The organism is Saonia flava (genome assembly GCF_011927795.1).
Taxonomy (GTDB): domain Bacteria; phylum Bacteroidota; class Bacteroidia; order Flavobacteriales; family Flavobacteriaceae; genus Saonia; species Saonia flava.
In genome coordinates this window covers 403,700-461,370 of sequence record NZ_JAATJJ010000002.1, presented here as the reverse complement: position 1 = coordinate 461,370, position 57,671 = coordinate 403,700, and the positions used below count along the sequence as shown (strand labels likewise).

Annotated in this window: 55 protein-coding genes, 1 other RNA gene and 1 pseudogene (2 of these 57 running past the window's edge); 19 read left to right on the top strand and 38 right to left on the bottom strand. The window is 35.7% G+C overall.

Annotated elements, in window-relative coordinates; all coding sequences use genetic code 11:
* The 3 genes in view from GGR42_RS14175 to GGR42_RS14165 are tightly spaced (at most 38 nt apart) and all read right to left on the bottom strand, a layout consistent with a single transcriptional unit that may run on beyond the window.
* Positions 1-529: the 5' portion of a glycosyltransferase family 2 protein gene (locus GGR42_RS14175; protein ID WP_167965354.1), read on the bottom strand. The gene continues 431 nt to the left of window position 1, outside the view; the window shows 529 of its 960 coding nt (coding positions 1-529); it begins with the start codon at positions 527-529; its stop codon lies beyond the left edge, outside the window.
* A gap of 38 nt (positions 530-567) precedes the next feature.
* Positions 568-1,611, bottom strand: coding sequence for a methylmalonyl Co-A mutase-associated GTPase MeaB (gene meaB / locus GGR42_RS14170; protein WP_167965352.1), 1,044 nt, complete (start codon positions 1,609-1,611; stop codon positions 568-570).
* Between the two features lie 2 nt (positions 1,612-1,613).
* Positions 1,614-2,174, bottom strand: coding sequence for a DUF2911 domain-containing protein (locus GGR42_RS14165; protein WP_167965350.1), 561 nt, complete (start codon positions 2,172-2,174; stop codon positions 1,614-1,616).
* Positions 2,175-2,355: 181 nt separating this feature from the next.
* On the opposite strand from GGR42_RS14165, the gene GGR42_RS14160 reads away from it, so the two are divergent.
* Genes GGR42_RS14160 through GGR42_RS14150 form a run of 3 tightly spaced genes read left to right on the top strand, consistent with a single transcriptional unit; the run spans position 2,356 to position 4,928 of the window.
* Positions 2,356-2,898, top strand: a complete 543-nt coding sequence (locus GGR42_RS14160; protein WP_167965348.1) for an RNA polymerase sigma factor — start codon at positions 2,356-2,358, stop codon at positions 2,896-2,898.
* Positions 2,882-3,466 (top strand): hypothetical protein, encoded by a 585-nt coding sequence (locus GGR42_RS14155; RefSeq protein WP_167965346.1) that lies wholly within the window; start codon positions 2,882-2,884, stop codon positions 3,464-3,466. The genes GGR42_RS14160 and GGR42_RS14155 overlap by 17 nt, the downstream gene beginning before the upstream one ends.
* Positions 3,438-4,928, top strand: coding sequence for a hypothetical protein (locus tag GGR42_RS14150; RefSeq protein ID WP_167965344.1), 1,491 nt, complete (start codon positions 3,438-3,440; stop codon positions 4,926-4,928). The genes GGR42_RS14155 and GGR42_RS14150 overlap by 29 nt, the downstream gene beginning before the upstream one ends.
* A gap of 37 nt (positions 4,929-4,965) precedes the next feature.
* On the opposite strand, the gene GGR42_RS14145 is transcribed toward GGR42_RS14150, so the two are convergent.
* The 3 genes and pseudogenes from GGR42_RS14145 to msrA all read right to left on the bottom strand — a co-directional run bounded on the left by GGR42_RS14145 (position 4,966) and on the right by msrA (position 7,872).
* Positions 4,966-6,294, bottom strand: coding sequence for a Gfo/Idh/MocA family oxidoreductase (locus tag GGR42_RS14145; RefSeq protein ID WP_167965342.1), 1,329 nt, complete (start codon positions 6,292-6,294; stop codon positions 4,966-4,968).
* Positions 6,295-6,296: 2 nt separating this feature from the next.
* A pseudogene (locus GGR42_RS14140) lies at positions 6,297-6,971 on the bottom strand (3-keto-disaccharide hydrolase); the annotation flags it as partial.
* A 232-nt stretch (positions 6,972-7,203) separates the two neighbouring features.
* Entirely contained in the window at positions 7,204-7,872 is a 669-nt protein-coding gene (gene msrA, locus GGR42_RS14135; RefSeq protein WP_167965340.1) for a peptide-methionine (S)-S-oxide reductase MsrA, read from the bottom strand.
* A gap of 135 nt (positions 7,873-8,007) precedes the next feature.
* On the opposite strand from msrA, the gene GGR42_RS14130 reads away from it, so the two are divergent.
* The 4 genes from GGR42_RS14130 to GGR42_RS14115 all read left to right on the top strand — a co-directional run bounded on the left by GGR42_RS14130 (position 8,008) and on the right by GGR42_RS14115 (position 10,110).
* The gene (locus GGR42_RS14130) at positions 8,008-8,688 is read left to right on the top strand and encodes a peptidoglycan DD-metalloendopeptidase family protein (protein WP_167965338.1); all 681 of its coding nucleotides are present in this window, start codon (positions 8,008-8,010) and stop codon (positions 8,686-8,688) included.
* A 186-nt stretch (positions 8,689-8,874) separates the two neighbouring features.
* The gene (locus GGR42_RS14125) at positions 8,875-9,114 is read left to right on the top strand and encodes a hypothetical protein (protein ID WP_167965336.1); all 240 of its coding nucleotides are present in this window, start codon (positions 8,875-8,877) and stop codon (positions 9,112-9,114) included.
* A 279-nt stretch (positions 9,115-9,393) separates the two neighbouring features.
* Complete coding sequence (locus tag GGR42_RS14120; protein WP_167965334.1) at positions 9,394-9,612, top strand: hypothetical protein; 219 nt, start codon at positions 9,394-9,396, stop codon at positions 9,610-9,612.
* A gap of 279 nt (positions 9,613-9,891) precedes the next feature.
* Positions 9,892-10,110: a hypothetical protein gene (locus GGR42_RS14115; RefSeq protein WP_167965332.1), complete on the top strand. Its 219-nt coding sequence runs from the start codon at positions 9,892-9,894 to the stop codon at positions 10,108-10,110.
* A 10-nt stretch (positions 10,111-10,120) separates the two neighbouring features.
* On the opposite strand, the gene GGR42_RS14110 is transcribed toward GGR42_RS14115, so the two are convergent.
* On the bottom strand, positions 10,121-10,831 hold the full coding sequence (locus GGR42_RS14110; RefSeq protein ID WP_167965330.1) for an arylesterase: 711 nt from the start codon (positions 10,829-10,831) through the stop codon (positions 10,121-10,123).
* Between the two features lie 72 nt (positions 10,832-10,903).
* On the opposite strand from GGR42_RS14110, the gene GGR42_RS14105 reads away from it, so the two are divergent.
* The 3 genes from GGR42_RS14105 to GGR42_RS14095 all read left to right on the top strand — a co-directional run bounded on the left by GGR42_RS14105 (position 10,904) and on the right by GGR42_RS14095 (position 14,856).
* Positions 10,904-11,593 carry an ABC transporter ATP-binding protein gene (locus GGR42_RS14105; protein ID WP_167965328.1) on the top strand — a complete coding sequence of 230 codons (690 nt, stop codon included), beginning with the start codon at positions 10,904-10,906 and terminating at the stop codon, positions 11,591-11,593.
* A gap of 50 nt (positions 11,594-11,643) precedes the next feature.
* Entirely contained in the window at positions 11,644-14,145 is a 2,502-nt protein-coding gene (locus GGR42_RS14100; RefSeq protein ID WP_167966402.1) for an ABC transporter permease, read from the top strand.
* 453 nt (positions 14,146-14,598) lie between these two features.
* On the top strand, positions 14,599-14,856 hold the full coding sequence (locus GGR42_RS14095; protein ID WP_167965326.1) for a hypothetical protein: 258 nt from the start codon (positions 14,599-14,601) through the stop codon (positions 14,854-14,856).
* A gap of 11 nt (positions 14,857-14,867) precedes the next feature.
* Here the strand turns inward: GGR42_RS14095 and GGR42_RS14090 are convergent, their stop codons facing one another.
* From GGR42_RS14090 to GGR42_RS14045, 10 genes are all read right to left on the bottom strand, one after another.
* Positions 14,868-16,457, bottom strand: coding sequence for an amidohydrolase family protein (locus GGR42_RS14090; RefSeq protein WP_167965324.1), 1,590 nt, complete (start codon positions 16,455-16,457; stop codon positions 14,868-14,870).
* A 9-nt stretch (positions 16,458-16,466) separates the two neighbouring features.
* Positions 16,467-18,980: a M14 metallopeptidase family protein gene (locus tag GGR42_RS14085; protein ID WP_167965314.1), complete on the bottom strand. Its 2,514-nt coding sequence runs from the start codon at positions 18,978-18,980 to the stop codon at positions 16,467-16,469.
* A 142-nt stretch (positions 18,981-19,122) separates the two neighbouring features.
* The gene (locus GGR42_RS14080) at positions 19,123-20,340 is read right to left on the bottom strand and encodes a sensor histidine kinase (RefSeq protein ID WP_167965312.1); all 1,218 of its coding nucleotides are present in this window, start codon (positions 20,338-20,340) and stop codon (positions 19,123-19,125) included.
* A gap of 175 nt (positions 20,341-20,515) precedes the next feature.
* Positions 20,516-23,878, bottom strand: coding sequence for a preprotein translocase subunit SecA (secA, locus tag GGR42_RS14075; RefSeq protein ID WP_167965310.1), 3,363 nt, complete (start codon positions 23,876-23,878; stop codon positions 20,516-20,518).
* Between the two features lie 216 nt (positions 23,879-24,094).
* The gene (locus GGR42_RS14070) at positions 24,095-24,319 is read right to left on the bottom strand and encodes a DUF2795 domain-containing protein (RefSeq protein ID WP_013994285.1); all 225 of its coding nucleotides are present in this window, start codon (positions 24,317-24,319) and stop codon (positions 24,095-24,097) included.
* Between the two features lie 136 nt (positions 24,320-24,455).
* Positions 24,456-25,031, bottom strand: a complete 576-nt coding sequence (locus GGR42_RS14065) for a cob(I)yrinic acid a,c-diamide adenosyltransferase (protein ID WP_167965308.1) — start codon at positions 25,029-25,031, stop codon at positions 24,456-24,458.
* On the bottom strand, positions 25,028-25,171 hold the full coding sequence (locus GGR42_RS14060; RefSeq protein WP_167965306.1) for a hypothetical protein: 144 nt from the start codon (positions 25,169-25,171) through the stop codon (positions 25,028-25,030). Before GGR42_RS14060 ends, GGR42_RS14065 begins: the two co-directional genes overlap by 4 nt.
* Positions 25,172-25,204: 33 nt before the next feature.
* Positions 25,205-25,669, bottom strand: coding sequence for a hypothetical protein (locus GGR42_RS14055; RefSeq protein WP_167965304.1), 465 nt, complete (start codon positions 25,667-25,669; stop codon positions 25,205-25,207).
* 1 nt (position 25,670) lies between these two features.
* The gene (locus GGR42_RS14050; RefSeq protein ID WP_167965303.1) at positions 25,671-27,551 is read right to left on the bottom strand and encodes an ABC-F family ATP-binding cassette domain-containing protein; all 1,881 of its coding nucleotides are present in this window, start codon (positions 27,549-27,551) and stop codon (positions 25,671-25,673) included.
* Between the two features lie 13 nt (positions 27,552-27,564).
* A complete protein-coding gene (locus GGR42_RS14045; protein ID WP_167965302.1) occupies positions 27,565-28,746 on the bottom strand; it encodes a lipoprotein N-acyltransferase Lnb domain-containing protein in 1,182 nt (393 codons plus the stop codon).
* 102 nt (positions 28,747-28,848) lie between these two features.
* Here GGR42_RS14045 and GGR42_RS14040 point away from each other — a divergent pair, with 102 nt between their 5' ends.
* Positions 28,849-29,592, top strand: a complete 744-nt coding sequence (locus GGR42_RS14040) for a CDP-alcohol phosphatidyltransferase family protein (protein ID WP_167965301.1) — start codon at positions 28,849-28,851, stop codon at positions 29,590-29,592.
* Here the strand turns inward: GGR42_RS14040 and lptB are convergent.
* The 3 genes from lptB to GGR42_RS14025 form a co-directional block, all read right to left on the bottom strand.
* Complete coding sequence (gene lptB / locus GGR42_RS14035) at positions 29,589-30,329, bottom strand: LPS export ABC transporter ATP-binding protein (RefSeq protein WP_167965300.1); 741 nt, start codon at positions 30,327-30,329, stop codon at positions 29,589-29,591. The genes GGR42_RS14040 and lptB overlap by 4 nt on opposite strands.
* A 68-nt stretch (positions 30,330-30,397) precedes the next feature.
* Positions 30,398-31,237 (bottom strand): twin-arginine translocase subunit TatC, encoded by an 840-nt coding sequence (gene tatC / locus GGR42_RS14030; protein WP_167965299.1) that lies wholly within the window; start codon positions 31,235-31,237, stop codon positions 30,398-30,400.
* Entirely contained in the window at positions 31,237-32,202 is a 966-nt protein-coding gene (locus GGR42_RS14025) for a KpsF/GutQ family sugar-phosphate isomerase (RefSeq protein ID WP_167965298.1), read from the bottom strand. The genes tatC and GGR42_RS14025 overlap by 1 nt, the downstream gene beginning before the upstream one ends.
* Positions 32,203-32,409: 207 nt before the next feature.
* Here GGR42_RS14025 and GGR42_RS14020 point away from each other — a divergent pair, with 207 nt between their 5' ends.
* Positions 32,410-34,611, top strand: a complete 2,202-nt coding sequence (locus GGR42_RS14020; protein ID WP_167966400.1) for a RecQ family ATP-dependent DNA helicase — start codon at positions 32,410-32,412, stop codon at positions 34,609-34,611.
* An 89-nt stretch (positions 34,612-34,700) separates the two neighbouring features.
* Here the strand turns inward: GGR42_RS14020 and GGR42_RS14015 are convergent, their stop codons facing one another.
* From GGR42_RS14015 to GGR42_RS14005, 3 genes are read right to left on the bottom strand one after another with little or no spacing between them, the layout of a single operon-like run.
* Positions 34,701-35,003, bottom strand: coding sequence for a CCC motif membrane protein (locus GGR42_RS14015; protein WP_167965297.1), 303 nt, complete (start codon positions 35,001-35,003; stop codon positions 34,701-34,703).
* Between the two features lie 19 nt (positions 35,004-35,022).
* Positions 35,023-35,352: a CCC motif membrane protein gene (locus tag GGR42_RS14010; RefSeq protein WP_167965296.1), complete on the bottom strand. Its 330-nt coding sequence runs from the start codon at positions 35,350-35,352 to the stop codon at positions 35,023-35,025.
* A gap of 11 nt (positions 35,353-35,363) precedes the next feature.
* Positions 35,364-35,636, bottom strand: coding sequence for a DUF2752 domain-containing protein (locus tag GGR42_RS14005; protein ID WP_245201496.1), 273 nt, complete (start codon positions 35,634-35,636; stop codon positions 35,364-35,366).
* Between the two features lie 90 nt (positions 35,637-35,726).
* On the opposite strand from GGR42_RS14005, the gene GGR42_RS14000 reads away from it, so the two are divergent.
* Positions 35,727-35,918, top strand: coding sequence for a hypothetical protein (locus tag GGR42_RS14000; RefSeq protein ID WP_167965294.1), 192 nt, complete (start codon positions 35,727-35,729; stop codon positions 35,916-35,918).
* Positions 35,911-36,459, top strand: coding sequence for a Smr/MutS family protein (locus GGR42_RS13995; protein ID WP_167966398.1), 549 nt, complete (start codon positions 35,911-35,913; stop codon positions 36,457-36,459). The genes GGR42_RS14000 and GGR42_RS13995 overlap by 8 nt, the downstream gene beginning before the upstream one ends.
* On the opposite strand, the gene GGR42_RS13990 is transcribed toward GGR42_RS13995, so the two are convergent.
* Positions 36,460-36,963 (bottom strand): hypothetical protein, encoded by a 504-nt coding sequence (locus GGR42_RS13990; protein WP_167965293.1) that lies wholly within the window; start codon positions 36,961-36,963, stop codon positions 36,460-36,462. It lies immediately after the preceding gene.
* A gap of 112 nt (positions 36,964-37,075) precedes the next feature.
* Between GGR42_RS13990 and GGR42_RS13985 the strand changes: the two genes are divergently transcribed.
* The gene (locus GGR42_RS13985) at positions 37,076-38,224 is read left to right on the top strand and encodes a cysteine desulfurase family protein (RefSeq protein ID WP_167965292.1); all 1,149 of its coding nucleotides are present in this window, start codon (positions 37,076-37,078) and stop codon (positions 38,222-38,224) included.
* On the opposite strand, the gene GGR42_RS13980 is transcribed toward GGR42_RS13985, so the two are convergent.
* The 3 genes from GGR42_RS13980 to GGR42_RS13970 are packed head-to-tail and all read right to left on the bottom strand — an operon-like array spanning position 38,221 to position 43,048.
* Positions 38,221-38,874, bottom strand: coding sequence for a hypothetical protein (locus GGR42_RS13980; protein ID WP_167965291.1), 654 nt, complete (start codon positions 38,872-38,874; stop codon positions 38,221-38,223). The two genes, GGR42_RS13985 and GGR42_RS13980, sit on opposite strands and share 4 nt — an antisense overlap.
* Before the next feature lie 9 nt (positions 38,875-38,883).
* The gene (locus GGR42_RS13975) at positions 38,884-41,403 is read right to left on the bottom strand and encodes a TonB-dependent receptor (protein ID WP_167965290.1); all 2,520 of its coding nucleotides are present in this window, start codon (positions 41,401-41,403) and stop codon (positions 38,884-38,886) included.
* Positions 41,357-43,048, bottom strand: a complete 1,692-nt coding sequence (locus GGR42_RS13970) for a M23 family metallopeptidase (RefSeq protein ID WP_167965289.1) — start codon at positions 43,046-43,048, stop codon at positions 41,357-41,359. The genes GGR42_RS13975 and GGR42_RS13970 overlap by 47 nt, the downstream gene beginning before the upstream one ends.
* A gap of 195 nt (positions 43,049-43,243) precedes the next feature.
* Here GGR42_RS13970 and GGR42_RS13965 point away from each other — a divergent pair, with 195 nt between their 5' ends.
* The 4 genes from GGR42_RS13965 to rny all read left to right on the top strand — a co-directional run bounded on the left by GGR42_RS13965 (position 43,244) and on the right by rny (position 45,634).
* Positions 43,244-43,534, top strand: a complete 291-nt coding sequence (locus tag GGR42_RS13965; protein WP_167965288.1) for a hypothetical protein — start codon at positions 43,244-43,246, stop codon at positions 43,532-43,534.
* Between the two features lie 15 nt (positions 43,535-43,549).
* Complete coding sequence (locus tag GGR42_RS13960) at positions 43,550-43,846, top strand: cell division protein ZapA (protein WP_167965287.1); 297 nt, start codon at positions 43,550-43,552, stop codon at positions 43,844-43,846.
* 54 nt (positions 43,847-43,900) lie between these two features.
* A non-coding RNA gene (gene ssrS / locus GGR42_RS13955) (6S RNA) lies at positions 43,901-44,008 on the top strand.
* Positions 44,009-44,062: 54 nt separating this feature from the next.
* On the top strand, positions 44,063-45,634 hold the full coding sequence (rny, locus tag GGR42_RS13950) for a ribonuclease Y (RefSeq protein ID WP_167965286.1): 1,572 nt from the start codon (positions 44,063-44,065) through the stop codon (positions 45,632-45,634).
* A 138-nt stretch (positions 45,635-45,772) separates the two neighbouring features.
* On the opposite strand, the gene GGR42_RS13945 is transcribed toward rny, so the two are convergent.
* The 11 genes from GGR42_RS13945 to GGR42_RS13895 form a co-directional block, all read right to left on the bottom strand.
* Positions 45,773-46,522 carry a class I SAM-dependent methyltransferase gene (locus GGR42_RS13945; protein WP_167965285.1) on the bottom strand — a complete coding sequence of 250 codons (750 nt, stop codon included), beginning with the start codon at positions 46,520-46,522 and terminating at the stop codon, positions 45,773-45,775.
* Between the two features lie 328 nt (positions 46,523-46,850).
* Positions 46,851-47,870 carry a 3-dehydro-L-gulonate 2-dehydrogenase gene (gene yiaK / locus GGR42_RS13940; protein ID WP_167965284.1) on the bottom strand — a complete coding sequence of 340 codons (1,020 nt, stop codon included), beginning with the start codon at positions 47,868-47,870 and terminating at the stop codon, positions 46,851-46,853.
* Between the two features lie 47 nt (positions 47,871-47,917).
* Positions 47,918-48,394, bottom strand: coding sequence for a hypothetical protein (locus GGR42_RS13935; RefSeq protein ID WP_167965283.1), 477 nt, complete (start codon positions 48,392-48,394; stop codon positions 47,918-47,920).
* 131 nt (positions 48,395-48,525) lie between these two features.
* Positions 48,526-49,563, bottom strand: coding sequence for a serine hydrolase domain-containing protein (locus GGR42_RS13930; protein WP_167965282.1), 1,038 nt, complete (start codon positions 49,561-49,563; stop codon positions 48,526-48,528).
* Between the two features lie 198 nt (positions 49,564-49,761).
* A complete protein-coding gene (locus tag GGR42_RS13925) occupies positions 49,762-50,112 on the bottom strand; it encodes a bleomycin resistance protein (RefSeq protein WP_167966396.1) in 351 nt (116 codons plus the stop codon).
* Between the two features lie 209 nt (positions 50,113-50,321).
* The gene (locus GGR42_RS13920; RefSeq protein WP_167965280.1) at positions 50,322-50,990 is read right to left on the bottom strand and encodes a VOC family protein; all 669 of its coding nucleotides are present in this window, start codon (positions 50,988-50,990) and stop codon (positions 50,322-50,324) included.
* A 173-nt stretch (positions 50,991-51,163) separates the two neighbouring features.
* Positions 51,164-51,874 carry a 3-keto-disaccharide hydrolase gene (locus GGR42_RS13915; RefSeq protein WP_167965278.1) on the bottom strand — a complete coding sequence of 237 codons (711 nt, stop codon included), beginning with the start codon at positions 51,872-51,874 and terminating at the stop codon, positions 51,164-51,166.
* Between the two features lie 205 nt (positions 51,875-52,079).
* On the bottom strand, positions 52,080-53,819 hold the full coding sequence (locus tag GGR42_RS13910; RefSeq protein ID WP_167965275.1) for a serine hydrolase: 1,740 nt from the start codon (positions 53,817-53,819) through the stop codon (positions 52,080-52,082).
* 440 nt (positions 53,820-54,259) lie between these two features.
* Positions 54,260-54,889: an MSMEG_1061 family FMN-dependent PPOX-type flavoprotein gene (locus tag GGR42_RS13905; RefSeq protein ID WP_167965273.1), complete on the bottom strand. Its 630-nt coding sequence runs from the start codon at positions 54,887-54,889 to the stop codon at positions 54,260-54,262.
* A 577-nt stretch (positions 54,890-55,466) separates the two neighbouring features.
* On the bottom strand, positions 55,467-56,894 hold the full coding sequence (locus GGR42_RS13900; protein WP_167965271.1) for a S41 family peptidase: 1,428 nt from the start codon (positions 56,892-56,894) through the stop codon (positions 55,467-55,469).
* A 196-nt stretch (positions 56,895-57,090) separates the two neighbouring features.
* Positions 57,091-57,671, bottom strand: partial view of a M23 family metallopeptidase gene (locus tag GGR42_RS13895; RefSeq protein WP_167965268.1) — the final stretch only. It continues 622 nt past the right edge of the window; the window shows 581 of its 1,203 coding nt (coding positions 623-1,203); the start codon falls outside the window, past its right edge — the gene reads right to left on this strand; its stop codon occupies positions 57,091-57,093.

The following is a 57,671-nucleotide window of genomic DNA, read 5'->3' as shown; positions in this document are numbered from 1 at the left end:
GATGCATTTCCCCATAAAGATTTAATTCTTTAGCTATTTCTTTGGTAAAAACCTTAAGAGCACAACCGTTATCTTGAATATCCAAACTCGATACACGTCTTACCAAAAAATTGGCAATTTTTGAGGGTATTTTTTTTATTAAGGAGTCTTTTCTTTTTTGCCTTATTCCGGTAATAACATCATATTCCCCGGTAATGGCATATTCCAACATTTGCGGAATATCACTCGGATCATTTTGTAAATCACCATCCATTGTAATGATGTATTCTCCCTCTGCATAATCTATTCCAGACGCCAGTGCAAGACTTTGTCCATAGTTTTTTTTGAGTTCAATAAGGTGCACCTTATCATCGGCCATTTTTTTTACAATGTTCCTGGTATTGTCTTTAGAAAAATCATCGATATAAATTATCTGGTAAGTATACCCAACAAGGCTTTCATGAATTTTTTCTGTAAGAAGAACTACATTATCTTCTTCATTATATAAGGGAACAACAATAGAGAGCAGGGAATTGGTAACAGGATTCATGTATTGGGTTTAATATGGCGCAAATTTAGCCTTTTTATTTAAGTTCTCTTTTTGAAAGTTTCAAGTAATTCTTCCGCTGCATTGAATGGGGAAATTTTATTCAACTGTATTTTTTGCAGCATTTTTTTAATTGATTTTTTTACCTCTTTATTTTGATAGAATTCATTTTTTAAATGCTCATCTATGGTTTGTATAAACCAGTTTTTATTTTGAAGATGTCTCTTTTCTTTAAAATAACCGTTTTGTTGAGATAGGTTTATATATTCCTCAATCATTTCCCATATTTCTTGGATTCCTTCCTTATTAATTGCCGATGATAATAAAACTTTTGGAACCCAACCACTTTTCTTGGAAGGATATAAATGCAATGCCCTTTCAAACTCTTTTTGGGCAAGTTGGGACTGTTTTACATTGGCTTCATCCGCCTTATTGATGACTAGGGCGTCGGCCATTTCCATGATTCCTCTTTTTATTCCCTGCAACTCGTCACCGGCACCTGCCAATTTTAATAATAAAAAGAAATCCACCATGCTATGCACGAGTGTCTCACTTTGGCCCACACCAACTGTTTCAATTAGAATAATGTCATAACCTGCAGCTTCACAAAGAATAATAGTTTCCCTGGTTTTTCTTCCAACGCCTCCCAAAGATTGCCCGGCAGGGGAAGGTCGTATATACGCATTGCTATCTTTTGCCAGTTCCTGCATTCTTGTTTTATCCCCTAAAATGCTTCCTTTGCTAAAGGTGCTTGTTGGGTCTACAGCAAGAACAGCTACTTTTTTGCCTAAAGAAGTCAATAATTTGCCAAAGGCTTCAATAAAAGTGCTTTTGCCTACTCCTGGAACACCCGTAATACCTATTCGAATACTATTTCCTTTTTTGGAAAGACATCTATCAATGATAATCCTGGCCATTTCTACATGTTTGGGATTGGCACTTTCTATAAGTGTAATGGCTTTTCCCAGAATTGTGGTATCACCATCGAAGATTCCTTCCATATATGAATCGGTTGTAAGGGATTCTTTCCTCAACAACTTAACTCTAGATATACTGGTTTTACTGGTGTTTTTTGTGTTTGCCAAGTTTATTTGTTAATGGGAATGCTTACTTTGGTCTTATCCCATGACAGGATAAGGTATAATTCTTCATATTCATCAAAACGTATGGTGAAGCTTTCAACGGATTCCTGTAAAGTTTCTACGGGCACTTCAATTTGCACCACATCTGTTTCTGGGTTCCTAGTGGTTTTTTTTCCACCGCTCATAATTGTAACGCCCCAATCTGGCACTTCAGAATTAAACATAATGTCCCAACTGTCCTTTTTTGGTCTTGTCCATAAAGAATAGGTTCCAGCTGGTAAATCTTTGTCAATAATTTTTATGTTGGTTTTGGTAGTAAATGTAGTAGGTTCATTTGCACCTGTTCTCCAAACTACGTCATAGGGCACTAATTCTCCAAATATAACACGTCCTTTTTTATGGGGACTGGAATATTTTACCGCTAAATCTATCCCCTTTTTTGCATAGACGGATGTTGTTTCAGGACTATGTACCTTGGTTTGTTTTTGCGCATAGGGCATGCCCACAAAAACTACAAGTAGGATAAGTACCGCCAGAACAATAAGTGTCCATTTTAGATATTTCATGATGTTTGTTTTTTTTTGAAATTTTACTACTTCTAAATTACAAAACCTATTTTTAATAGCAGATTTATCCCCCATGGTTTCTAGACATTACCCAGTAGGTTGTAATTTTTTTTGAAACATTGATTTTTTTTTATCGTCCTTATAAGGACAAACAACAATAACCAAAGAATGAAACGGCTAGATGTTTCAAATTGAATTAGTAGAACAGTGCAAGGCTAACAACCGTAAAGCTCAAGTAAAGCTATACAGACAATACTGTGATGGTATGTATTGCGTTGCTATGCGCTTTTTGAAAAACGAAGACGATGCTGAAGATGTATTGCAGGAATCTTTTGTAAAGGCATTTCAAAAAATACATCAGTTTAAAGGGGAGGTAACCTTTGGAGCGTGGTTAAAACGAATAGTAATTAATAAAAGTCTGGATTTTTTAAAATCCAAACATGAGAAAATGGTGGAACTGGATGAAACGTATATGCAAGTGGCGGAAGATGATGACTGGACTATAGATGATGGGGTTTCGGTAGATGAGGTATTGTCAGAAATTGAAGGTTTGCCAGAAAAGTACAAACACGTTGTACAATTGTTTTTGGTTGAAGGATATGATCACAGTGAAATATCCCAAATTTTAAACCTTACAGAAAATACATGCCGTACAAGGTTATTACGTGGAAAAGGACATTTAAGGGAATCTCTAAAAAAGAAAAATTATGGCACAGGATCTTAGAGAATTGTTAAGGCAAAAAAGAGAAAAGGATAGGTTTCCTATGAAAGAAGGGCATGAGGCACGTTTTCTGAAACTTTTGGACAAAGAACTTCCAAGAACGAAGGGACATTCCTTCTTTTGGCTAAAAATTGCGGCTTCATTACTTGTTTTGATAAGTATTGGCGCTTATATGCTTAATAAAGGAGGGAATGATGCAATACCTACACCTACCACAGTTGTGGATAAAGGGAATACAGAAAGAAGTGATTTTTCCCTTGGGGATTTGTCTCCGGACCTAAAAAAAGTAGAGAATTATTATGTTACCAATATCAATATAGAGCTGTCCAAATTGGAACTTTCTTATGAAAATAAGGATATGGTAGACAGTTTTATGGAGCGTTTGGAGGAACTAAATGATGCCTATGAGATATTGAATCTTGAGTTAAATGATATAGGCCCCAATGATCAGACTATATCTGCATTGATTAAGAATTTGCAATTACGGTTGCAATTATTACAGAAATTAAAAAGTGAATTAAATCAATTAAAAAAATCAAAAAATGAGCAAATTGAGACAAGTACTATTTAAATCGGTTCCTATTCTTCTATTCTTTTTTGCCCTAGGAGTTTATGGACAAAAAGAAAGCAAGACATTTAAAGAAACCTTTAAGGTAGGTGAGGAAGCAGTGGTAAACATTAATACTTCACATGTGGATATTGAGTTTGAAACGTGGGATAAAAATGAGGTTCTAGTGGAGGCCACTATAGAATTGGAAGGTGCTACCGCTGAAGAAGCCAAAAAATATTTTGAGAACAATCCTTTAAAAATAATGGGCAGTAGCAGCACTATTGAAATAAGTACTAAAAATACACCTTCAACAATTTTTACAAGTGCAAATAACGATTGGGGAGATTTTGATATTGAAATCCCCAATATGGAGCATTTTTTATTGGATATTCCCGAGCTTTCTGAAATGCCAGAAATAGCTGAAGTAATGGAATTGGCCGAAATAGCTCCTATGCCTCCATTACCTGCTATGCCCCCTATGGCTAAGTTTGATTATAAGGCCTATAAAAAAGATGGAGATAAATATTTAAAAAAGTGGAAAAAAGAATTTGACAAAAGCTTTGATGAGGATTATCAAAAGAAGATGGAAGAGTGGAGTGAAAGAATGGATGAGAAAAGAGAAGAGCTGGAAATTCGCCGTGATGAAATGAGGGAGAAGAGAGAAGAGGAAATGGAAAAACGTAGGGAAGCTTTAGAGTTAAGAAGAGATGAGATGGAAGCCCGTAGAGATGAAATGATGGTTCAAAGGGATGCTATGAGGGAACAGCAACAGGCTTTGCGAAATGTTCAAAGAAGTTTTTTTATTTCTAGGGATAATAATGAGGATAGCCATCCAAGCATTTTTTACTTTTCGTCTGATGGGGAGAAAAAAAATTATAAGGTCAAAAAAACCATTAAGATTAAAATGCCAAAGTCCGTTAAGTTAAAAATGAATGTGAGGCACGGAGAAGTAAAATTGGCAGAAAACACAAAAAACATCAATGCAACCTTGACTTATTCAAGGTTGCTTGGTGCTACCATTGATGGGAACGCAACTATTATAAATGCATCTTACTCACCTGTAAGCATTCAAAAATGGAACCATGGCAAGCTAAAAGCTGATTATTCTGAATATGTGAATTTAAAACAGGTAAAGGATTTGAATATGAGCGGTATATCATCTAATATCACTATTGACGAATTGCTTCATACTGCATTTATAAAGAACAATTTGGGGTCTTTGGTAATAAACTCTGTTTCCAATGGGTTTAAGAATATGAATATTTCTGTAGAACACGGAGAGGTAAAATGTAACATGCCATCTGCTCCATTTGCTATTACTGTAACAGGTACGGGGTCAAATTTAATAGCGCCTACGGTTCTTACTTTGAATAGAACCAAAAAGAACAATACAACTGTAAATAAAGGGTATCATATTAGTGGAGATACCAATAAATCTATAGTCATCAGTTCTAAATATAGCAAAGTAGTATTAGATAAATAATTACTTTAAAATCCCAAATAGAAGTACTTCCTAACACCTACAATTTGGGCTCCCAGCCTTTTTCATATTCACGTTTCCAGCTAGCCATTGCTTTATCATTGTTCATTATTTTTCCAGTTGCAGTATCCACTTTTAAAGTTTCTCCTGCATCTTGAGCCATGTTTCCAAGATGACAGAGCATAGTAGAAATACTACCATCTGCAATGGGAGCGTTCAACTTAATATCTGTTTTTATTGAATCAAAGAAATTGGCAACGTGGTAAACATCCAAAAGACCTTCGCCTCTAGAACCTGTAGTTTCACTTGAACCTTTCTCAAATTCAAATTTTAAGGCATTACCCCCCAAGTCGTACAATTTATAATAGTTTCGGTCCAACTCAATGGTTCCCTTGCTTCCATATAGAACAGCTCCACGCCCTGGTCTTGATGGTTTCAAGATTCCTCGGCTGTGCCCTGTCCAGGTAATGAACTTATTTTTCTTAAAAGAGAAAGTCACTTGTTGGTTATCTGGATATTGCCAATCATCATCATAGGCATATTTCCCACCAAAAGAAGTTACACTTTCTGGAAGGTCTACATTTAGGGCCCAACGGCAAATATCAATTTCATGGGTACCATTGTTATGTACTTCCCCTGTTCCCCAATCCCGTATCCAATGCCAATTATAAGGATGTATGTTGTCTTTATATTTTTGTCTTGGGGCAGGACCTTGCCAAAGATCCCAATCCAATGTATTGGGAACATCGACCACCTTGCCTTTGCCCATGGAACCACGATTATTGGAATAATAACATTCTCCTTTATAGACCTCACCAATAATTCCGTCCCGAATATCCTTAATGGCGTTTATAGAAGTAGGGGCAGAGCGTTGCTGGTTTCCCATTTGTACTTTCTTATTGTATTTTTTTTGGGCAGCTACCAAAAGCTCATTTTCATGTGGATTATGGCTACATGGTTTTTCTACATAGACATGTTTGCCCGCCTGCAATCCCCAAATGGCTATTGGAGCATGCAAATGCTCGGGTGTCGCAATAAATATGGCATCCACATCCTTGTCGTCTAGGACCTTTCTAAAGTCTTTTTCTACTTTGGGAACATATCCCATGTTTTCTTCACACCAAGCATTGTGCTCTTCAAGAATAACATCGTCAACATCACAACTATAAATAATTTTAGCATTGGGATAGGCATTAATGGCCATGCAATGCGCCTTGCCACGACTTCTTACACCAATAACTGCAACCTGTATCTGTTCATTTGCCCATAAAATATTTCCATATGCCGTTTCAGGGAAAACAAGCCCACTTAAACTTACGGCAGCCGTTCCTGCAGTGGCCTTTTTTAAAAAACTTCTTCTTGTTGTCATGTTTATTGGTTTGTTATTGGTTTTATTTTAATATTCTTGAAAAATACATTGTCCCCATGGTCTTGTAATAAAATATGTCCTTTATTTGCCTCTCCAAAATTTGGCCATACTTTGTATTTACTTTCTGATACAAGCTTGAGATATTCATCACTTTTTCGCTCATATTCCAGAACTTTTGTTCCATTGAGCCAATGTTCTACATGGTTGTTTTTAGATAAAATATATGCGGTGTTCCATTCTCCTATGCCATTAAAGGGTTTGTTGTTGTCCGCCTTAATTAAATCGTAGACTGATGCCAAAGTTCGACTGCCCTCATGGTTGCCCAATTTTGCATCTGGATGGTGTAGGTCATCCAAAATTTGGTATTCCAACCCAATGGAAGAGCCCTCTCCCTTGTTGAGGTCTGTGTTTACATAATACTTAATGCCACTATTGGCACCCTCGGTAATTTTAAAATCGACCTTAAGTTCGAAATCCCCATATTGTTCTGTGGTTACAATATCGCCTCCTGCTGCAGATTCTGCACCTCCCGTGGAAAGTACAATAAGCTCCCCATTTTTTATTTCCCATCCTTTTTCTGGGAAATGGTTCAATTTTCCTCCTCGCCATCCTTTAGTGGTTTTTCCGTCCCATAGGAGTTTCCAACCATTTTCTTCTTCATTTTGGGTCAGTTTGTTATCAATTAACATTGATTCTGCTGAAGTTTTCTTGTTCTCTTTTGGTGTATCCCGACAACTTACAATAAAAAGGGTCAATAGGAATAGACTAGAAAAGACAGTAGATTTTTTCATTATTTTCATATTAGAACCATTAAATATATTGATTTATAAAGAGACAGTCTAAAATGAAGGACATAAAAAAAGCGACTCACGTGAGTCGCTTTTTGCACCATTGGTTGTAACTAGCGAATCAATGGGCTTCCTTTTTCAATAGCATAGGAAATTTTTTCTGAAATTTTTTCAATCGGGGAATGGATACGTTTCTAATGTATGGATTATTGGGGTGTCTTTTTTCATAATCCTGATGGTAATCTTCGGCATTATAGAATACCCTAAATGGAACAACCTGAGTTATAATTGGGTCATCGTAAACCTTATCAGCTGTCAATTTACCAATATACTCTTCTATGATTTTCTTTTCTTCATCATTTTTATAGAAGGCTATTGAACGATATTGAGTACCTCTATCCGGTCCTTGCCGGTTTAATGTTGTAGGATCATGAGAGCCAAAAAATACCTGAACAAGGGTTTTAAAAGAAATTATTTTTGGATCATAATATACTTCTACAGCCTCTGCATGGGTAGTCCTGCCGTAACCGACCTCCTCATATGTTGGGTATTCTTCTGTGCCACCGGAATAACCAGAGATTACTTCGGTTACTCCTTCCACACTTTCAAAAACAGCTTCCACACACCAAAAACAACCACTCGCAAAATATGCAGTTTCGTATTCTTGCAAATTAAATGCTACAGTTCTATCTATTTTTACAGATATTTTGTTTTTTTCAGCTTCCTTGGGCTTACAATTTATTGATGTTATAATTGTGAGTAAAAGAATAGATGTTTTGAGTAAATTCATCTCGAATTTTTTAGGTTAGTATTGATAAAGTATAAATCCTTACAATGAAAGGGGATAAAAAGATGTTAACAGAATTTTTGTTGAAATGGGTATTTTAGTTCTAATTTCAATTTGTATTTTGAACATATAATAGTAATGACATCTCTAGAGAGAACCCTTAATTGCTTTTCTGCTGAACCTATACATATTTTGGATAAAGGTATTTCCTTGTCTAAATATACCTTACTGGACTTATCAGTTGAAAATATAGAAGTAAAGAATATGGATATGGCAGACCCTACTGTTTGTCAAACGTATATTGATTCTATATTAAAACAGGGAGATGCCCTAGTTGCTTATGGTGGTTATTTGGAACAAAGAGGGTTATATGCATCCAATTCACACTTTTCCGGGGAAGACAAGGAAATTAGGAATATTCACCTTGGAGTCGATTTTTGGGCACCGACGGGTACAAAAGTACTCGCTCCCATTAAAGGAAAAGTACATAGTTTTAAGAATAACAATATAAAAGGGGACTATGGTCCTACTATTGTTCTTGTCCATTCTTTGGGGAATACTCAGTTTTATACGCTCTATGGACATTTATCTTTGGAATCTTTAGATGGGCTATTTGTTGGTAAGGAGTTTTTCATGGGTGAAGTATTGGGGACTTTGGGTGCTCCAGATGTAAATATAAATTATGCCCCCCATCTCCATTTTCAAATTATTAAGGATATCCAGACATATATGGGCGATTATCCCGGGGTTTGTACCACGGAAAATAAGGGATATTATGCTTCTAACTGTCCCAATCCATATTTTCTTCTAAAAATCTAGCTCTTTTTTAACGATAAAAGACACAAAGTTTCGGTAAGCGGATTTTTGTGTTCAATACCCTTGTCGAGTAATTTTCACACTTTAACCGATAATCGAACAGATACCGATTAATAAGGGGTTTTTAGCGATTTGAAAAGGGTGCCTATACCCATCTAGCGTTAAATTTACATAGCAAAACAACAAGTCATGAAAACTATTTTAACTTTAATCTTTGTTCTTTTTATCGGAGTTGCTTCTCAAGCACAGGACGGTAAATTAGAAACTAAAGTAGAAACTGTTACCATGACAATTGTTACTGCTACTTCTTACGAGAACGTTTCCATTACTTCTGAAAACTCTGTTGCTAGAGTATACAAGTTTAAAAACTCTAAGGTTTTAAAGGAATTATCTTTCACTACAAAGAACAACAAAGTGAAATTGGCTTAATAGCTTCTAACCCAAGTTTGTCAATAAATAGAATTTTCCCAAAGCACTTTAGTATTCAACTTTTATGTAGACCCAACATTTTACTTTTAAAAGGGTCGCCGATGAAATACATATAATATCGATTAACGTATTTTCCCTTTAAAGACAGGGGACAAACCAATTTTCGCCTTATATAAATTTTTATACCACTCACCGAAAGTGACCTACCATTCACCTACATCCGGTTCAATGAGTGTTGGTTGTGGGATAAATTTACATCAACAAACAAAACAACAAGTCATGAAAACTATTTTAACTTTAATCTTTGTTCTTTTTATTGGAATGGCCGCTCAAGCCCAAGATGCTGCAAAAGAAGTTAAAGTTGATACGGTGGAATTGACCGAGAAAGTTTCTGAAGTAAAAGAAAATAGTGTTGCTCGTTTGTACAAGTTCAAAAATTCCAAAATCAAAAAGGAACTGTCTTTCGATACCAAGGCGAACAAAGCTAAATTGGCTTAATAGCTTCTAACCCAAGTTTGTCAATAAATAGAATTTTCCCAAAGTACTTTAATATTCATTTTTTTAGTAGACCTAGTATTGTGCTTGTAAAGGAGTCATCGATGAAATACATATAATATCGATTAACGTATTTTCCTTTTAAAGATAGGGGGCAAACCAACTTTCGCCTTATGTAAATTTTTATACCACTCACCGAAAGTGACCTGCCATTCACCTACATCAGGTTCAATGAGTGTTGGTTGTGGGATAAATTTACATCAACAAACAAAACAACAAGTCATGAAAACTATTTTAACTTTAATCTTTGTTCTTTTTATTGGAATGGCCGCTCAAGCCCAAGATGCTGTAAAAGAAGTTAAAGTTGATACGGTGGAATTGACCGAGAAAGTTTCTGAAGTAAAAGAAAATAGTGTTGCTCGTTTGTACAAGTTCAAAAATTCCAAAATCAAAAAGGAACTGTCTTTCGCTACCAAGGCCAACAAAGCTAAATTGGCATAAAACAACAGTACTAGTTAATTGAATCTTCCAATTTTACAATATCTTTTAAAACATTCCAGACATTATCTGCTACAATTTTTTGACCTTCAGCAGTTGGGTGGATACCATCCTCCTGGTTCAATTCTGGAATACCTCCAACATTTTTCAATAGGAAAGGGATTAGATATACCTCATTCTCTTCTGCTAGCTCATAAAAGACATTCTTAAATGCAGAAGTATATGCTTGACCCATATTAGGAGGAATCTGCATACCTGCTAACACAATTTTGGCTTGTGGATTTTTTTGTTTGACACCTATAATAATGGCTTGTAAATTACTTTTGGTCTCGGTAATGGGAATACCTCTTAATCCATCATTGGCACCAAGCTCCAATACAAAAACCTCGACTTGCTGGCTCAATACCCAGTCCAAACGATTTTTGCCCCCAGAAGTAGTTTCCCCACTCAATCCAGAATTGATTACGGTGTAATCAAGTCCCATGGAATCCAATTTTTGTTGAATTAAATATGGAAAGGCTTCTTTTTCATCATCAAGGCCATAGCCTGCTGTAAGACTATTGCCATAAAAGAGCATTACTTTGTTTGTAGTATTTACGGCCTTACTATTGGTTGAATCGGTTTCTTGAATTACCTCAGTTTCCTTTTCTTTCTTGGTTTCTGATTTGCATGAAGCCAACAAAATCAATACTAAAAAATAACTAAACTTTAATACTTTACCCATGTATGTCATGTCTTAAAAACGAAATCATTTCCTTAATTTGCTGGTTTGAAAAACAAATTATAAAATAATGATATGGCAAAGATATTAAACGTCACCCATCTTAAAAAAACTTATAGTAGTGGTTCAAAAGAATTGACAGTCTTGGATGACATTTCTTTTGATGTGGAAGCAGGCGATACCTTTGCAATTGTGGGACCCTCCGGAAGTGGAAAAACAACTCTATTGGGACTGTGTGCTGGATTGGACCAAACCAATTCTGGAACAATTGAGCTTTGTGGTGTTCCATTAAACACTTTGAATGAGGATGAAAGAGCGCTATTGAGAAATGAAAAAGTAGGTTTTATTTTTCAGGACTTTCAATTGTTGCCAACTCTAACGGCCTTGGAAAATGTTTGTGTGCCCTTAGAGCTACAAGGAAACAAGAATGCCAAAAAAGCAAGCATGGAATTACTAAAAAAGGTTGGACTGGCTGATCGATACCACCATTATCCATCACAATTATCGGGAGGGGAGCAGCAAAGAGTTGCTTTGGCTAGGGCCTTTTCCAACCAACCATCCATTTTGTTTGCAGATGAGCCTACGGGGAATTTAGATGAAGAAACGGGTGAAAAAGTAGTGCAATTACTTTTTGAACTTAATAAAGAGGCTGGGACCACTCTAATAATTGTTACCCATGATTTGGAACTTGCTAGAATGAACAAACATATTCTTAGATTAAAAGGAGGAAGAATTATGGCGAACGAAAGAACTGTAGAGGCGTGAACCATACTTCTAGAACTTATTCTAAGGCAGATGCGCAGTGGCTTTTTAAAATGGCATGGCGAGATGGTAAAGCAAGCGGTAAAAGACTTGTGCTTTTTATGGCTTCCATTATTTTGGGCATAGCCGCAGTGGTATCCATACAATCCTTTAGCAATAATTTAAAAGAGAATATTACCATACAATCCAAAGCTCTCATGGGGGCGGATTTTGTTATAGATAGTGAACAGCTTCCTAATGAAAAAGTACAGAGAATAATAGATTCCCTTGGTGGGCAAAATGCACGAGAAGTAAATTTTGTTTCAATGGTTGCCTTTCCAAATAGTGGGGCTACCAAGTTTATGCAAGTAAGGGGAATAGAGGGTGGTTATCCTTTTTATGGAACACTTATGACCAAACCTATTTCTGCTGGCAAGAAATATCAAAGGAATAATGGTGCATTGGTGGATGGAACAGTATTGTTGCAGTATAATGTAAAAGTTGGAGACAGTATAAAGATTGGGAATTCCGTTTTTCCTATTTTGGGCACATTGCTTTCAGTTCCAGGTAGTACTGGGATAGGGGCTTCTTTTGCCCCATCGGTATTGATTCCTTTTCATAGTGTTGAAGGAACTGGACTTCTACAAAAAGGGAGTAGAATAGACTACAATTATTATTTCGTCGCAAAGCCAGAACAGGATTTGGAGTTGTTGAATGAAACTGTGGATCCGATTTTGGATGCAGAACGAGCCGATATGGATACACATACAGAAACCAGTGAGCGCCTGGGCCGGCGATATGAAAATGTTGGTCGTTTTTTAAACCTTGTTGCTTTTATTGCGCTATTGCTGGGTTGTGTAGGTGTTGCCAGTTCAGTTCATATTTATATTAAGGAAAAACTAAGGGCCGTTGCTGTGCTAAAATGTATTGGGGCCACCCGAAAACAGACTTTTCTAATTTATCTTATACAGATAGCCGGTATGGGATTGCTTGGGGGGCTTATTGGTACAGTGGCTGGATTGGTTCTACAGCAGCTCTTTCCATTAATTTTGCAAGGATTATTGCCGTTTCAAGTAGAACTTTCCATATCGTTCCAAGCTATATTAATGGGATTGACATTGGGATTGTTCATGTCGGTTTTATTTGCTCTTTCTCCATTATTGAGCACTTGGTATGTATCTCCCTTACAAGTGTTACGGATAGATGAACAGGGGTCTTTTGCGTCAAAAAAAGCTAGACTATGGGTTTTGGCCGCTATTGTATTGTTTACCTTTTTATTTGCTTTTTGGCTTTTGCAGAATTGGCAACGGGCATTCGTTTTTGTTGTAGGTATTTTAATAACATTTGCGGTATTGGCCGGATTTGCTAACCTTTTTATGAAGGGTATAAAAAAGTATTTTCCAAGTTCTTGGGGTTTTACCGCACGCCAAAGCTTATTAAATTTGTTCCGCCCCAACAACCAAACCACTGTGTTGGTTCTTGCCATTGGCGTTGGTATGTTCTTGATTAGCACACTCTATTTTACAAAAGATTTTTTGTTGGCAAAAGCAAATTTGGAAAACAATGAACAAAGCCCCAATATTATTTTATTTGACATACAGACCGAGCAAAAAGAAGCTGTTGTTAACAGTATTCTTCTAGATGAATTACCGGTAATTAGTACTATACCAATTGTAACCATGAGGGTACATAGTATAAAGGGAAAATTGGCCAACGCTATTAGGTTGGATACCACTTCTACCATAAACCAGTGGATCATAAACCATGAGTTTAGAATTACATATAGGGATTCCTTAATTTCGTCCGAAAATTCAGTCGAAGGAGAATGGCCATCGGTTGCAATAGCGGGTGAACCCATACCTATTTCTTTGTCCGATAATGTTGCCCGGGATGCCCAAGTGAAATTGGGCGATCATATGGTTTTTAATGTACAGGGGGTTATAATGGAAACTGTAGTAAGGCATATTAGGACCGTGGATTGGGGTCGAGTACAGTTGAATTTTTCTATCCTATTCCCTAAAGGTGTATTGGAAAAAGCTCCTCAGTTCCATGTAGTGACCACACATGCTCCTGATGAGGCTACTTCTGCAACTATGCAAAGGGAGTTGGTGCATAAATTTCCTAACGTGTCCATATTGGATTTACGACAAATACTTAGCCTAATAGAGGATATTCTAAATAAAATTTCCTGGGTGATTAATTTTATGGCATTTTTCAGTATTCTTACGGGTATAATGGTGTTGATAGGTTCTGTGCGTACCAGCAAGTACCAGCGTATAAAAGAGAGTGTGCTGTTGCGAACAATTGGGGCAAGAAGTAAACAAATATTAAGGATAACGGCATTAGAATATCTTTATTTAGGGCTTTTGGGTAGTGGTATAGGTCTCTTATTGGCTGTTCTAGGTAGCCAAATGTTGGCCTATTTTGTTTTTGAAATACCATTTACTCCTTCTTGGGTACCTTTCCTAGTGATTTTGCCAGGCATAACATTTTTGGTATTGTTAATTGGTTTGGGCAATAGCATTAGCGTGTTAAGAAGCCCTCCTTTGGAAGTATTGCGCAAGGAGAAAAGCTAAACTTACATATCATATTTTTTGGGAGAAATAGGTAAAGAGCTTCTTTAATCGCTTTTCATTTTTAACTTTTATTCTTTTTATTGGAGTGGCCACTTAAGCCCAAAATACTAAAAAGGTACCTAAAGCGAATAGGGTTGAATTAACGGAGAAAGTTTCTAAAGTTAAAGAAAACAGTATTGCCCGTTTGTGCAAGGTCAAAAATTCAAAAATTAAAAAGGAATCGAGTTTTGCAACCAAAACCGCTAAAGCTAAATTTGCTTAATTCTTAAATATTAGGGTTGTACAGTTAAAAATAAACAATCAAATACGGGTAATACAGATAGTTTGCCAATATAAACAACTTTGCAGTTTGTCGAATTTTTAGCTCAATGTCGATTAAATAGTACTGTTAAACGATTTATTCCATTGATATATGTAAAGTGAGCGTTAAGAAAGCAAATAAACCCCATTATTATGAAAACTATCTTAACCTTAATCTTCGTATTTGTGTTCGGGGCTTTGGCCGTTGCACAAGATGTAAAAACAGATAATAAAGTAAATACCAGCGTAAATGGTATTACATTATCTTATTCTGAACCCACAATTTCTGTATTTCCAGAAATAAAAGTGTACTCTGACAAGGGTATTGCTCGAATCCTTTTATTTAAAATGGATAAATTAAAAAAGGAGCTTGCCTTTAAGACCAAAGAGGGTAAACCTAAATGGGTATAGTAAATGGATATTTATTCCTTTATTCCTGGTTGCAATATCTTGTAGCCTAGTTTTTGTTTTTCTAAAACAACCATTTCCTTTACATCCCTTAGTAATTGCTTTGCGTCATAAATAATACCATCCTTAATGGTGTATGTTACACCACCTACCCGGACAACTTCATTGTCTTTGGTTAATCTTACCGCTCCCGTACCGTATAATACCTTGAGATTTTTTAAGGGATTCTCATCCACAATAACAAAATCTGCCAATTTCCCAACGGCAACCGTTCCAATTTTATCGTCTATTCCCAATAATTGTGCTCCGTTTAAGGTAGCAGAACGTATGATTTCCAATGGATGAAAACCTGCTTCTCTTAACAGTTCCATTTCTCTAATGTATGCAAAACCATATAATTGGAATATAAACCCAGAATCGGAGCCGGTTGTGACCCTACCTCCTCTATTTTTATATTCGTTGATAAAGGTCATCCAAAGTTTATAATTCTCTTTCCAGGCTACTTCTTGTTCTGTTCCCCAATTGTGCCAATAAGAACCATGGGATATTTTACTGGGCTGATAAAAATCCCAAAGGGAAGGCATTGTGTAATCTTCATGCCATTCTGCCCGTCTTGCCCTATGTAAATCCCTACTTGCCTCATAAATATTAAAAGTGGGGTCCAAGGTGAAATCCAAACTAATCAATTCATTCATTACATTGTTCCAATGTTCGGAATAAGGCTTGGCGGCCTGTTTCCAAAGTCTTCCAGCTTGTTCGAAACGATGTTGCTCATTTTGATAATTATAGTCCAATGGATAATCTTGTACAGTTCTATCCTCAAATAATGCTTCTGGCAATCCATACCAATGCTCCATAGAGGTTAACCCTGCTTTGGCCGAATTCAGGACATTCCAACGAGCAACATCCATTTGTGCATGGTGACAGGCTGAGCCCAATCCCAATTTTCTATTTTCATCTAAAGCGGCAGCCATAATCTCGGGAGAGGCACCAAAGAATTTGATGCCGTCAGCTCCTTTTTCAGCATTTGCCCTTACCCATTTTCTTGCTTGTTCTGGAGTACTTATGGGAGCATCATTTAATGGATTAAAATCCTTTGTTTTTTGCCCAAATACGGTATAGGTATATATTCTAGGGGCAATGATTTCATTTTTTTTACTTTTTTGTTTTAAATCCAAGGACCAATCAATTCCTCTTCCCCCAACTTCTCTAACTGTTGTGACCCCATGTGCCATCCATAGTTTAAAGACATACTCAGGCTCCGCACCTTGGGAAACCCCTCCAATATGAGTGTGTGCATCCACAAAGCCTGGCAAAAGAAACTTACCTGTACAGTCTAATTCTTTACCACCGGGTATTAATTGGGGTCTTTTGGATTCATCTATTTGTACTCCAGGGTAACCTACCACTTGGATTTTTACAATTTTATTATTCTCCACCACAATATCAATGGGCCCTCTGGGAGGTGCCCCATTACCATTGATAAGTGTTATTCCACGAATGATGAGTTGTGAAAAAGGACCTTCTGTTCCTTGATTTTGGGCTTTAGCAGAAAAGTCAACTAAAAAAAGAAGGATTAAAATGTACGTAAGATTTATTTTCATTTCTAATAATTAATTAGGCACTCTTATTTTATCACCCAAAAAGAGCGCATTTAAAAACAGACGATTGGTGCCATACCACGAACCTCTAAAATTAGGATTGTCTGCAAATAAGATAACTCTTCCTCTACCAATGGGGCTTACAATAAGAGAGGCAGAAGGTTTTAAGAACTTATCCATGTTTTTATTGGTAATAAAACCATCAACATGTGGATTGTCGGTATACTTTATAACAGTTGCATACTCATTTTTGCTTGGCGCCAGCCAAACCTCATTGTTTTTATATAATGGAACGGTTTTGTCATGATAGCCAAAGGCCAAGGGGTGAGTATTGTCTATATGGGCTTTTAGAATAATTCCGCCAACGCTTTCTTTACCAATATTTTCTTCTGCTTCTACGTAGGGTTTTCTAACGGCGACTATGGTAGAGTCTTTTTCTTCTTTGGTAAGCGCTTCCTTAACCAGTTTTTTATCAATGGCCCATTTGGTAGCCGAACCTATGGTTACAAGTGTATTGCCTTTCTTTACCCAATCACTTATTTTTTTCTGTTGGTTTTGGGTAAGGCTATACCGACCAGAAACCATGACCAGAGCATTGTATTTATCAAAATTTGCCCGATTAAAATTGCGCATAGGGATTTTGGTAATCGGTATATCCATTCTTATATCCAATAAATGCCACACTTCTCCCGCCTCATAGGAACTAACACCCTCACCGATCAACATAGCGGCCTTTGGTTTGGTAATAGGTTGTACATACCTACTGCCTAGGTCAACACCTTTTACGTTATACCCTGTATTTAGACCAAATACGGGTATTTTATATTTATTTTGGACATCTGATAGAAGCTTATATATTTCCTCAGGACTTTTTTTCTGAAGGCTTACTGGAACCAACAAGGAACCATAATTAAAGGTTTTGGACGCTCCATTTATTTGCACTGTTAATGGCTTAAAGGCTGATGATAATACCAATCCTTTTGATTGTAATTGGTATAGGGCAGCAGGGGTGTTATAATCGTCCCAATCCAAAATATAGGCATACTCAGATTTTTGGACCGGTGCCACAGTTACTAGATTGTTAGTTGATTCTATTTTTTCACCCATTTTAAGAGAACTAACTGTTTTGTACTTCATGTTGTAGAAGTTGGCAACCGACCACGCAGAGGCATCATAATAGACACTATCTCGATATTTATTATAGGTCTCAAACATGGTTTGAACCATTCTATATTGCGGTTGCTTGGTAGGGACCACAAAAGAGTTTCCAGATTTGTATACATCAATTTTATGGAGCAGTAATTTGTCTATAAATGCTTTTACTCTATTGGCATCATAATTATCTCCAAATTCATAGCCTTTTATTTTACTGGAGGTGGCATTGGTCAATGCGCTTTTAAAGAATTCTTGCTGATATTTGTATAAGAATTCCTTGTTTTCCACCGCTGCCTTTATGGTTGTAATACCCGATGTGTATTGATTTCTTATTGTGAAAGGAAAGGTAATTTCCCCAAATGCTGTTGTTTGTTTGTGACCTCTGGAGCTTGCCTGTTCAAACAACAATCCAAGTCCTCCTTGTAAGTCTGGGTAAGAGGAACCATAGCCGGGGTAAGTACCGTCGAAAACTTCTTTAGTAAAGTAAAAGGAACCAATGCTATCCAAGGCCTTGGCATAATAATCCCCAAATAGATTGTTGAGGTCCTCATAATTTTCTTTGGGCATAATTGGATTTAACGAACCATTAACCTTCATAGGTTCAAAAAAATAGGTACTCTGACTTCCCATTTCATGAAAATCTGTTACCACATTGGGATACCATTCATGGTACCAAGTTAATTTGCCCCTACTTTCTGGATTTATGGCCAAAAGCCAATCACGGTTTAAATCAAACCAATAATGATTGGTCCTTCCTCTAGGCCAACCTTCATTGTGCTCGGAATCCTGTGGGTCTGCGACTAATGGGTTTCCTTGATACATATTTGCCCATTGGGTATGACGGTCGCGTCCATCTGGATTAATTGTCGGGTCAACAAAAATGACGGCATTTTTAATATATTTTATAATTTCTGGACTATTGGATGCCACCAAAGTATATGCGGTCAGCAAAGCTGCTTCAGAACTAGAGGGTTCATTGCCATGCACATTGTAAGCTAAGTTGATAAAAACAGGAACATCTGAATAATTGGTAGCATTTAAACTAGGATCCGTAAAAGCCAAATGCTTTTGCTTCAAAGAATTGAGATTGGTGAGATTTTCGGGTGTAGAAATTGTTAGGATTACCAATTTTCTCCCTTCATGTGTTTTTCCATATTGATAAATGGAAGCCCTATCCGAAACCTCGGCGAGTTTTTCCATATAAGCAACAATTAAATCATGTCTGGTATGTCGTTCTCCTATTCCATATCCCAAGAATTCTTCTGGGGAAGGAATTTCTTTATTGAAGGGGTGAAATTTTTGAAAAAAGTAATCTTGCCCATAAAGTGTGGTGCTGCAAAGTACCAACAAAAAAAGTAATTTTTTTAACATTTGGTTGAGTTTGAATTTAGCTGTCTTAAATATAACAATATAAACCCAAAGAGTGAAGTGTGTGGATTGTCAAGTAAAGCATAAAGATGCTTTTTCCAGACAATAAAATTTTAGGGTAATTTTAATATGGAATTCTCGAAATTTAACTTACTTCATCAGGAAAGTGTTCATTAATTTCTTTAAAGTTAATAACATAATTTGTGCCTTTTTTAGAAAAATCCCTAATGATTACGCCTCTAAGTTGGCGGGTCAAATTATGAATAAGCTTTAATCCCAGTGATTTGGTATTTTCATGACTCACATTATCTGGATATCCTGTGCCATCATCTCCTATTTTTAGTAAGTATCCGTTATCGCCATCTCTTTTAAGGTCAACATATATGTTTCCCTCATATTCACCTTTGATACCATATTTAAGGGCATTTGTAATGATTTCGTTTATTAAAAGGCCTAACGGAATTGCAGTGTTGATTCCCAAACGGATGTCTGGAATATCCAAACTTAGCTTTATGTTACTGTCTGGTCCTTTTATGGAACGAATAAGATACTCACAGAGCTCAATCACATAGGATTTGTAATCAATTTTAGAAATATCATCTCTCATATAAAGCATCTCATGTATCATTGCCATTGAAATAACACGGTTTTGACTACTTTTAATGAGGTTTTTCATTTTTTTGTCCTCAATATTATTGGACTGTAAACTCAATAAGCTTGATATGGTCTGTAAATTGTTCTTTACTCTATGATGAATCTCTTTTAATAAGGTTTCCTTTTCATTGATTCTCTTAGTCATTTCTCTCTTGGCTCTATACAAACTATGGTGTACCCTCAATAGGTGTTTTCCTACTATAGCACCCAGTATAAAAACACTAAATAGAATGCTTAATAGAGCAAAAAGGTCTTTGGACTCATTGGGGACAACATTTGGCGTGAAATTGTATTTAGGAAGGCCTAGGATATAAATAAGTATTATTAAGGCCAAATTAAGGTATAATGATATTTTACCGTAAATCCGGTTGGTTGCATAACCAGAAAATACCACAAGAGCTAAAATAAAAATGAACGGACTATTTATGCCTCCACTAAAAAGTATAATAATGGTGGCCGAAATCATTGCATAGATTGAGGTTGCAATATATGTTGCATATAAATTTTTATGATACTTGTGAATTACATTGGTAAAGAGGTTAAGTAGACCAAATGCCAAAAAAACCCAGGGGATTACTTTGTATATGTTCAAAATGTTTAGGCATGCCAGAAAAAACAACAATGAAAAAACAGAAGAAAAATAATTTACCCTAAACGCTAAATTGGTTTTGTCCTTTAAACGTTCTTGGTCTAGTAAAGGTTTTTGCATAATGGAATTTTGCATTTTAATTTATAACCAAGGGTAGGGGCACATATGGTGGTTAATCATTAAAAATCGAATAAACGAAAATTTTTCTAGTAAAACTAAATATGTTTGGGAATAAAATCAAAAAACGGCAACTTAAAATTGGTTGCCGTTCTATTTTTTTAATATTAATCGAGGCTTAGTTCTCAATTAAGACCCACTCTCCTTTATCTATAAGAGGTTCTGCCTGCTTGTATTTTACAGTTTTGCTTTCTCCGGACATTACATTTTTAATGGTAACCCTATCGTTTCTGCCAATTTTAGGGCGTTCCCTTGTAATGGTTTCGGTGACAGCAGGTCTACCTCCTTGGTTTTGCCCCACAGCTCTATTTTGGGCAGCAAGTTCGTCACTGTTCGGAATTTCCTCCTTGGTTGTCTTTAGCTTCTCTTTGGGCTTACTTGTGGTTCTCGCCTCTTGGATTTCATTTGTATCATTTGACGGCAGTTCTCCTTTAAACAAGAAAGAAATTACTTCTTTGTTGACCTTGTCCATAACACTTTTAAAAAGTTCAAAAGCTTCAAACTTATATATCAACAAGGGGTCTTTTTGTTCATGGACCGCCAATTGAACGGATTGCTTCAGTTCGTCCATTTTACGTAGATGGGTTTTCCAAGAATCATCTATGATGGCAAGGGTAATATTTTTTTCAAAATCGGTCACTAATTGTTTTCCATCACTTTCATAGGCTTCCTTAAGATTGGTAACGACGTTTAAAGTTTTTATCCCATCTGTAAAAGGAACAACAATACGCTCAAATTTATTGGCATTGTCTTCATAGACCTTTTTGATTACGGGGAAAGCGGTTGCCGCACTGCGCTCCATTTTCGTTAGATAATGGGCGTAAGTTTCAGTATATAATTTGTTGGCGATTTCCTGAAATCCCATTTTGGTAAAATCATTCTCTGAAATGGGAGAGGTAATGGAGAAATATTTTATAAGCTCAAATTCAAAATTTTTGTAATCGTTCGCCGCCTTGTTGGTGTCCGCAATGACCTCACAGGTATCATAAATCATGTTGGCTATGTCCACTTTAAGTCGTTCTCCTTGTAATGCATGACGTCTACGCTTATAAACCACTTCACGTTGTGCGTTCATCACATCATCATACTCCAGTAGGCGTTTACGAACACCAAAGTTGTTTTCTTCCACTTTTTTCTGGGCACGTTCTATGGATTTGGTCATCATGGAATGTTGAATAACCTCGCCTTCTTCCAAGCCCATTCTATCCATCATTTTTGCAACCTTGTCCGAACCGAACAGACGCATTAGATTATCTTCCAAAGAAACATAGAATTGAGAGCTCCCCGGGTCTCCTTGACGACCAGAACGACCACGTAACTGTCTGTCAACCCTTCTAGAGTCGTGTCTTTCTGTACCTACAATGGCAAGACCACCGGCTTCTTTAACACTGTCAATTAGTTTAATGTCTGTTCCTCTACCTGCCATGTTGGTGGCAATGGTTACTACTCCGGCATTACCTGCTTCAGCAACAATATCCGCTTCTTTTTTATGAAGTTTGGCATTCAAGACATTGTGGGGAACTTTTCTAATGCCCAGCATTCTAGAAAGTAGTTCGGAAATTTCTACAGATGTTGTACCAATTAGTACAGGTCTACCAGCTTCTGAAAGCTTGGTTACTTCTTCTATAATGGCATTGTATTTTTCTCTTTTAGTCTTGTAAATTAAATCGTGCCTATCATCTCTGGCAATAGGTCTGTTGGTTGGAATTTCCATAACATCCAACTTATAGATTTCCCAAAATTCACCTGCTTCGGTTACAGCTGTACCTGTCATTCCAGCCAATTTTTGGTACATTCTAAAGTAATTTTGTAATGTGACTGTGGCAAAGGTCTGGGTCATGGCCTCAATCTTTACGTTTTCTTTGGCTTCAATGGCTTGGTGTAATCCATCGGAGTACCTACGCCCATCCATAATACGTCCAGTTTGCTCATCCACAATCATTACTTTGTTTTCCATGACCACATACTCCACATCTTTTTCAAAAAGTGTATAGGCCTTAAGCAATTGATTCATGGTATGGATACGTTCACTTTTAATAGCAAAATCCTTAAAAAGCTCTTCTTTTAGCTCGGCTTCTTTTTCTATTTCAAGATTTTGGTTTTCAATTTTTGCAATTTCGCCACCAATATCTGGCATCACAAAGAAGTCCTTGTCTTTATCCCCAGAAATATAATCAACTCCCTTATCCGTAAGTTCTATTTGATTATTTTTTTCATCAATGACAAACAGTAATTCCTCATCAACCTTTGGCATTTCCCTATTGTTGTCCTGCATATAGAAATTCTCAGTTTTCTGCAGCAGTTGTTTTATGCCTTCTTCACTTAAATATTTAATAAGAGCTTTGTTTTTTGGCAAGCCACGGTGTACTCTAAGCAGTTGAAAACCACCTTCCTTGGTGTCCCCTGCGGCAATAAGTTTTTTGGCTTCTGCCAAAACTCCAATTAAATATTGACGCTGTTTTTGCACAATATCACCAATTCTGGGTTTTAGCTCATTAAATTCATGTCGGTCACCTTCTGGAACGGGACCAGAGATAATTAGAGGAGTACGGGCATCATCAATTAAAACTGAATCCACTTCATCCACTATTGCATAATTATGAGGGCGTTGTACTAGATCACTTGGTGTATGCGCCATATTGTCCCTTAGGTAATCAAAACCAAACTCATTGTTGGTACCATAGGTGATATCCGCATTGTATGCTGCTCTTCTTCCATCGGAATTAGGCTTGTGCTTATCAATACAATCTATGGAAAGCCCGTGAAATTGGAATATAGGAGCCATCCACGCACTATCCCTTTTTGCCAAATAATCATTTACCGTTACCAAATGTGCCCCATTTCCGGTCAAAGCGTTTAGGTACAAGGGTAGGGTTGCGACCAATGTTTTACCTTCCCCAGTCTGCATTTCCGCAATCTTGCCTTGGTGCAGACAAATACCACCAATTAATTGTACATCATAATGCACCATATCCCAAGTAACTTCTTTCCCAGCAGCATCCCAAGAATTTTTCCAAGATGCTTTATCACCATTTAACGTAATATAGTCGGCAGAGCCAGAAAGCAACCGGTCATATTCTGTTGCGGTAACGGAAAGAGTTTCATTATTTGCAAATCGTTTAGCAGTTTCTTTTACCACAGCAAAAGCTTCTGGTAAAATATCATTTAGTGTGTCTTGGGAGCGTTTGTAGATTTCTTCTTTATATGTATCTATTTCCGCATAAATATCCTCATTCTTATCAATATCCGTAGAGACTTTTACCTCTTCCATCAATTGGTTAATTTTTTCTGAGATGTCTTTGTAACCTTCTTTTATTCTGGATTTGAAGTCGACTGTTTTTTGGCGCAGCGCATCATGGCTTAGCCCCTCAAACTCTTTTTCAAAGGATTTTATTTTGTTTACCAAAGGTTGTAATTCTTTTACATCTTTCTGCGATTTATCACCAACAAACACCTTTAGTACAGAATTAATAAAACTCATAATTGTAATCTATTTTATATTAAAAATTGTCCTAGAATGGAAAAGACAATCTCTTTAGTCGTTCCGTTATTGCCAAATATGTATTGACGTTTGACTTATTGCAAAAGCTATTCCAGTTTACTTATGGTTAAATACTTCTGACAAGCTGTCAAAATTACATAAAAAAAAAGCCTCAAATGAGACTTTTTTAGTGTATTTCGGTATGTAATATTGTTATTAATACTCGTCTTCGTTCCAGAGATAATCCTCTTCAGTAGGGTAATCCGGCCAAATCTCTTCAATAGATTCATATATTTCCCCACCTTCTTCCTCCATGGATTGCAAATTTTCTACAACTTCCAGGGGAGCTCCAGTTCTAATGGAATAATCTATTAATTCATCTTTTGTTGCTGGCCACGGCGCATCACTTAAATAAGATGCTAATTCTAAAGTCCAATACATTGTACTAGTTTGATTTTGAAATTTTTGCAAAAATAAATTTTAAACCGAAATTGCCAAGGTATTTCTTATTTATTTTGACTTTTCGACAGCATTATTTTCACTTTAATAGTTTGATAACGAAGAAATCACGGATTTATTAGCTTTTTTTGCTGGGAACCCATTTAATTTCTTGTGCTTTTAAATCCTGTGACAATTTTCGTGCCAAGACAAAAAGGTAATCAGAAAGTCTATTTATATATGCTATGACATGGTCCTCAAAAGGGACTTTTTCATATAAGAGTACAGCTTGTCTTTCTGCTCTTCTACATACAGTTCGCGCAATATGACAGTATGACACCGTTTGATGCCCCCCTGGAAGGATAAAATGGGTCATCTCAGGAAGAGATTCGTTCATGGTATCCATCTCTTTTTCCAATAAAGCAATATTCTCGAGATTAATTTTGGGGATTTTTAAACGTTCTTCCCCACTTTTAAGTATTGCTTTTTTAGGGTCTGTTGCCAAAATAGCCCCAAGAACAAACAGTTTTTCTTGTATGTGAATCAATGTTTCTTTAGAATGTGGGTCAATTTTTTGGTCACGGATAAGTCCCAACCAAGAATTTAGTTCGTCTAAGGTTCCGTATGCATCAATTCTTATGTGATGTTTTGAAACTCGGGTACCGCCAAAAAGGGACGTGGTGCCGGTATCTCCGGTTTTACTATAAATCTTCATTTTTCATTTTTCTTTCTATCATAACCGTCCATGAACTTTTTGGATTTTCTTTGTTTACTTCTTTTTCTGTTGTTTAACTGAATTACCAAAAAGACCAAAGCGCACACGCCAAATATAATATAGATAGAATATTTGCTCATTTCATGATGTTTAATTGTATTAAATGTACTGTATTATATTCGAATCTTAAAATGCTCTTTCGTCTGTTCTTTTCTAAAAAATATAACTCCACAATAAAATAAATCTAATGTTACGGTTACCTGTTTGTTGTTCTTAATCTGTCTCCATATTTTTTCATTTTCTATGCTCTTGTGTATGTTTTTCAAAAGAAGCATGGAATCATTGTGGATATTCTTCAGATATATTTCTGCATTTTTAGGTTCGCTTAAATGGACTAGATCATAAGGGATTTGGGAGTAGTGGTCTTGGGTTAAGATGAGGCCCTTGTTGTCAGTTTTAATAGTTTTAAAATTGAAGTAGTCTATACTTTTTAAAAAAACATTTTCCGTTTTATTTTTAGATTTTTTTTGTTTTGAGTATAGGCACTGGGTAGTATATTGATATACAAAAGGGGAGTGTACTCCGTGCTGATCGGAAGATGTAAAAAGAAACTTTATATAAGCTAAGAAAGAAAACATATTAATCTTCCATAAGAGCCGAAAGCTCGAACCAACGTTCAGTTTTGGTTTCTATTTTGTTCATTATCTTTTGTAATTCAATGGAAAGTTGGTCGATTTCTTCTCCCTCCAATGAGCTATCCGAAAATTTATTTTGGACTTGATTTTTTTCTTCTTCTAGTTTCTGAATGTCTTTTTCTAGCCTATTGAATTCTTTTTGCTCATTATAAGAGAGTTTTTTGGTCTTACCCTCATTTTTCCATGTGTTTTTTGGAGGCTCCTCGTCAGATTTAATGTTTTTCTCCTCTCTCTTTTCGATAACGACACTATCTTCATAAGCTCTATAATCGGAGTAATTTCCCGGAAAATCTTCAATAATGGCATCTCCTCTAAAAACAAAAAGATGATCTACAATTTTATCCATAAAATAGCGATCGTGGGAAACAACAATAAGACATCCAGGAAAGTCCAATAAAAAACTTTCCAAAACATTCAATGTCACAATATCCAAATCATTGGTCGGCTCATCCAAAATCAAAAAATTGGGATTTTGAATTAATACGGTACATAAATATAGTCGTTTGCGCTCACCGCCACTTAGTTTTTCAACAAAATCATACTGTTTTTTCCTATCAAAAAGAAAGCGTTCCAAGAGCTGTTGGGCAGAAATTTGCCTTCCTTTTTTTAAAGGGATAAAATCACCATACTCTCGAATGACATCTATAACTTTTTGCCCCTCTTTTATTACAATTCCTTTTTGGGTATAATACCCAAATTTTATGGTATCACCGACTACAACTTTTCCAGTGTCTGGTTTGTCTTGGTTAGTTATGATATTTAGGAAAGTAGATTTTCCCGTTCCATTTTTTCCAATAATACCAATACGCTCACCTTTTAAAAAATTATAACTAAACTTATCCAAAATGGGCTTGTTGGGATAGGATTTAGAAATATTATGAAGCTCAAGGATCTTACTTCCCATACGTTCCATGTTTATTTCTAACTGCACCTCATGTTCTTTTCTTCGCTGACTGGCTTTTTCCTTAATGGCATGGAAATCATCTATTCTAGATTTGGATTTTGTTGTCCTTGCCTTGGGTTGCTTGCGCATCCAGCTTAATTCTTTTTTAAAAAGGAGTTTAGATTTGTGATGTTCCACAGCTTCTTGCTCTAAACGGGCTTCTTTCTTTTCCAAATAATAAGAATAGTTGCCTTTGTATGGGTATAATTTTCCATTGTCCAATTCTATTATTTCGTTACAGACCCTTTCTAAAAAAAAACGGTCATGTGTTACCATAAAAAGAGTCATGTTTTCCTTGGCGAAATATAATTCCAGCCATTCAATCATTTCCAAATCCAAATGGTTGGTAGGCTCATCTAAGACTAACAGGTCTGGTTTGTTTATGAGAGCATTTGCTAGTGCCAATCTTTTTTTTTGTCCACCGGACAATAAACCCACTTTTACGCTAAGGTCTTCCAGTTTTAATTTAAATAGAATTTGTTTGTATTGGGTTTCAAAATCCCAGGCATGTAGGCGCTCCATTTCTTCAAATGCATGCTGATATGCTTCTTCATTTTCTGGATTTACCAAAGCATGCTCATAATTGGAAATAACTTTCAAAACCTCATTTCCAGAGTCTAAGATGGTCTCTTCAATGGTTAAATTTGGATTAAGATCTGGCTCTTGATCCAAAAAGGACATTTTAATGCCTTTACGATAGTTTACTTGCCCAGCATCCGGTGCATCCTTCCCTGATAGAATGTTTAAAATAGATGTTTTTCCCGTTCCATTTTTGGCTATTAAAGCTATTTTTTGGTCTTTATTAATGCCAAAAGAAAGATTTTCAAATAAAACACGTTCGCCATACGATTTGGCTATATTTTCTACTGTAAGAAGGTTCATTCAGTTATGTCGTTTAGACCAGTTCACCTTTTTTAAAGGTATAGTGCAAAAATAGATATCTTATTCCCAATGTGAGCAAAAGAATACTAATAAGAGGAGAAAAGGTTTGAACACCAACAAGCCATAAAACAATACAGAGGACCAATAACCCCAATAAAATATATAAGTATATGTCAAACCAATCTGGGAGCCTATTCTTTTTGATGATAAAAAAAGCAATAACAAGGTTTGGTGCAAAAGCCCAAAGAATATTAAAATTACCAGCAGTGGCGGAGTGATCAGTTAAGAGCCAAAGAAATAGAATAATAAACCCGGCTATGCCCGTAAATATAAACAGGAAAAAATCCAACCATCTACTTCTGGTAATATTTTTAAAATCTATATAGGTAATAATAACTACAAATAACAATAAAAGAAGTAGCCAAAATAGGGGTGAGGCCAAAAGGTAGTTGCCATTAATTTTTTGGCCAAAGTCTAGAATGGTACGCTCTCGTTGAACTATTGGTTTTCCGTTAAAATCGGTGTTGTCCAATTGTTTCATGACATAGAAAGGTAGGTACATATGCTCTCTTGGACTTGCTTTCTTATCAATTACGGAGCCCAAGGCCAAATCTATCCCAAATGCGGCCCATGAGTTAGTGCTTAAGTTTTGGTGAATAAGCTCTCGGAATGTGTATTGCTCTTCTAGATGATTTTCCTTAAACACTATATTGGACCCATAGACTTTCTCTAGAACATCTCTTTCCCGTGTAGCACAATTATCATAAAAAAAATCATATTTATAATCCCTATTTTCTGGTAAGTAGTTGTTTTCAAGAAATCTAAAAAGCTCATTTTTTTCTTTCAATGATAGGCTTAGTATTTGTTCTTTTACCCATCTTTGTTCCAGTTCATATGAGAATAGAAAATTTTCGAACCTATTACGGCTTAAAGAATACAACAATTTACCTCTAGCAAATTTTGTGTAAAAATTAGGGGTGTTAAAATTAAAAGTGCCATAATTATAGACTACATCAATACCTAAAACCGAGTCCTGTACCCTAAAAGCACTATGTCCAAAGGATGAATAAAGTTCTTCTCCAGCCCCACAAGTAATAACACTAATGTATGATTTAGGAGATAGTTCAGGGGTTTGTGAATTAATTTTGCCTAGAATACAAAAGAGTAGAAGCGATAAAAGGAATTTTTGTTTCATTGTTTTTGGTTGCAAAACAAATATCCAAATAAATTTCTTAGCTAAACAGAGACCAAGCTGTTTCCAATAGAAATTTATGTTATTTTTGGGAAAATCCACTGTATGAAACAGCATATACCCAACTTTATCACCTTACTAAATATTTTTTTTGGCAGTATTGCTGCCGTATTTGCTGTATTGAACCAACTAGAATTAGCAGCTCTGCTCTTCTCATTTGGAGTTCTCTGTGATTTTTTTGATGGGTTGGCAGCACGTGCCTTGAATGCACGTAGCGAATTAGGCCTTCAATTGGATTCACTGGCCGATATGATTACGAGCGGACTTGTTCCTGGAATTGTGATGTTTCAGTTATTGAATATGTCAATTGATGGAGGATGGAATTATATGGGTATTGATAGAGCTGTGAACTGGATGGGAATAGAAGTTACTCCTTTAGCTTTTTTTGGATTTTTAATTACAATGGCATCGGGCTATAGATTGGCAAAGTTTAATATTGATGAAAACCAAGCTTCTTCTTTTATTGGATTACCAACTCCTGCCAATGCCTTGCTGATTATTTCTTTACCCTTAATATTACTCTACCATAATAATGATTATTTAAATAACATTATTTTAAATCCCTGGTTCTTAATTGGGTTGACACTTTTGAGTTGTTATCTGCTCAACTCTAAAATTAAACTCTTTGCCCTTAAGTTTAAGAATTGGAGTTTTAAGGACAATTCCCTTAGGTATGTTTTTATAATTATTAGTATTGTATTGCTTGGGACTATGAAATTCTTGGCCATACCTATTATTATAGCTTTTTATATAGTGAGTTCTTTGATTACCAGTATAGGAGAAGACTAAAAGTCCAATTTCTTTTTGCGTAGTTCAAAGTTTTGTCCCAAGTAGACTTTGCGCACCATTTCATCTGCAGCCAATTCTTCTGGCACACCAGACTTAAGGATGCCTCCTTCGAACATTAAGTAGGAGCGTTCTGTAATCGCCAAAGTTTCTTGAACGTTATGGTCCGTTATAAGAATTCCGATATTCTTATCCTTTAGTTGGGCCACAATACGTTGAATATCTTCAACGGCAACGGGGTCAACACCTGCAAAAGGTTCATCCAATAAAATGAAATTCGGGTCTGTTGCCAAGGCACGGGCAATCTCCGTTCGTCTACGTTCTCCACCAGATAATAAATCTCCACGGTTTTTTCTAATATGACCTAAACCAAATTCTTCAATCAGAGATTCCATTTTCATTTCCTGCTCTTTTTTACTTAGCTTGGTCAATTGTAAAACACTTAGAATATTTTTTTCAATGCTCAATTTTCTAAAAACAGATGCTTCTTGAGCCAGATATCCAATCCCATGTTGTGCTCTTTTATACATGGGAAAATTGGTAATTTCTGTATTGTCCAAGAAAATTTTTCCACCATTGGGTTTAACAAGCCCAACAATCATGTAAAAAGAAGTAGTTTTTCCTGCACCATTGGGCCCCAAAAGCCCAACAATTTCCCCTTGGTTTACCTCTAAAGAAATTCCTCTTACTACTTGTCGCCCCCTATAGGCCTTCATTATGTTGTCTGCTCTAAGCTTCATACTATCTGTTGGCTTTCAAAGCTAAGCCATATATTTTTCATCAAAAAAGAATTACAGAATATTTAACCTTATCGGGTTTTTAATTTGTTGTTCTTTTTTGCCTCTCTTTTTAATACAACTTTAGAAATATAAATACTTATTTGGTACAGTATAAGAACAGGTATGGCCACAATAATTTGGCTTACAACATCTGGAGGTGTAATTACTGCTGACAAAATCAATACAACCACCAAGGCTATTTTTCTATATTTCTTTAGAATTTCTGGGGTTACCAACCCAACTTTTGTTAAAAAGAAGATGATGATAGGTAGTTCAAACAACACTCCACAGGCCAATACAGAGGTTTTTAAAGTACCAATGTATGAATCTATATCAAACTCATTTAAAACGGATGCGCTTACTTGGTAAGTTCCTAAAAAGTTAATGGATAATGGAGCTACTACATAATACCCAAACAAAATTCCCGAAAAGAATAATAGGGAGGCTATTAAAATAAAGCCTCGGGAATTCTTGCGTTCTTTCTCATGAAGTCCAGGACTTATAAATTTCCACAATTCCCATAAAATATAGGGAAACCCAACAATGAACCCTGCCCAAATGGATGTCCATATATGTATAGAAAATTGTCCGGACATTTGGCGACTTTGGATTGCAAATGGAAGCTTCTCGGCACAAAAAGCTGAGTCAAACCCAATAGATGTTGCAATATTGCAAAAGAATTGATAGGTTGGAAAACTCATATATGAGGGGCCTAATAGTACGGTGTCAAAAATGAATGTTTTCATCATAAATGCAACAGATCCTATAAGTACCACTGCCAATGTTGATCTGATCAAGTGCCATCTCAATTCTTCCAAATGGTCTAAAAAAGACATTTCATTGGGGTTTTCAACTTTTTTTCTAGCCATTATATAATACCTTCATTTATTAAGTTGTGAATATGTACAACACCCACATATTCTTTGTTTTTAGTTGCCAGCAATTGGGTAATTCCCTTTTCTTGCATTATTTCCAGTGCCTTTATGGCCAATACATCCGCATCTATAGTTTTAGGATTGCTGCTCATAATGTCTTTGGCCGTCAACCCGCCTATGTTATCAAATTTGTTCAACATTCTACGAATGTCACCATCGGTTACAACTCCCACTATTTTCCCATCTTGGATAACGGCAGTTACTCCAAGCATTTTCTCGGAAATTTCTACAATTACTTCTTTTACCTGCGCTGTACTTTTTACTTGAGGTTTCATATTGTTTGTTGCAATATCCTGTACTCTTAAGTATAATTTCTTGCCCAATGCACCACCAGGGTGATAGTGTGCAAAATCGTTACTGTCAAAACCTTTTAATTCCAAAAGACAAATGGCAAGAGCATCTCCCATTACCATTTGTGCTGTGGTACTTGTGGTTGGCGCCAGTCCGTTGGGGCAGGCTTCTTTTTTTACATGGGTGTTCAAAATAAAATCGGCCTGTTTGGCAAGGTAGGAATCCATACTGCCGGTCATTCCAATTAGTTTATTTTCACCTCTTTTAATAAGGGGTACCAGTGCTTTTATTTCTGCGGTATTTCCACTCTTAGAGATGCAAATAACAACATCGTTCTTTTGTATGGTTCCCAAATCTCCATGAATAGCATCGGCAGCGTGCATAAAGATTGCTGGTGTTCCGGTTGAATTTAGCGTAGCTACTATTTTTGAGGCTATAATGGCACTTTTGCCCACACCAGATACAATAACCCTACCTTTGGACGTTAGAATACAATTTACGGCATTAGCAAATCCATCATTTAGGAAGGAAGTTAAGTTATGGATAGCTTCTCCTTCGGTTTCAATGGTTTTCTTTGCTATGTCAAGTATAGCTTGGGTATTGCTCAAAGTAATCCTTTAATTATGTGGTTGAATTCCTAAAAGAATATATTATATTTAAGATAGCAAAATTACACAAACTTATTTTATGGGGTATTTTTTAAGTTATGTAAATTATATTTTTGTGATTATTCTTTAAAATGAGGAAAAAGCCTTATCTTAATAAAGTCAAATTTTGGCACACACTAACCATGTGAACTATAAAATAAAATAAATATTAGTTTGAGTAAAATTGATATACATGCATCACTGAAAAAGTTTTTTGGTTTTTCAAAATTCAAGGGACTTCAGGAAGATGTAATTCAGAATATTATTCAGGGGAACAATACTTTTGTGATTATGCCAACGGGTGGAGGCAAGTCACTCTGTTATCAACTTCCGGCCTTGATGCAAGATGGAACGGCCATTGTGGTTTCTCCATTAATAGCCTTAATGAAAAATCAGGTAGACGCACTACGAGGGGTATCCTCAGAATTTGGTGTTGCCCACGTATTGAATTCGTCACTGACAAAAACCGAGGTCAAAACTGTTAAAGAGGACATTACAAGGGGAATTACAAAGTTATTATATGTGGCTCCCGAATCTTTGACCAAAGAAGAGAACATTGAGTTTTTACGAACTGTAAAAGTATCTTTTGTCGCAATAGATGAGGCACATTGTATATCCGAATGGGGCCATGATTTTAGACCTGAATATAGAAACCTAAAAGATATTATTGGTCGTTTGGGGAATAATATTCCAATCATAGGACTTACGGCTACGGCAACGCCCAAAGTGCAAGAGGATATTATTAAAAATTTGGGAATTGTGGGCGCAAAAGTATTTAAGGCCTCTTTTAACAGGCCCAATCTTTTTTATGAAGTACGCCCTAAAACCCAAAATGTAGATGGAGATATTATCCGTTTTGTAAAACAGAATGAGGGTAAGTCTGGAATTATTTACTGTTTAAGTAGAAAAAGAGTAGAGGAGCTTGCCCAGGTATTGCAGGTTAATGGCGTAAGTGCTGTTCCCTACCATGCTGGTTTTGATGCTAAGACGCGGTCGAAGTACCAGGATATGTTTTTAATGGAGGATGTAGATGTGGTAGTGGCAACCATAGCTTTTGGAATGGGAATCGATAAGCCAGATGTCCGCTTTGTAATCCATCATGATATTCCAAAAAGCATAGAAAGTTATTACCAAGAAACGGGTAGGGCCGGTAGGGATGATGGCGAAGGGCATTGTTTGGCATTTTACTCTTATAAGGATATTGAAAAGCTTGAAAAATTTATGTCTGGTAAGCCTGTGGCAGAACAGGAAATAGGCAATGCCCTATTGCAGGAGATTGTGGCCTATGCAGAAACTTCCATGTCCAGAAGAAAATTCATTCTTCATTATTTTGGGGAAGACTTTGATGAGGTTAACGGTGCAGGTGCGGATATGGATGACAATACTCGTAATCCAAAAGAAAAAGAGGAAGCCAAGGAGAATGTAGTAAAACTGCTTACTGTTATTAAAGGTACTAATGAGAAATTTAAGTCCAAAGAAATAGTAAAAGCATTAACAGGTACATTAAACGCCCTAATAACTTCCCATAAAACAAACGAAAAAGAGTTCTTTGGCGTGGGTTCCGATAAGTTAGAAAATTATTGGATGGCATTGATTCGACAAGTTTTGGTCGCTGGTTTAATTAGAAAGGAAATTGAACAATACGGGATTTTACATCTTACTCCAGATGGAGATAAGTTTCTGGATAGCCCCTCATCTTTTATGATGACAATGGATCATGTATACAATAAGGAAAATGATGACGCCATAGTAAGTGCCGCCAAGGCGGGTGGTGGTGTGGCTGATGAGAATTTATTGAAACTGCTTAAGAGTCTAAGAAAAAAACAGGCAACTAAATTGGAAGTGCCGCCATTTGTAATCTTCCAGGACCCTTCTATAGAGGACATGTCTCTTAAATATCCAATTTCCATGGAGGAACTCACTAATATTCATGGTGTGGGTGAAGGAAAAGCAAAGAAATACGGAAAGCCATTTATAGAGTTGATTTCTTCTTATGTGGAAGAAAATGAAATAATTAGACCAGATGATCTGGTGGTCAAAAGTACAGGAGCCAATTCAGCCTTAAAATTATATATTATTCAAAATGTAGATAGGAAATTGCCCTTGAGTGATATTGCTTCGGCCAAGGGAATGGAAATGAAAGAATTGATAAAGGCCATGGAGCAAATAGTGTTTAGTGGTACAAAACTAAATATTGATTACTGGGTCGATGATATTATGGACGAAGATCATCAAGAAGAAATCCATGATTATTTTTTAGAGGCAGAATCGGATGATATAGAAACGGCGATTGAGGAGTTTGATGGTGATTATGAAGAAGAGGAACTAAGGCTATACCGGTTAAAGTTTATGAGTGAGGTTGCGAATTGATAGTATGTTGAGACAACTATAATAAATAAAAGACCACCTAATTGGTGGTCTTTTATTTATTATAATAACCCTTTGGGATTAATTAAATGCTATTGAAACTCACCAGATGATATCATAGCTATAATTACACCAAAATATATAATTGTTAATACAAGCATTATTAGAGAGAGCCCTAAACCAATATAGGACAATATCTTTCCAGTTTTAACACTTTCAAATCCAGAATAGGATTCTGGATTTTCATTATACATTTTTTCTGCACTTTTTGCCTTAGACAGTCCAATTATACTAAAAATAGCAGCAAATGGCCCGCAGCAAATCAATGAGCCTACAATGGAAATTATTCCCATGGTCATAACTGTACTGGCTCCCGGTAATGGTTGTTGATTCATTTATTATATTGATTAGTTTTTATTGTCCAAATTCTTCCATTCTCTCTCTCAATAACTCTGGGTCTTGCAATGCATCCCAACCAAAGTAGGAAACAGCCCATATCATATAAGCTAAAAATAAAAGATTTAATATAATTCCAATAATTGCCAAAATTTTCCCAGTTTTCACATTTTGGTACCCAGTATATAACTCAGTGTTTTCAAAATATAATTTGGATGCCTTTGGGGCAAGAATTAATGCAATGACCCCAAATATTAGTCCAATGATACCATAACAGCAACATGTTACAATGGAGATAATTCCAAAGACAAGGATTAAGGTTGAGTTAGGTAATTTTTGTTGTTCCATAATTAAAAGTTTTAGTGGATTAGGTTATTCATTTTAATAATATAACTAATTGCAATTATTGCAACGTTTAAAACAAGTAAGAACACCTTTATTTTGAAATCGTATTTAAACTTCAAAAAAAGGTTTACCCCTGCAAAAGAAAGCAATATCAAAAGCGTATAAATGGCAGGGTACATTTTAAACGCAGCAAGAAAATCACCTTGTAATAAAAATGAAAAAGAACGTTGTATACCGCAGCCAGGACATTCTATGCCAAATAATTTTTTATTTAGACAGGGAAGCATATAGTTCTCCGATACCGCCCATAAGGTCAAGAACTGCAATTTTAAAACACCAATGTTCATAAGCGGAAAAATACTATTATTTTTGGGTGTATGAAAACAAAAAGAGCCATTTATTTTATCCTCATAGTACTGGGAGCAATTACTATAGGGTTTGGAAAAGCCTTTGTTCAAAAAGAATATGCATTTTCTGTTGGAATTGTTTTGTTAATGTTTGGCATTTATAAATCTTCCCAAGCATGGTCCATTATAAACAGTGATAATGAACAAGGAGAAGATGAATAAGTTTAAAATTGGCGAAAGAGTGGAAGTTTTGGATGATACCATTGAAGGTATTGTTATGGGGATTGATGGGGCCTCTATTTTAGTGGAAACAGATGATGGTTTCCATATGAGTTTTTCTCCTGAAGAATTAATAGGCAAGTCGTCTGGCACAAAAATAAGGGTTACTAATTTTGAAGTGGCCCAAATAAAAAAGGAGAAAGAATCAAATAAAAAACCAAATCGGCAAGTAGTGAAGCCCAAGGAACGTAATGCCCCAAAAATGGAGGTAGATTTACATATTCACCAACTGGCAAAATTCACAAAGGGTATGAGTAATCATGAAATGCTAAACCTGCAATTAGAAACTGCCAAACGACAACTGGATTTTGCCATTCGCAAAAGAATTCAAAAGGTAGTGTTCATTCATGGAGTAGGAGAGGGAATTTTAAAAGAAGAGCTTTATTATCTTTTTAAGAGGTATGATAATGTAAAATACTACGATGCTGATTACCAAAAATATGGTATGGGAGCAACAGAGGTTTATATTTATCAAAATCTATAATTAGGGCTTGGTGATAACCTCACCAAAATCACTGATCCTTAAATCTGTTATTCGGTCACCATTTTCCGTTACCAATGAAATACCACTAAGCTCAATCTTATGTTTAAAAGAAATACCATCTTCGTCTAAGACAGAAGTAATTCTTACTTCTCCATCTTCGGCTTCAATTTCATCTGTTACTGTTGGTTCTGCAAGAGGAATAGCATCGCAAAAATAATTTTTACTCACATTGTCAGAAAAAATGCGATAAGTGATTTTTGATTGTCCAGGAACCGCACTGGTTATTACGCCGTCAGAAACTTCATTTTTAAGAAGCCCATTTTGTAGGTTCAATATAAGCGCCTCATCGTCATTTATTTTAAAAAAAATACGGGTAGCAGTGGTAACATTACTTTCGCACTGTTGAATGGTACTATCGTCAAAATCCAAAACCTCTATTTGTAGGTCACCATCATCACATGAAATTAATGAGGTAAGAAGGCAGAAAAAAAGAAATTGTTTCATGTTTCAAATTTAAAGTAAATAAAGGGGATATTCCTAGAGGTTTCATTTCATTTAGGGAGAAATTAACTTTATTTAAAGTAATTTTGACAAGTTTAATAGTGAATCCTTTGTAATGAAAAAAGTCTATTTGGACAATGCGGCAACTACCCAAATTAGGGCAGAGGTTCTTGAGAAAATGCAAGACTCTCTGGCTAATTTCTATGGGAACCCCTCTTCTACACACAGTTTTGGAAGGTCTACCAAGACCGCAATTGAAAAAGCTAGGAAAACCATTGCAAAGTACTTAAATGCTCACCCTTCTGAAATTATTTTCACCTCCGGGGGTACCGAGGCAGATAATATGATACTAAGGGGAGCTGTTCGAGATTTGGGGGTAACTACCATTATAACTTCAAAAATAGAGCATCATGCCGTATTGCACACGGCAGAAGAACTCTTACAGGAGTATGGCATAAAATTGCATTTTGTTGATTTGGATGAGTTTGGAAATCCAAAACTTTCCCATATAGAGGAGTTATTGAAACAAGATGCTACCAAAAAATTGGTAAGCCTGATGCATGTGAACAATGAAATAGGTAACAAAATTGATATTGTATCTATTGGGAATCTTTGTAGGGAAAATGATGTTCTTTTTCATTCGGACACTGTGCAGTCCGTAGGGCATTATCCATGGGATGTGCAGGCAGTTCCAATTGATTTTCTTACTGCGGCGGCACATAAGTTTCACGGCCCCAAGGGCGTAGGTTTTGCCTATATTAAAAGAAATAGTGGGTTAAGGCCCTTAATATATGGTGGGGCACAGGAGCGTGGATTTAGGGCTGGTACAGAGGCTTGTCACAATATAATTGGTTTGGAAGAAGCATTTGTTTCTGCTTATGACAATTTAGAAAAGGAAAAAGCCTATGTGGAAGGATTAAAAAAATATTTTATTGAAGAAGTAAAAACAGAATTACCCTCCGCTAAGTTTAATGGGTATTCTGGTGATATGGAAAAGAGCACCTATTCTTTGGTGAATGTTTGTTTGCCTTACAGTCCAGAGAAATCCTTAATGCTTCTCTTTCATTTGGATATTAAGGGAATTGCTTGCTCAAGGGGTAGCGCCTGCCAATCTGGAAGTGATAAAGGTTCGCATGTGCTTACCGAAATTTTATCTGAAGAAGAGCTAAAAAGGCCCTCCGTACGTTTTTCTTTTTCCAAATACAATACCAAAGAAGAATTGGACTATGTGGTGGGAGTTTTAAAGGAATATGCCCAGGATTAATTTTTCTTTCTATCCCGAGGTTTTTCTCGATCGTATGGAAATTTTTTAGTGGCTTTTTTCATCATGCCATCAATTAGATTGATTGTATTCTTACCAGATTTTTTATTGATTTCCTTTTCGTACTTCCATAATAATTTTCCTGTGGACCCATCGCTAATTTTTATGCCGATTCTGCCATAATTGGAAGCACCCAGAATATAATCCACAATATTCATATCTGTATTGATGCCTTCGGAAAGCAAGATATTAAGATTTAAATTACCACTGATAATACCATCAACACCCAAAATTTTGGTTAGTTCTTTAATGGTGTAAATATCCAAGTTTTCGTAATTTATGTTATTCTTTGCAAGAATGGCATTGGTATTTTCAATGTTTTGAAACTCCACAGAAAATTTTTTTCTTTTTTTTCTTCTGGAAAAGTAGGTTTCCAGTGCATTCTGTACAGCATATCCTTCTCTTTCCTCCAATTCTTTTAACTCTTTTCTGGAAAGATTTTCTTTTAAATCTAAATTGGCGAGAAATGGAAGGATGGCCAAAACCTTGTGGTCTTTGCTTAAATCATCAAAGCGTCCGCTTTCATAAATTCCTTTTTGGGCTTGGCTGCCCAAAGTGCATAAAATAAAAAGCAGAAAAATAATTTTTTTCATATAATATTTCTAAAATCTCATGTTCAGTTTTAAGTTCAAAACACGAGTTGTCATAAAATTGGGTATAGCAAATTGTTGTTTGCTTTCCACGTCCCTTACCCAAGTATTGGTTATGGAATTTTGGTTATTGAATAGATTAAAAATCTCAGCACCAATACTCAGTTCCTTAAATCGATACAGCCAGTGGTTTTCTGGATAGGTATCCTTTTCATTTACAAAAATATGGGAAATTCCCAAATCTGCCCTTCTATAATCCCTTAATCTGGATTGAAAAATGTAAGGGTCTGCATAACTGGGGGAACCTCCTGGCAAACCTGTATTATAGACTAGGTTTAAATACATTTTTAAATTAGGGATATTGGGAACATAATCTTGAAAGAGCACTCCAAATTTTAAACGTTGATCGGTTGGCCTGGAAATATAGCCTCTGTGATCTATGTTTTCTTCTGTTTTTAAAAACCCAAGACTTACCCAAGATTCTGTCCCGGGAACAAAAGCACCGTTCAACCTCATTTCTGCTCCATGAACATAAGCTTTTGCATTATTATTCGCAGTGTACCTTATACGAACATCTTCCAATGTATAAGGGTTTACATTGTTTAATTTCTTGTAATAAACCTCGCTTATTAGTTTAAAGGGTCTATCCCATAGAAGAAAACTGTATTCATTTCCCAAGACTAAGTGAATTGATTTTTGAGCTTTTACGCTGGGTTGTATAATACCATTTATATCCCGTAATTCTCTATAAAATGGAGGTTGATGGTACATGCCCATGGAAAACCTAAAAAGCATGTCTTTTCCCCAGTTTGGCTTTATGGAAAATTGTCCCCGTGGACTAAAAACCGTGTGGGAGGTTTTGGTGACATTTTCACCACTAACAGTCCAATGTTGTGACCGAACACCAATGTTGTAATAAATATTGTGTTCTTCCCAAAGTGTATGCCTACCATATTGGAAGTAACCAGAAAGGCGATTGGTTTTTATAAAGTTTTGTGATTGTACCCCTTCATAGGGAACAATTGGAGCATCAAAAGGTTCGTCTGGCTGGTTGTTGATGAAATTGGGATTTGGGGGGCGTATAGAAAATCCGGCGGAATCTATAAACTCCGATTCCCTCAATTGATCTCGAATGTCTTCATGTGTGTACTTTACCCCCCATTCCAAAGTTTTGTTTTCTTTAGAGTGAATCCCTTTATGTGAAATGTTGAAAATAAGGGCATCCAAATCATTCCGCGCTCTAGTGAATTGTGAACCAACACCCCTTGATGAAGTAACCTCTCCCAAATCCTCACTCCCTAAATCGGTATTTACCGCTCCCAGTTCATATTGCGCAATAATATCAGAATATTCCTCTTCAGTAGTGTGGTAGATAGATGAAATAAGTTTTAATGTAGTATGTTCATTTAAATAATAATTGCCTTTTAGGGCACCCAAGGTGGTACTAAATTTGTTGTTTTCTCTTCCCTGATAAAACACCAACAGAGCTTTTGGATCATTAAAAGTCCCAAAATTGGTTTGTCTTGTCAAAGGCTCTATTTGATATTGGTTGAGTGAAATATTCCCCAAAAAATTCAGATGGAATTTAGTTGAAAACCGGTATGTCATAAAATTTTGGGCATCTACAAAGATTGGATTAAAATTAGATTTTGTCTGTTGACTGTTCACCAACAAACCATTGTTTCTATACCTTAACCCTGTTATACTGGAAAACTTTTTGTTTTTATCCATGGTTTCCAAAGTTGCATTGGCTCCCAACAAACTTGCTCCTATCTGTAAACCAAAGGAGTTGGGGTTTTTGTAGGTGATATCCAATACAGAAGATAATTTGTCCCCATATTTTGCTTGAAAACCACCAGAAGAAAAAGCCAAATCCTGAACCATATTACTATTTACAAAACCTAACCCTTCTTGCTGTCCAGAACGTATTAAAAAGGGGCGGTAGACTTCAATTTCATTTACATAGACCAAATTCTCATCATAGTTCCCTCCACGAACGGCATATTGGGTGCTCAGTTCATTATTGGAGGACACTCCGGGCAATAGTTTAAGAATATTTTCTATCCCCGCATTGGCCCCTGGAATCTGTCTCACTAATTGAGGCGATATATTGGTAATGCCCTCTACACTTTTATTTCCCTCTGGGGTAACTACAACCCCATCAATTTGAACCGCATCTGTTTTCATTACGGGATTAAATTCAAAGGTTTCATTGTTATTTAGGATGAGGTTCTCGAGAATAATCTTTTCATGTCCAAGGTGTGAAAAGGTCAAAGAGCTTTGGGTGTCCGATACTATTTGCAAATTATAATAACCATTTGCATCTGTAGAAGTTCCATTTGTAGGGGCAGTAATATTTACATTGGCAAGAGGTTCGTTGTTTTCATTAAAAACCACTCCGGTAATGGTTGCCGTTTGGGCAAAACTAATACCGAAAAAACAAAAAAAGGATATTGTTAAAAAATTTTTAAGACACTTCAATGGTTTACTTTCTGAAAAACATACTGGTAAAGGTACTGGAATTACCCACATTATCTTTAACGACAACTTTTAGGGTACATTGTTTCTTATCCAGAATTATGTCATCAAAATTATAGGTAAGGGTATTGGTCTTGGGTTCATATTCCATTAAAATCCACTCACCGTTTAGGGTGGCAGAATATGTATCCACACCACTTAGGTCATCAGAAATATGTACTGCCAAATATCTATAATTGTTCAACCATTGTTTTTCCTTGAAGTTTTTAGGTCTAATTTCAGGGACTATGGAATCTTTTGCCAAGGTATAGGTCCCCAAATTTCTGGTACGGGTGGTAAATGTTGTTCCTCTTTTATAAGTCGATACATAATTGGGCTTCATTTTACTGTCCAATCTAGCAATAAAGAGTTGTTTTCTTTCCTCTTCGGGATATTTGGAAGCATCAAAAGTAATGGTGAAGTTACGATGGGCGGGCACTTCGTTGTTATGAATGGTTACCGTATCCGTTCCCTTTTTTAAATCCATATAAAAATCCTCATAAAATGTATTGGCTGGGAAATATACTTGGGCATTGCCAAGGTCATAGGAATTAGGTTTTTTAGCAATTAAATAGGTGTTCGTCTTGTTTGTTTCTTTATTTATTTTTGTTTCCTGATGCTTGCCTTCTATGGGAATTCTAACCTTTGTCGTATTTCCTTCAATATCGGTAATCAACAATTCTATGGTATAACTAAGACCATTTTTTATGTTTATTTTTCCATCGTTTTGCAACGTATTATATATGCTTAAGTTGTTACCAGAAGTTCTAAAGCATTTTTGTATTCGTTGTCTATATTTTCCAAAATGGGCATAATCAATAAAAGTGTTTATGTACCGTGTTTCCGTAAAAGAAAAAGTTTCAAAATCATAATCTGTATATACTTTTCCATTGACCAACTGTTGTACGGCATAAACTCCATTTTTGTTAGCGGCCAAGTCTTGTCTGTCAAAGGCATTAAAACCAAAACCTATAGTTCCAATAGCATTTACTTTGTCGGCCAAAAAGGAGCCATCTGCTTGCTTGCTGAAATTCAATTGAATCTTTTCTTTACTTTGATTCAGTTGTGCATCATCGGAAAGGGGATATCCAAAAAGGCCTAGGAGGGTTGGGTTCGTGGCATCCCTAACTTCCAGACCATAGAGGAGGGGATTCGTAGGTTTTTCAGTAATACTACTTCGTATTTCAAAATGAAGATGTGGTCCTGAGGAACCTCCAGTATTACCTGTATAGGCCATTATTTTCCCTTTTTCAACCTTTAGTTCTCCATAATCTGGAAAAACTTCTACCTCATATGATTTTTTATCATATTGTACTTTTCTAATATATTCTTCAATCTCGGGAGAGAATTTTTGCAAGTGACCGTATACAGAGGTGTATCCATTAGGGTGAGCAACATATAATGCTTTACCGTATCCCCAAAGAGAAATTTTAATTCTAGTAACGGTACCATTTTCAATGGCATAAATGGGTAGGCCTTGACGTTGTTGCGTTTTAATATCTATTCCAGAATGAAAATGGTTGGAACGCAACTCTCCAAAGGTGCCCGCCAATATTAACTGAATATCCAAAGGTGATCTAAAAACATCTTGAGGATAAGTTTTTTGGGCTTGGGTGCCTATAGAAAATGTGAGAAGGAATGCTAAAAGATAGTGTCTCATAATTTTAAATAAGTTGATACGAAAGTAATTAAACCTATTCAAATGATAAAAACCAATATTTCTTAAAATGGGCATGTGCAAGAACTACAGGGTGTTCCCAAAGGCTTAAAGTTATACTTAAAGAATAATTGAAAAAACTATTGCTAAGTAGTTAGATGTATGTTAACTTTGTGTAAAACGCATTGCAGTTTGTAAATGAGTGATTTAGTTGATATTGTTGATTCTTTAGAGAATAAAGTTAGTAAGTTATTGCACAAATTAGAGTTGCTTAACCAGGCTAATAGAAAATTGGAAGAAGAATTGGTCTCAGTAAAAAATGAGCATAAATCAACTACAAGTTCCATAAGCGAATGGGAAGAAAAGTACAATTCACTTAAATTGGCAAGCTCAATGCTGGGTAGTAATACAAACAAAACAGAAGCTAAGCATAAAATAAATACCTTAATCAGGGAGTTGGATCATTGTATTGCCCAACTAGCTGAATAAATGTTCAAAAATAATATGGCAGAAAAGCTGAAAATTAAGCTTTCCATTGCAGATAGGGTATATCCTTTGACCATTGACCCTAGTCAGGAAGAAGGGTTACGAAAGGCTGCAAAGAATATAGAACAGTTGGCCAAGAAATTTGAACAAAATTATGCCGTTAGGGACAAACAGGACGTGTTGGCCATGTGCGCACTGCAGTTTGCCTCTAAAATTGAGCAAAAAGGAATAGACCAAATGGAAAACACCAAGGAGGTCACAGAACGCTTAAAGGCATTGGATAATTTAGTTAATACTAAGCTTGGAATAAAGTAAGTTCTTATAAATAAAATAAAGTTACTGCCCACATTGGTAATTAATTTTTGACAAACTCAACGCTAATTTGTTTAAAAAGGGTGAGTTTAGGTTGTAAAAGCATGCCTTCTTGTAAAGGATCCTTGAGCAATCTGTTAGCCCTAAACCTGTTTATTGGAGTTTGTACAAAACTTCCGCCAATGTGGGCTTTTTTTATACATATAATTCAAAATAACTATGGACACTAATACAATTATAATCATTGCCGCTCTTGTTGGTTTAGCAATAGGATTTGCCATTGCAAAATTTATGGAGAAGGGCAAAGCTTCCAAAACTATTTCCAGTGCAAAGAAAGAGGCTGCCACAATTTTAAAAAGCGCAGGTATAGAGGGAGAAAGCATTAAAAAGGATAAAATATTCCAGGCAAAGGAGAAATTCCTGGAATTAAAGGCAGAACACGAAAAGGTAATCATCAATAAGGATAAAAAAATTGGAGAGGCGGAAAAACGTATTCGAGACAAGGAATCCCAAGTAAGCAATGAACTTTCCAAAAGTAAAAAGTTGAACGATCAATTAGAGAGTAAAATAAAGGATGTTAATCATAAGAGTGAATTCTATGAGAAAAAACAGGCGGAATTAGAAAAGCTCCATAAAAGCCAAGTGCAACAATTAGAGGTTATATCTGGTTTGTCCGCTGAGGAAGCGAAGGGTCAATTATTGGAATCGTTAAAAGAAACGGCAAAATCGGACGCTATGGCCTATGCTCAATCCATGATGGAAGAAGCTAAGTTGACAGCAGAGCAAGATGCCAGAAAAATTGTTGTGCAGACTATACAGAGAATAGGAACAGAAGAGGCTGTTGAGAACTGTGTTTCTGTTTTTAATTTGGAATCGGATGATGTTAAAGGAAGAATTATAGGGAGGGAAGGTAGAAATATCCGAGCTTTGGAATCTGCCACTGGCGTGGAGATTATTGTTGATGATACCCCAGAAGCCATTATTCTTTCCTGTTTTGATTCGGTTCGTAGAGAAGTGGCAAGATTATCACTTCATAAATTAGTGACCGATGGCAGAATACACCCCGCACGTATAGAAGAGATTGTAAAGAAGACAGAGAAGCAAATAGAACAAGAAATTGTTGAGGTAGGTAAACGTACCGTAATAGATTTGGGCATTCATGGACTGCATCCGGAACTGATTAGAGCTGTAGGTAGGATGAAATATAGGTCTTCCTATGGGCAGAACCTTTTGCAGCATTCAAGGGAAGTGGCCAAGCTTTGTGGTGTTATGGCTTCAGAATTAGGATTAAATTCAAAAGTAGCCAAGCGAGCCGGACTTTTACATGACATTGGTAAAGTTCCTAATACGGAGTCCGAAGTAGAAACCCCGCATGCTATATTGGGAATGCAATGGGCTGAGAAATATGGGGAGAAACCAGATGTTTGTAATGCTATTGGAGCCCACCATGATGAAATAGAAATGAAAACACTTATTTCCCCAATAGTACAAGTTTGCGATGCCATAAGTGGGGCCAGACCAGGTGCAAGGAGACAGGTGTTGGATTCTTATATACAGCGATTAAAAGATTTAGAAGACATAGCCTTTGGTTTTAGTGGTGTACAGAAAGCTTATGCGATACAAGCAGGAAGGGAGCTAAGGGTCATTGTTGAGAGTGAAAAGGTAAACGATGAAAAAGCTGCACAACTATCATTTGAAATCTCTCAGAAGATACAAACCGATATGACATATCCAGGACAGGTAAAGGTGACAGTAATACGTGAAACAAGGGCCGTGAATGTTGCAAAATAATTTTTCTATGCCCCTTGGTTAAGAAAGTATTTTTTGTGCTTAATGATTAGTTTAGAATAGTTGTCTGTTACAAAAGTGTAGAAGGGTGTCTAGTGCATATGTTGCATAGAATAATGAACTACAAGGTTTGTTGTTTATTTAATTTTTGTTGTTTCCAACCCTTATAAATATTGGAAAATTAACTTGTTGTATTTCTGATTTCCATTCAAATGATATTTTCTTTATTAGCTCATCAACAGGATTAATCCCTCTTTGCTCAATGTAATTTTGAACGCTGGACCAAGAGTTAAAATATCCTTCTAGCTGTTCTAGATTCCAATTTGTTTGAATTTGGAACTTTTCTGGTATTTTAATTTCATTAAAATCAAATAGTATAGAGCTATAACCGTTGTCTACATGTTTGCGTTCTTCATTCCAATATTTTCCAATTTCGTTTATGTAAAAGCTGTCAATTATTTCATTAATCTTAGGATTAACCCTTAGCAATCCATATCCCCAAATGGCAATTACTCCATTGGGCTTCAATACTCTTTTGGCTTCTTTATTGAATGCAGCAAGGTCAAACCAATGAATGGCTTGGGCAACAGTTATTAGGTCAATACTATTGCTTAAAATGGAAGTTTTTTCAGCCCTTTCTAGAAAATAAAATATATTTTCCTTTTGCTCTGCATTTTGTATTTGCTTTTCACTAATATCAGTTGCCAGTACTTTTTCGAATGATTTTGAAAGAATAAGAGCTACTTGTCCATTACCCGTTCCGCAATCCCAGGCAATATTTTTGTTTGGACATTTAGAGTATAAAAAGTTGAATAGGTCAGTGGGGTATGTGGGCCGAAACTTTTTATAAGTAGTTGATTGTTTTGAAAATTTATCTAAGGCATCTTTCATTTAGCTTATTTTGTCTTATAATGGCTGGGTTATACTACATTTTGAGAACCTTCCCCTGACCTTCTTGCTGTAAAACTATGTATTATGAATATATTAATTTCTTAAGGAATTGTATATATTTTTCATTCTATCAGTGATATGGGCCTAATTGCATTTCCAATTGGGTCTTTTTCTTTTTTCCAACGGAGAGATTATTGCGAATTCCTTATGATGGGGGCTAATTAATTTTAGGAATATCTGGCAAAAGCCAAGCATGGCAACAAAGAAACATTGTGTTGGGATAATTGTTTTCATAGTTTCTTATAGACCGATATGATATCAATGAATTTTATTCCAATAGCAACACTATTTTTTGCCAAATATTATGGTTAACAGGAATTCCCTTTTTAAGATTCCTGGTTCTGGTCTTTGAACTTTGCTCTCCAGGATAATACGTTTTATCTCCGGGATGCATGGGCTCTACATCATGGGTATAGTCTATAATTTCATTGATGAGTTTTTGCTGTAAATTTTTATCGTTAAAAACTTCAGGAAAAATACAAAGGTAAACTTGGGAAATTCCTGTTTCTAGTTCGTTTAAACTTATTTTATAGGTAGAGTCCCCGGCCGACAATAAAGTTGCCAACATATCTAAAACCATAGAAAGAGCTGAGCCTTTCCAATAACCAATGGGTAATCCCCGTTCTTTTTTTAAAATTTTTTCAGGATCATTGGAAAGTTCATGGTTATCATCCCACCCTCCAAAGTAAGGAAGTTTTTCACCCCTTAATTTATAATCGTTTATTTTTCCAAATGCAAATTGTGAAATCGACATGTCCAAAACAATATGGCCTTGCTTCCTTGGTATGGATACAACAAGAGGATTGTTGCCAATTCTGCTATATTTACCACCCCAAGGCGGCATATTTGGCTGGGTATTTGTGAAAATGATTGAAATGCAATTGGCATCTGCGGCCTGTCTGCCGTATGTGCCACCTCTCATCCAGTGATTGGTATTGCGTAGGGCAACCATTCCCATTCCATGTTCCTTTGCCAATTCTATTGCTCTATCTGTACATTTTGTTGCATTGATAACGCCAGGACCAAAATTACCGTCCCATCGCTCTATACTACCAAAAGTTTCCACCTTTTCGGCTTCCGCATCAATTTTGATTATTCCTTTTTGTACATAGTCAATAAACAGGGGAACCCGGTTTATTCCATGGGAACTTACACCGACCAAAGTGCTTTCCGTATGTACATTGGCCATAATTTTGGCTCTCTCTTTGGTAAACTTATATTTAACAAATAGCTTATAAAGCGTATCCTGCATTTGTTTGGAGGTAATTCGTATGTCTTTATCTGTCATTTTTCCTATGTAATGGTACAAAGTGTTTAGTCTTCATTAAAAGCAACTTACTTTTTATACATATTTCTTACTTGCGGTAGTAAGGCAACAATAATCATGACAATAGCATAAAACATATAAAATGTTTGTAACCAATGTACGGATGATTGAAGAAATATTACTTCTATATATATCCATCCAATTAGCGTAAAAGCAATATAAATACTGTATGTCCATGACCAGTGCATATCATTAAATACATTGAATTGCTCGGCTAGTTTGGATTCTGGTTTTTTTAGTAGTGCTCCTGTCAATAATAAAGGAGCCAGCCCCAGAACAGAGAATAAAATAATTCCGGGTATTAGATAACTATTAAATGGAATATTTTTAAATTCTGATAAAGGTATTCCTATCAACTCTCCTTTAGGGGAAATTATCAATACTATTCCTCCTCCAATAGCTCCCAATCCAAGGAATCCCAACAAAAAAATAAAGGTGTTTCGAGCCAGTTTTGCTTTTACGACTTTTTCCTTATTATTTTGCATTTATATCTTATTTAAAGTTAGCTTTTGGCGTGTGCTATACTAACCTGTTTGGCCGTAGGGGATTGCTTTTAGACTAAGATAGCAAAAAGGAAAGAACTGTTGTTGGGTAGTTAGTTTTCTCTTAATTCTTGTTAGGAGCTTTTTTCATTTCTCAATATCTTTACAATACGGTTGATTACTATTTCCGATAAATTCCATTCGTATCCATCAAAATTGGTTGTATTCACAAATTGAACAACAACTGTGTCTATGTCTTTGTGGTACTCTGCAAGACTTTGATAGCCTGGAACCAAACCTCCATGTTCGTATTTGTAAATTGAGGAGTAGATTTTCTGTTCACCATCATTAAATACAGAACCATCGTTTAGTGCTCTCAAGAATATGCCCACATCTTCTGCTGTAGCCAACATTCCGTTTTCATTTGTCTTAAAATCAGCTTCAATACCAACATAATAGCCACTCATAACATCGTCTATATTTACTTCATTAAGCGAAAAAAAAGTATTTTTTAGTTCGAGTGGTATTAAAATTTCCTCCTTAATGTACTGTTGATGGCTATAACCCACCACCTTATCAATAATCTCGCGAAGTAACAAATAATTCGTGTTTGAATATTCGTAGCCTTTATCAGGTTTAAAACTAGCCGGTAGATCAATGGCAAATTCAAGGGCTTTTTTACCATTTTCCTGTTCATTTTCCCAATAAGCTGGATTGTCTGTGAAATTGGGAATACCACTCCTATGCTGCACCATCAATCCCAGGGTGATTTTTTCTGCATTTTCAATTCTACCCACAAGTTCTGGAAAGTAATCGGCGAGCGTTTCATCTAGAGATAAACGATTGGCTTTAACTAATTTGGAAATAGAAACTGCGACATATAATTTACTGATACTGGCAATTTTGAATAGGGATTTTGGGTTAGCTGGTATTTTGTTTTCTCGGTCTTTCCAACCACCTGTATAAAATGCTGGTGCTTTTCCTGCTTGGTCCACATAAACAATCATTCCATCAAACCCATGGCCAATTGCTTCATTTACCTGTTCTTGAACCGTATCAGGTAGTGGTAAAATCCAAGCCTTTACCAAAATCCATGGCACAAACCACAAAGAGGATATGCTTACAATAATAAATATTATTTTAAACACTCGTTTTGTTTGTCTCTTTTTCATACTATTTTAGAATGTTGTACTTCTATGAATGTCCATAAATTATTTATGTTGGGATACTTGTGTTTGGACACTTAAATTTAGTGAATACCTAGTTAAATAGAAAGCCCATTGGCGCCCATGCTTGTTTAAGGCTTTATTTTTAGTATGTTGTGTATACAAGCAATTAATTGTAATCGTTCCTGGCGGTTCGCTTTACTACTAAATACTTTGCCCAAATGTCAAGAGATTATTGTCTGGGTCCAGTATAGAAAATTCCTTTTGCCCCCATGGTTTTGTTTCTAACTTTCCATTAGGATGGATACTCGTTTCATTATCTAACAATAATTGGTAAAAATTGGCAATATTATTGGTTCTAATATATACTTGCCCATAATTTTCTTTAGGGTCAAGTTCTTTAAATTCAAAAAAGTGAATTTCTATTTTATGTTTTTGAACCATTAAATAGCCTTCATAATCACCAATTTCTTGAAAACCTAATTGCTTTATATAAAAATCTTTTGTAACATTTTTATTCCGCATGGGTAATTTCGGATTAATATCAATTAGCATAATTTCAGTATTAGTATTTAGGTTTACATTGTGCTTGTTGTTCAATTTATGGCACTAATTTAACACATACAGACCGAATAGAGAATCTGTTGGTCGACGCAGGATTTTTATAAGGAAGCTATTACCAAGCTACTAATTAAATTTAGAGAGTTAATGTATGTTTTTGTTTCAAGAAAATAAGACAATCCTTCTGGTTTAAGACTTGTTAGTTATACAGTTTTAATTTGCTCGTTTATATATTCTATTTCATATGTTTCTTTTTTAATAATTACTTTTAATTTAAAATCTGAAGAATAAGCCCTGTAATTCATTGGATACCAGCCTTTTACATTTTTATTTATTAATATAAAAAGTCCTGTTTCTGTTCCAATAGCACAAAAGTCATTAAATCCTCCGTCATAAATAGAAAGACCTAATTTGGTGTTTAAAAAATCAAACTCTTTTTCAATATTAGTTGTAGGAATGCCTATTTCAGATATTTCTAAAAAGCTTTTTTGATCAAATTCTTCTGTTGATTGATTCTTTAGATTTTTACGGGCAATTAATTCAACTATATTATTATCTAAATCATAGAAGTATACTGCCTTTGCATTCCAACTGTCAAAATCTTGAATTTCATTCCCATTAATTTTTAATATTTCTACTCTTTTTTTTAACCATTCCAAAGCATCTTTTTCTTTACCGGCGGGAATGTTAAAGGCAAAATGATACGGTGTTGTAATTTTTTTCCTTTTCACTAATTTCAAGTTAGAGCTCCCTAGATTGAACAAAACAAAATTTTTGGATTCATTTAGTATGTTTAATTCTAAAACTTTAGAATAAAATTGCCTTTGTCCAACTAATTGATTTGTAAAAATTGTTAATTCTTGTATTTCCATTATCTTATTGCGGCTAGGCCATGGCCTTTATTTTAAGTTGTAATGTAACACGGGCGCTCAGATTAATGAATATCCATAGGCTAAAGACCATGGGCCTCATATATGTAGAGTGGCCAGCTATTGCAGCGCATGGTAATTATATACATTCTTATCAACTTTCAATTATTGTTTTATCACGATGTCTTTATACCAAACTTCAAAATGGTCACCCGAGTGTGTTTGCAAGCAAATACATCCGTTTGTGGTACATCGCCTTTCTCAGTGTACTTTGCTGTTGAAACCCCGTTTATTTTAATTTCAATATCAGGGCCATTCGCCGTGATAAGAACTTCTTTCCAATCCTTTGACTTTATAACAGTTTCAACGAGTTCTTCATCAGCCACTTTATAAATTATAACTGGAAAGATCTCTGGTTTTGGGTATCGTAAGGTATTGGGCCTGTTCTCGTCTACCAAGCTTCCCCAAAGTGGATAAATACCCGTTGTATCCTTCGGGGTAAAATCTGAAAATAGGGCAATTCCACTGGCATCAATATAACCAATGTCCGCCTGATAGCCCATTACCTCATTTGAATTGGGTACACGTTTAGCTCTAAAACTTATTCCCCCATTAACCTCCAAGTCGCTCGTTATAAATTTGGCTGCCAGTTTCAATTCAAAATTTTCATATTTCTGTTTGGTGCACAGGTAGTAACTTTTGTCAATTGGTTTTTTTAGGCTGCCCCCGACTATGGCTCCTTTTTCCACCCTGAAAAAGGTATTGGAACCTTCCCAACCTTCAAGGGATTCTCCATTAAACAATTTTAGTTCGTCGGACATATTACAAGACATGAACAATAAAATAGAAAAAAAGTATCCAATTGATTTTAAAATATTTTTAATCATTAGTCCAGTTTTAGTGCCTATAATTTTAGGGCTAAAAATAGTTCAGCTATGAGATTCAAGATACAATAAAATGGTCATACAATGTCATAATGGACAATTTCCGGTTATATCATGGCATTGTTCCTAAGATAGCGAAGGTGTCACTAGACTTCCATTTTAGGGGCGATGGGAATTAGAGAATTTGATAATGGGGCTTAGTCTTTGATTATTTATATGGTATCTCTTTAAACCATTCCCAGGGCATATTTTTGTTGGCAATGGTGTATTGCAATAAATCCTTAAAAATAAGTCCTGTGTTTTCCGAATTACTCATAACTAAAACTCCTTTGCCAGCTTCTGGAAAGATAATGGAATAGTGGTGGAATCCACTGCCACGCCCTTCCTTAAAAAAACCGTTGCCATAGGGTGTTTCCAGATAACCCCAACCAAGCCCATAGCTTAATTTAACATTCTTATATTCAATAGCTGGTACGTTCTCAACAAGCTGTGAAAGGGGTAGAATTTTAAACTGTGGACTAAAGATTTCCTCATAGGATTTTGCACTAATAATTTTTTTGTTGAGTACCGCCGTTAAGAAGGCAATGTAGTCACCAAATGTGGTTTCTAAAGTACTTCCAGCCCTTGGTTCATTATCTTTGTCCTTATTGTAAACCCCGCCATTTTCTGCATAACTATTCGCAAAATCTCTTTCAAATCTTGGCTTCCATTCATAGGCAGAGCTTTTCATATCTAAAGGATTGAAAATGGTCTCTTGGGCAAGTTGTTCCAAACCTTTGCCTGTTATTTTTTCTAGCACAACCTGTAGGTAAACAAATCCCTCACCGCTATAATCATATTTTTCGCCAGGAATACTATGAACGTGCAACTTGTTGTCCTTAGATCTCCAATTTTGAAACCCAGTGGTATGATTCAGGCACATTCTAGCTGTAATTTTGTGGTAGAGACTGTCTGTTTTAAGGTCAGAATAATCATCATGCCATCGCTTCAAAGGTTTGTATTCATATATCTTCTTTGGAAGGTAAGATTCCAGAGGTGTGTCTAAATCAATAACATCATCCTCCACTAATTTCATTACAATAACACTAAAAACAGCTTTGCTTAAAGAAGCTCCATAAATGTTTGTGGAATCTGTCAATACTAACTTTTTAGAGAAATCTTTATATCCAACAATATGTTGATGTTCAACTTGTTTGTTATCAAAAATAGCGACCATTAAACCCTCGACATGCGCATCTTTTGCCAATTGATTTATTTTCTGTGTTATGGAATCTATGAAAACCGTGCTACCGTCTATACGCTCTATTTCTATATGGGTTTTGGTTGTACAATTGGTAAGAGCAAGTATGCCTATAAGAAAAGCAATAATCTTAATAGAACCTTTTGGTTTAAATCTTAAAAATGGTATCGATAACGGATAGTAGCACTTTTCTTTTTTTAGAACATAAATAATATTGAAAATTACAATAGCCACACAAATAGGTACAGTAGCTATAAATAATATAAAACCCCATTTCTCAATGGTTAGCAAACCCACGAAAGATATAGTGGCTAAAATCAAAGCCGTTATTTGAAAGTTAATGACTTTAATGCCATGTTTGTCGTAAATTGGATTATCCTCTCTTTTGTGTATCCAGATAAAAAGAGGGAGTAGCACATTGCACAAGGGTATAAAGATTCCCAATAATGGGGTGGCGTGCAGCAACAACAGCCATTTTTTCTTTATAGTTTCTTCTTTGGGGTTGTTTAAGGGAATTAACTCGTTTACTTCAATGTCTAATGCAACCGCCAGTAACTTTATTGTATTTAAGTGGGGATTAACTTCTGCTTTTTCTATACGCTGAATGGTGCGTACGGTAACATTTGTTTTTAGGGATAATTCTTCTTGTGAAAATCCTTTACTTTTTCGGTGGTACTTTAGTCTTTGTGCAAGTGATTGATTGTTCATGGATTTACCTTTTTAACTTATGAAGCAAATGTATCCAATATCGCTTGCCTTTTACCCGACATATAGATGTCATGTTACTGTCATTAGGTTAAAAATCAATTATTTATTTAAGTTCCTTTAATATAATTTAAACGATTATTTAAAATATACATAGTGTTCCTTACTGTTTTTTTTTCAATATTTTGTTTGCCATACTCCCCAAATCCATATAGTAAATATTCCTAGAAATAAGAACATATTGACTTTTAACATATTGGAAAGGTCAATTGTGTTGACCTGAATATTTATATGTTCGGGTAAAATGTCTGGCGAACCATATACTATTCCCGTAGGTATTACAATTACTATAGAGATAAGAAAACAAACCTATAAAATCCGCCAGGATTTTCGTGAGTAGGCGAGTTCTAGCAATGAATTATATACGGCGTTGTGTGTAGTTTTTAATATAAGCGTGTATTTTCATCGTTTTTAATTATTTCATCCATCTCCTCATAAGACTTGTCTAGTTTTCCGTGGTCAACCATAGATTTCGCTAATGTTGGAGCTTTTCGTTCAGCATTTAAGTCAACATTTGCCCATAATTTGGACCTTATAATACATTTAGCACAATGGAGAAATGCTTCTTCTACATGTACAATCATTGCAAAATTTGGAAGCCTATTTTTATGGGCAAGTAGTTCTAGTACTTTTTTGTCCGTTATAATTTGAGCTTCGCCACTAACTCGTAAAGTCTCTTTTACACCAGGAATTAGAAAAATCAAACCCACTTTTGGGTTTTGTAATATATTCATAAATGTATCTGCTCTTCTATTTCCCAACCGGTCTGGGACTGCAAGAGTTTTGTTATCTAAAACTTTAACAAATCCAGCTGGGTCACCTTTGGGAGAAGAATCAAAATTTCCGTTTCTGTCGGATGAAGAAATTACTATGAAAGGAGATTGTTCAATGAATAATTGGCAATTTTCATCGATATAGTCTATTGTTTTCCTTGTGACCAGTTCACTTGGGTGCCCCATAATCTCGCGAAAATCTTTTTCGTTTGTTATTACATCTTCAAATTTTCGTTTCATAATTGATTGGTTTTGTAATGAAGCCCAACGTCGCGCTATGTACGACATCAGCGAAAGCAGTGTGCGAGTTGGAGCGCTGGTGGCTAATTTTAAGGAAATATAGTAAAAACCTTTTTTGGTTTTGGACCGTATTGGGAATAAAATTGGTTGTACCACCGAGCGTAGTGACCAATGAATACTCCTAAAAACAATAAAAATCAATGAATAATTCGACGCCGCGCTATGTGAAGTCCGGCGAATTTTAAGGAAATATAGCAAAATCGCATGACTGTTGTTTGGGAACCTGTCTTTTTTTGGTCACCGTGTCCCAAATAACAGGCCTCAAGAAGGCCACATAGTGGCCGTATCTTATGGATTTTGCGGTATTGGGAATAAAATTGGTTGTACCACCGAGCGTAGTGACCAATGAATACTTCTAAAAACAATAAAAATCAATGAATAATTCGACGTTTAGTATAAGAACAGTAGCGGATAAACGCACCTATATTTCGGATAGCAAGATACTAAATTGGACACAAAAACGGTTCGAACTTGAACCCGAACCGCAATTGCTTTTATACCTTGTTGGCAACAGTTTTTATTCCGATTTTACTATCTCGATTACTTTTTCGATTGCATCATCTCCGTCTTTTAAATCTACCAAAAGATATTCGTAAAAGTCCTTAGATTTTATAGGATAATCCAGTTTAATATTTGGGGTGATTCCAATTTCTTCATAACTAATCCCATCCATTGATTCGTATATCATATTAGATAGTCCATAAGTCCAACCATTTGGAAGTTTTTTACTTAAAATATCAGAAAAAACACCTTCTGTTGTTGAGCCAATAATTTTAGAGTTTGGAATTTTTTTACTACCCAATACGAGTAACTCAGCAGCACTTGCTGTTTCGTGACTTGTTAGGATAAATAACTTACCATTAAATGTTTTTTCGGCTGGAATCAGAGTCATTAAATGCTTTTCAGTGAATCCTTTGCCTAGTCTTACCTTTTTAGTGCAAATATCAGTTTCTTTATTTACAAAGTGATTAAGTATTTCAACAGAAGCATCATCAAAACCACCACCATTAAATCTCAAATCGATAATACAAGCTTTTGCATTTTCAATAGTTTTTGTAATAGAATCCATCATAAAACGAGTACCTACCGCAACATCGTCGTGGTAATTGTTTGCTTGGTTAAGCTTTTTCCACCATTCTTCCCAAAATTGTTCAGTCGATAAACTATCCGCAATGGGATAATGCGCCCAGCTAATCATATTCGTTGTCTGGATATAGGCGATATCTTTATCGACCATTCCCCATTTGAGTTCCCCTTGATTAAAATGGCTTACATTTTTGAGGTGTTTCTCAACGATTAAGTCTTTTACTTTTTTGTCTAATCCATCTGGGATTTCTTCATCATTTTCCTCTTCATTGTTTGAAAATTGACTTTCATATTCTTCTTCTATTTCATCGGGCAAATTGATAGAAACGTGACCATCATTTAATTCTCCGAGCATTTTCTCGAAGATTAGATATAGTTCTAAAGGTGTTGTCTCTGAAGTAACTTGAGGTTCATATTTTTCATAAATTTTCTTCCAATCGATATTTCGCTCTTTAAAATAAACGTATTGTTCATTGAATGTGTTCCATAATATCTCAAAGTTGTATTTAGGGTCCTTGGCTAAACTATCGTTTACATTTTTCGCAAAATCTTTATCGCTTCTAAAAAGTTTAAAAGCCTTAACGCCATCTTTTAAAAGTATTGTATCGTTTGATAATGTATCAACTGTGTAGAAATTGAAAAAATCCGTTGATGAATTGTCCGAGGTTTTTACATTTCCGACTGTAGATGTATGATAGCTATATACAATGCTGTCGGCAATAACTATCGCTTTTCCAAATCCGAGATATTCCCAATTTCCGTTTAGATATATTTTTTCTTTTTCTACTTTTTTCTTTTGGTTTGTTTGACAGGAAATTGCCAAAATTGAAATCAGAATTATTAAAATTGTTTTGTTCATATTGCTTGGTTTTTCTTAAAGAGCGAAATTTTTCTTGAATGCTACATTTTTTTAATTGTTGCCATTCGGTCTTCTATAAGAATAGTAGCGAATTTATATACACTAACTTTTCGTTTAAATACAGACTTTTTACATTTATTTTACTATAGTATTAGCGACTAAACCGCTATTATTTTATGCATTGTTGGCAACAGTATTATTCAAATTCAACTACACCATTTCCAATAGGCATTTCATTAAATCTGATTTCTGTATTCAAATTTTTTAAGTCGAGACTTTCCCCTTCAAAAATAGTCCCTAATTCTTCGAAAGAATACTTTTTAAGTTGATTGAATTTTTCAAAGTGATATGGTATGCCTTCGCCACCTAAAACTCGTGGACTTTTTGTTTCTAAATGAAAATGCAAATGAGGTCCATCTGAATTTCCACTATTACCTAAAAGACCAATTACCTGTCCTTTCGTAACTTTTTCTCCTGTTGTCACTTTAAAACTATCAGGAATTAAATGTGCATATACTGCGTAAATATCATTTCCTATGTCTAGAATTACATAATTACCACACACTGTTTCGCGTGTTATTTTTACGTCTATTTGTTCAGGGACATTGTCGGGAATATCATTTTTTATTTCCACAATAATCCCATCAGCAACAGCAAGTAATTCTTGTCCGTAAGTTGGATAATTTTCGTTAATGGACATATCTTCCTTAACAAAGACACCATTATCTTCAATATAAGCCCAGTCTATTGCGAAACGTTGTGGATATGTTGGTGTAC

Bases quoted from the DNA above. Each gene is read 5' to 3' on its own strand.
- GGR42_RS14165 (WP_167965350.1), bottom strand. From the start codon at position 2,174: ATGAAATATCTAAAATGGACACTTATTGTTCTGGCGGTACTTATCCTA.
- GGR42_RS14160 (WP_167965348.1), top strand. From the start codon at position 2,356: ATGTTTCAAATTGAATTAGTAGAACAGTGCAAGGCTAACAACCGTAAA.
- GGR42_RS14155 (WP_167965346.1), top strand. From the start codon at position 2,882: ATGGCACAGGATCTTAGAGAATTGTTAAGGCAAAAAAGAGAAAAGGAT.
- GGR42_RS14150 (WP_167965344.1), top strand. From the start codon at position 3,438: ATGAGCAAATTGAGACAAGTACTATTTAAATCGGTTCCTATTCTTCTA.
- GGR42_RS14145 (WP_167965342.1), bottom strand. From the start codon at position 6,294: ATGACAACAAGAAGAAGTTTTTTAAAAAAGGCCACTGCAGGAACGGCT.
- msrA (WP_167965340.1), bottom strand. From the start codon at position 7,872: ATGAATTTACTCAAAACATCTATTCTTTTACTCACAATTATAACATCA.
- GGR42_RS14130 (WP_167965338.1), top strand. From the start codon at position 8,008: ATGACATCTCTAGAGAGAACCCTTAATTGCTTTTCTGCTGAACCTATA.
- GGR42_RS14125 (WP_167965336.1), top strand. From the start codon at position 8,875: ATGAAAACTATTTTAACTTTAATCTTTGTTCTTTTTATCGGAGTTGCT.
- GGR42_RS14120 (WP_167965334.1), top strand. From the start codon at position 9,394: ATGAAAACTATTTTAACTTTAATCTTTGTTCTTTTTATTGGAATGGCC.
- GGR42_RS14115 (WP_167965332.1), top strand. From the start codon at position 9,892: ATGAAAACTATTTTAACTTTAATCTTTGTTCTTTTTATTGGAATGGCC.
- GGR42_RS14110 (WP_167965330.1), bottom strand. From the start codon at position 10,831: ATGGGTAAAGTATTAAAGTTTAGTTATTTTTTAGTATTGATTTTGTTG.
- GGR42_RS14105 (WP_167965328.1), top strand. From the start codon at position 10,904: ATGGCAAAGATATTAAACGTCACCCATCTTAAAAAAACTTATAGTAGT.
- GGR42_RS14100 (WP_167966402.1), top strand. From the start codon at position 11,644: ATGGCATGGCGAGATGGTAAAGCAAGCGGTAAAAGACTTGTGCTTTTT.
- GGR42_RS14095 (WP_167965326.1), top strand. From the start codon at position 14,599: ATGAAAACTATCTTAACCTTAATCTTCGTATTTGTGTTCGGGGCTTTG.
- GGR42_RS14090 (WP_167965324.1), bottom strand. From the start codon at position 16,457: ATGAAAATAAATCTTACGTACATTTTAATCCTTCTTTTTTTAGTTGAC.
- GGR42_RS14085 (WP_167965314.1), bottom strand. From the start codon at position 18,980: ATGTTAAAAAAATTACTTTTTTTGTTGGTACTTTGCAGCACCACACTT.
- GGR42_RS14080 (WP_167965312.1), bottom strand. From the start codon at position 20,340: ATGCAAAAACCTTTACTAGACCAAGAACGTTTAAAGGACAAAACCAAT.
- secA (WP_167965310.1), bottom strand. From the start codon at position 23,878: ATGAGTTTTATTAATTCTGTACTAAAGGTGTTTGTTGGTGATAAATCG.
- GGR42_RS14070 (WP_013994285.1), bottom strand. From the start codon at position 24,319: ATGTATTGGACTTTAGAATTAGCATCTTATTTAAGTGATGCGCCGTGG.
- GGR42_RS14065 (WP_167965308.1), bottom strand. From the start codon at position 25,031: ATGAAGATTTATAGTAAAACCGGAGATACCGGCACCACGTCCCTTTTT.
- GGR42_RS14060 (WP_167965306.1), bottom strand. From the start codon at position 25,171: ATGAGCAAATATTCTATCTATATTATATTTGGCGTGTGCGCTTTGGTC.
- GGR42_RS14055 (WP_167965304.1), bottom strand. From the start codon at position 25,669: ATGTTTTCTTTCTTAGCTTATATAAAGTTTCTTTTTACATCTTCCGAT.
- GGR42_RS14050 (WP_167965303.1), bottom strand. From the start codon at position 27,551: ATGAACCTTCTTACAGTAGAAAATATAGCCAAATCGTATGGCGAACGT.
- GGR42_RS14045 (WP_167965302.1), bottom strand. From the start codon at position 28,746: ATGAAACAAAAATTCCTTTTATCGCTTCTACTCTTTTGTATTCTAGGC.
- GGR42_RS14040 (WP_167965301.1), top strand. From the start codon at position 28,849: ATGAAACAGCATATACCCAACTTTATCACCTTACTAAATATTTTTTTT.
- lptB (WP_167965300.1), bottom strand. From the start codon at position 30,329: ATGAAGCTTAGAGCAGACAACATAATGAAGGCCTATAGGGGGCGACAA.
- tatC (WP_167965299.1), bottom strand. From the start codon at position 31,237: ATGGCTAGAAAAAAAGTTGAAAACCCCAATGAAATGTCTTTTTTAGAC.
- GGR42_RS14015 (WP_167965297.1), bottom strand. From the start codon at position 35,003: ATGAATCAACAACCATTACCGGGAGCCAGTACAGTTATGACCATGGGA.
- GGR42_RS14010 (WP_167965296.1), bottom strand. From the start codon at position 35,352: ATGGAACAACAAAAATTACCTAACTCAACCTTAATCCTTGTCTTTGGA.
- GGR42_RS14005 (WP_245201496.1), bottom strand. From the start codon at position 35,636: ATGCTTCCCTGTCTAAATAAAAAATTATTTGGCATAGAATGTCCTGGC.
- GGR42_RS14000 (WP_167965294.1), top strand. From the start codon at position 35,727: ATGAAAACAAAAAGAGCCATTTATTTTATCCTCATAGTACTGGGAGCA.
- GGR42_RS13995 (WP_167966398.1), top strand. From the start codon at position 35,911: ATGAATAAGTTTAAAATTGGCGAAAGAGTGGAAGTTTTGGATGATACC.
- GGR42_RS13990 (WP_167965293.1), bottom strand. From the start codon at position 36,963: ATGAAACAATTTCTTTTTTTCTGCCTTCTTACCTCATTAATTTCATGT.
- GGR42_RS13985 (WP_167965292.1), top strand. From the start codon at position 37,076: ATGAAAAAAGTCTATTTGGACAATGCGGCAACTACCCAAATTAGGGCA.
- GGR42_RS13980 (WP_167965291.1), bottom strand. From the start codon at position 38,874: ATGAAAAAAATTATTTTTCTGCTTTTTATTTTATGCACTTTGGGCAGC.
- GGR42_RS13975 (WP_167965290.1), bottom strand. From the start codon at position 41,403: ATGTGGGTAATTCCAGTACCTTTACCAGTATGTTTTTCAGAAAGTAAA.
- GGR42_RS13970 (WP_167965289.1), bottom strand. From the start codon at position 43,048: ATGAGACACTATCTTTTAGCATTCCTTCTCACATTTTCTATAGGCACC.
- GGR42_RS13965 (WP_167965288.1), top strand. From the start codon at position 43,244: ATGAGTGATTTAGTTGATATTGTTGATTCTTTAGAGAATAAAGTTAGT.
- GGR42_RS13960 (WP_167965287.1), top strand. From the start codon at position 43,550: ATGGCAGAAAAGCTGAAAATTAAGCTTTCCATTGCAGATAGGGTATAT.
- rny (WP_167965286.1), top strand. From the start codon at position 44,063: ATGGACACTAATACAATTATAATCATTGCCGCTCTTGTTGGTTTAGCA.
- GGR42_RS13945 (WP_167965285.1), bottom strand. From the start codon at position 46,522: ATGAAAGATGCCTTAGATAAATTTTCAAAACAATCAACTACTTATAAA.
- yiaK (WP_167965284.1), bottom strand. From the start codon at position 47,870: ATGACAGATAAAGACATACGAATTACCTCCAAACAAATGCAGGATACG.
- GGR42_RS13935 (WP_167965283.1), bottom strand. From the start codon at position 48,394: ATGCAAAATAATAAGGAAAAAGTCGTAAAAGCAAAACTGGCTCGAAAC.
- GGR42_RS13930 (WP_167965282.1), bottom strand. From the start codon at position 49,563: ATGAAAAAGAGACAAACAAAACGAGTGTTTAAAATAATATTTATTATT.
- GGR42_RS13925 (WP_167966396.1), bottom strand. From the start codon at position 50,112: ATGCTAATTGATATTAATCCGAAATTACCCATGCGGAATAAAAATGTT.
- GGR42_RS13920 (WP_167965280.1), bottom strand. From the start codon at position 50,990: ATGGAAATACAAGAATTAACAATTTTTACAAATCAATTAGTTGGACAA.
- GGR42_RS13915 (WP_167965278.1), bottom strand. From the start codon at position 51,874: ATGATTAAAAATATTTTAAAATCAATTGGATACTTTTTTTCTATTTTA.
- GGR42_RS13910 (WP_167965275.1), bottom strand. From the start codon at position 53,819: ATGAACAATCAATCACTTGCACAAAGACTAAAGTACCACCGAAAAAGT.
- GGR42_RS13905 (WP_167965273.1), bottom strand. From the start codon at position 54,889: ATGAAACGAAAATTTGAAGATGTAATAACAAACGAAAAAGATTTTCGC.
- GGR42_RS13900 (WP_167965271.1), bottom strand. From the start codon at position 56,894: ATGAACAAAACAATTTTAATAATTCTGATTTCAATTTTGGCAATTTCC.